This window comes from Virgisporangium aurantiacum (assembly GCF_016863635.1).
GTDB lineage: Bacteria > Actinomycetota > Actinomycetes > Mycobacteriales > Micromonosporaceae > Virgisporangium > Virgisporangium aurantiacum.
In genome coordinates this window covers 55911-112684 of the sequence record NZ_BOPG01000077.1, presented here as the reverse complement: position 1 = coordinate 112684, position 56774 = coordinate 55911, and the positions used below count along the sequence as shown (strand labels likewise).

The 56774-nt window shown below is 69.9% G+C and carries 59 protein-coding genes and 3 pseudogenes (2 of these 62 cut by a window edge); 30 read left to right on the top strand and 32 right to left on the bottom strand.

The window, feature by feature from the left end; genetic code table 11:
• Positions 1–692 carry the 5' portion of an FAD-dependent oxidoreductase gene (locus tag Vau01_RS49505; protein WP_204008030.1) on the bottom strand. The gene continues 619 nt to the left of window position 1, outside the view, so 692 of the gene's 1311 nt are visible here — the first part of the coding sequence; it begins with the start codon at positions 690–692; the stop codon falls past the left edge of the window.
• 166 nt (positions 693–858) lie between these two features.
• Here Vau01_RS49505 and Vau01_RS49500 point away from each other — a divergent pair, with 166 nt between their 5' ends.
• The 13 genes from Vau01_RS49500 to Vau01_RS49440 are packed head-to-tail and all read left to right on the top strand — an operon-like array spanning position 859 to position 11720.
• Positions 859–1431: a hypothetical protein gene (locus Vau01_RS49500; protein ID WP_204008028.1), complete on the top strand. Its 573-nt coding sequence runs from the start codon at positions 859–861 to the stop codon at positions 1429–1431.
• The gene (locus Vau01_RS49495; protein ID WP_204008026.1) at positions 1425–2330 is read left to right on the top strand and encodes a hypothetical protein; all 906 of its coding nucleotides are present in this window, start codon (positions 1425–1427) and stop codon (positions 2328–2330) included. The genes Vau01_RS49500 and Vau01_RS49495 overlap by 7 nt, the downstream gene beginning before the upstream one ends.
• Positions 2327–2968, top strand: a complete 642-nt coding sequence (locus Vau01_RS64860; protein WP_204008024.1) for an SAF domain-containing protein — start codon at positions 2327–2329, stop codon at positions 2966–2968. The genes Vau01_RS49495 and Vau01_RS64860 overlap by 4 nt, the downstream gene beginning before the upstream one ends.
• Positions 2965–3828, top strand: a complete 864-nt coding sequence (locus Vau01_RS49485; RefSeq protein ID WP_204008022.1) for a CpaE/TadZ family protein — start codon at positions 2965–2967, stop codon at positions 3826–3828. The genes Vau01_RS64860 and Vau01_RS49485 overlap by 4 nt, the downstream gene beginning before the upstream one ends.
• Complete coding sequence (locus Vau01_RS49480) at positions 3825–5111, top strand: TadA family conjugal transfer-associated ATPase (RefSeq protein WP_204008020.1); 1287 nt, start codon at positions 3825–3827, stop codon at positions 5109–5111. The genes Vau01_RS49485 and Vau01_RS49480 overlap by 4 nt, the downstream gene beginning before the upstream one ends.
• Before the next feature lie 2 nt (positions 5112–5113).
• The gene (locus tag Vau01_RS49475) at positions 5114–5977 is read left to right on the top strand and encodes a type II secretion system F family protein (RefSeq protein WP_204008055.1); all 864 of its coding nucleotides are present in this window, start codon (positions 5114–5116) and stop codon (positions 5975–5977) included.
• A complete protein-coding gene (locus Vau01_RS49470; RefSeq protein WP_239152550.1) occupies positions 5974–6831 on the top strand; it encodes a type II secretion system F family protein in 858 nt (285 codons plus the stop codon). Before Vau01_RS49475 ends, Vau01_RS49470 begins: the two co-directional genes overlap by 4 nt.
• 38 nt (positions 6832–6869) lie before the next feature.
• Positions 6870–7076 carry a hypothetical protein gene (locus Vau01_RS49465; RefSeq protein WP_204008019.1) on the top strand — a complete coding sequence of 69 codons (207 nt, stop codon included), beginning with the start codon at positions 6870–6872 and terminating at the stop codon, positions 7074–7076.
• Positions 7077–7080: 4 nt separating this feature from the next.
• A complete protein-coding gene (locus Vau01_RS65470; protein WP_239152548.1) occupies positions 7081–7758 on the top strand; it encodes a DUF2637 domain-containing protein in 678 nt (225 codons plus the stop codon).
• Positions 7755–8147 (top strand): TadE family protein, encoded by a 393-nt coding sequence (locus Vau01_RS49455; RefSeq protein WP_204008018.1) that lies wholly within the window; start codon positions 7755–7757, stop codon positions 8145–8147. The genes Vau01_RS65470 and Vau01_RS49455 overlap by 4 nt, the downstream gene beginning before the upstream one ends.
• Before the next feature lie 8 nt (positions 8148–8155).
• The gene (locus Vau01_RS49450) at positions 8156–8623 is read left to right on the top strand and encodes a TadE family protein (protein ID WP_204008017.1); all 468 of its coding nucleotides are present in this window, start codon (positions 8156–8158) and stop codon (positions 8621–8623) included.
• Positions 8620–9063: a pilus assembly protein TadG-related protein gene (locus Vau01_RS49445; protein WP_204008016.1), complete on the top strand. Its 444-nt coding sequence runs from the start codon at positions 8620–8622 to the stop codon at positions 9061–9063. Before Vau01_RS49450 ends, Vau01_RS49445 begins: the two co-directional genes overlap by 4 nt.
• A 17-nt stretch (positions 9064–9080) precedes the next feature.
• Positions 9081–11720, top strand: a complete 2640-nt coding sequence (locus Vau01_RS49440) for an AfsR/SARP family transcriptional regulator (protein ID WP_204008015.1) — start codon at positions 9081–9083, stop codon at positions 11718–11720.
• A 150-nt stretch (positions 11721–11870) separates the two neighbouring features.
• On the opposite strand, the gene Vau01_RS49435 is transcribed toward Vau01_RS49440, so the two are convergent.
• On the bottom strand, positions 11871–12551 hold the full coding sequence (locus Vau01_RS49435; RefSeq protein ID WP_204008014.1) for a TetR/AcrR family transcriptional regulator: 681 nt from the start codon (positions 12549–12551) through the stop codon (positions 11871–11873).
• A 60-nt stretch (positions 12552–12611) separates the two neighbouring features.
• Here Vau01_RS49435 and Vau01_RS49430 point away from each other — a divergent pair, with 60 nt between their 5' ends.
• Positions 12612–13442 carry a class I SAM-dependent methyltransferase gene (locus Vau01_RS49430; RefSeq protein ID WP_204008012.1) on the top strand — a complete coding sequence of 277 codons (831 nt, stop codon included), beginning with the start codon at positions 12612–12614 and terminating at the stop codon, positions 13440–13442.
• A gap of 87 nt (positions 13443–13529) precedes the next feature.
• A pseudogene (locus Vau01_RS49425) lies at positions 13530–13838 on the top strand (Tn3 family transposase); the annotation flags it as partial.
• Positions 13839–13982: 144 nt separating this feature from the next.
• Here Vau01_RS49425 and Vau01_RS49420 read toward each other — a convergent pair.
• The 7 genes from Vau01_RS49420 to Vau01_RS49390 form a co-directional block, all read right to left on the bottom strand.
• Positions 13983–15068: a hypothetical protein gene (locus Vau01_RS49420; RefSeq protein WP_204008010.1), complete on the bottom strand. Its 1086-nt coding sequence runs from the start codon at positions 15066–15068 to the stop codon at positions 13983–13985.
• Entirely contained in the window at positions 15061–15591 is a 531-nt protein-coding gene (locus Vau01_RS49415) for a SigE family RNA polymerase sigma factor (RefSeq protein WP_204008008.1), read from the bottom strand. Before Vau01_RS49415 ends, Vau01_RS49420 begins: the two co-directional genes overlap by 8 nt.
• Positions 15563–16090: a hypothetical protein gene (locus Vau01_RS49410; RefSeq protein WP_204008006.1), complete on the bottom strand. Its 528-nt coding sequence runs from the start codon at positions 16088–16090 to the stop codon at positions 15563–15565. The genes Vau01_RS49415 and Vau01_RS49410 overlap by 29 nt, the downstream gene beginning before the upstream one ends.
• Positions 16091–16112: 22 nt before the next feature.
• Complete coding sequence (locus tag Vau01_RS49405; RefSeq protein ID WP_204008052.1) at positions 16113–17105, bottom strand: DUF1152 domain-containing protein; 993 nt, start codon at positions 17103–17105, stop codon at positions 16113–16115.
• 368 nt (positions 17106–17473) lie between these two features.
• A complete protein-coding gene (locus Vau01_RS49400) occupies positions 17474–17791 on the bottom strand; it encodes an ankyrin repeat domain-containing protein (protein WP_373320431.1) in 318 nt (105 codons plus the stop codon).
• A 75-nt stretch (positions 17792–17866) separates the two neighbouring features.
• A complete protein-coding gene (locus tag Vau01_RS49395) occupies positions 17867–18499 on the bottom strand; it encodes a class F sortase (protein ID WP_204008002.1) in 633 nt (210 codons plus the stop codon).
• Positions 18492–19010: a hypothetical protein gene (locus Vau01_RS49390; protein WP_204008000.1), complete on the bottom strand. Its 519-nt coding sequence runs from the start codon at positions 19008–19010 to the stop codon at positions 18492–18494. Before Vau01_RS49390 ends, Vau01_RS49395 begins: the two co-directional genes overlap by 8 nt.
• Before the next feature lie 172 nt (positions 19011–19182).
• Between Vau01_RS49390 and Vau01_RS49385 the strand changes: the two genes are divergently transcribed.
• The 4 genes from Vau01_RS49385 to Vau01_RS49370 all read left to right on the top strand — a co-directional run bounded on the left by Vau01_RS49385 (position 19183) and on the right by Vau01_RS49370 (position 21642).
• Entirely contained in the window at positions 19183–19785 is a 603-nt protein-coding gene (locus Vau01_RS49385) for an RNA polymerase sigma factor (RefSeq protein WP_373320430.1), read from the top strand.
• A 4-nt stretch (positions 19786–19789) separates the two neighbouring features.
• On the top strand, positions 19790–20638 hold the full coding sequence (locus Vau01_RS49380; protein ID WP_204007996.1) for a hypothetical protein: 849 nt from the start codon (positions 19790–19792) through the stop codon (positions 20636–20638).
• Between the two features lie 11 nt (positions 20639–20649).
• Entirely contained in the window at positions 20650–20808 is a 159-nt protein-coding gene (locus tag Vau01_RS49375) for a hypothetical protein (protein WP_204007994.1), read from the top strand.
• A gap of 168 nt (positions 20809–20976) precedes the next feature.
• The gene (locus Vau01_RS49370) at positions 20977–21642 is read left to right on the top strand and encodes a response regulator (RefSeq protein WP_204007992.1); all 666 of its coding nucleotides are present in this window, start codon (positions 20977–20979) and stop codon (positions 21640–21642) included.
• A 4-nt stretch (positions 21643–21646) separates the two neighbouring features.
• Here Vau01_RS49370 and Vau01_RS49365 read toward each other — a convergent pair whose 3' ends face one another.
• The 4 genes from Vau01_RS49365 to kilB form a co-directional block, all read right to left on the bottom strand.
• A complete protein-coding gene (locus Vau01_RS49365) occupies positions 21647–22852 on the bottom strand; it encodes a monooxygenase (protein ID WP_239152544.1) in 1206 nt (401 codons plus the stop codon).
• A gap of 408 nt (positions 22853–23260) precedes the next feature.
• Positions 23261–23902, bottom strand: a complete 642-nt coding sequence (locus Vau01_RS49360) for a hypothetical protein (protein WP_204007990.1) — start codon at positions 23900–23902, stop codon at positions 23261–23263.
• Positions 23903–24234: 332 nt separating this feature from the next.
• Positions 24235–24999, bottom strand: a complete 765-nt coding sequence (locus Vau01_RS49355) for a hypothetical protein (RefSeq protein WP_204007988.1) — start codon at positions 24997–24999, stop codon at positions 24235–24237.
• Between the two features lie 79 nt (positions 25000–25078).
• Complete coding sequence (gene kilB, locus Vau01_RS49350; RefSeq protein WP_204007987.1) at positions 25079–25561, bottom strand: plasmid transfer protein KilB; 483 nt, start codon at positions 25559–25561, stop codon at positions 25079–25081.
• A 134-nt stretch (positions 25562–25695) separates the two neighbouring features.
• Here kilB and Vau01_RS49345 point away from each other — a divergent pair, with 134 nt between their 5' ends.
• A complete protein-coding gene (locus Vau01_RS49345; RefSeq protein ID WP_239152542.1) occupies positions 25696–26199 on the top strand; it encodes a hemerythrin domain-containing protein in 504 nt (167 codons plus the stop codon).
• 25 nt (positions 26200–26224) lie between these two features.
• Here the strand turns inward: Vau01_RS49345 and Vau01_RS49340 are convergent, their stop codons facing one another.
• Both Vau01_RS49340 and Vau01_RS49335 read right to left on the bottom strand, forming a co-directional pair.
• Complete coding sequence (locus Vau01_RS49340) at positions 26225–26776, bottom strand: DinB family protein (protein ID WP_204007986.1); 552 nt, start codon at positions 26774–26776, stop codon at positions 26225–26227.
• Positions 26777–26966: 190 nt separating this feature from the next.
• The gene (locus Vau01_RS49335; RefSeq protein WP_204007985.1) at positions 26967–28424 is read right to left on the bottom strand and encodes a tetratricopeptide repeat protein; all 1458 of its coding nucleotides are present in this window, start codon (positions 28422–28424) and stop codon (positions 26967–26969) included.
• 565 nt (positions 28425–28989) lie between these two features.
• On the opposite strand from Vau01_RS49335, the gene Vau01_RS49330 reads away from it, so the two are divergent.
• Positions 28990–29370, top strand: coding sequence for a hypothetical protein (locus tag Vau01_RS49330; protein WP_204007984.1), 381 nt, complete (start codon positions 28990–28992; stop codon positions 29368–29370).
• Between the two features lie 391 nt (positions 29371–29761).
• On the opposite strand, the gene Vau01_RS49325 is transcribed toward Vau01_RS49330, so the two are convergent.
• The 3 genes from Vau01_RS49325 to Vau01_RS49315 form a co-directional block, all read right to left on the bottom strand.
• On the bottom strand, positions 29762–30253 hold the full coding sequence (locus Vau01_RS49325) for a DUF3592 domain-containing protein (protein ID WP_204007983.1): 492 nt from the start codon (positions 30251–30253) through the stop codon (positions 29762–29764).
• A gap of 412 nt (positions 30254–30665) precedes the next feature.
• On the bottom strand, positions 30666–31265 hold the full coding sequence (locus tag Vau01_RS49320) for a response regulator (protein ID WP_239152554.1): 600 nt from the start codon (positions 31263–31265) through the stop codon (positions 30666–30668).
• A gap of 115 nt (positions 31266–31380) precedes the next feature.
• Positions 31381–32610, bottom strand: coding sequence for a sensor histidine kinase (locus Vau01_RS49315; protein ID WP_239152540.1), 1230 nt, complete (start codon positions 32608–32610; stop codon positions 31381–31383).
• Positions 32611–32830: 220 nt separating this feature from the next.
• Between Vau01_RS49315 and Vau01_RS49310 the strand changes: the two genes are divergently transcribed.
• Positions 32831–33547, top strand: coding sequence for a hypothetical protein (locus Vau01_RS49310; protein ID WP_204007979.1), 717 nt, complete (start codon positions 32831–32833; stop codon positions 33545–33547).
• Between the two features lie 28 nt (positions 33548–33575).
• Here Vau01_RS49310 and Vau01_RS65795 read toward each other — a convergent pair.
• Positions 33576–33749, bottom strand: a pseudogene (locus tag Vau01_RS65795) (hypothetical protein); the annotation flags it as partial.
• A gap of 212 nt (positions 33750–33961) precedes the next feature.
• Here Vau01_RS65795 and Vau01_RS49305 point away from each other — a divergent pair.
• Positions 33962–34438 carry a DUF6326 family protein gene (locus tag Vau01_RS49305; protein WP_204007978.1) on the top strand — a complete coding sequence of 159 codons (477 nt, stop codon included), beginning with the start codon at positions 33962–33964 and terminating at the stop codon, positions 34436–34438.
• Positions 34439–35166: 728 nt separating this feature from the next.
• Positions 35167–36273: a PQQ-binding-like beta-propeller repeat protein gene (locus tag Vau01_RS49300; protein WP_204007977.1), complete on the top strand. Its 1107-nt coding sequence runs from the start codon at positions 35167–35169 to the stop codon at positions 36271–36273.
• A 564-nt stretch (positions 36274–36837) separates the two neighbouring features.
• Here Vau01_RS49300 and Vau01_RS49295 read toward each other — a convergent pair.
• On the bottom strand, positions 36838–37461 hold the full coding sequence (locus tag Vau01_RS49295; protein WP_204007976.1) for a hypothetical protein: 624 nt from the start codon (positions 37459–37461) through the stop codon (positions 36838–36840).
• A gap of 46 nt (positions 37462–37507) precedes the next feature.
• Here Vau01_RS49295 and Vau01_RS49290 point away from each other — a divergent pair, with 46 nt between their 5' ends.
• The 3 genes from Vau01_RS49290 to Vau01_RS49280 all read left to right on the top strand — a co-directional run bounded on the left by Vau01_RS49290 (position 37508) and on the right by Vau01_RS49280 (position 41281).
• Positions 37508–37648: a hypothetical protein gene (locus Vau01_RS49290; RefSeq protein ID WP_204007975.1), complete on the top strand. Its 141-nt coding sequence runs from the start codon at positions 37508–37510 to the stop codon at positions 37646–37648.
• 477 nt (positions 37649–38125) lie between these two features.
• Complete coding sequence (locus Vau01_RS49285; RefSeq protein WP_204007974.1) at positions 38126–39010, top strand: leucine-rich repeat domain-containing protein; 885 nt, start codon at positions 38126–38128, stop codon at positions 39008–39010.
• 519 nt (positions 39011–39529) lie between these two features.
• Positions 39530–41281 (top strand): DUF1996 domain-containing protein, encoded by a 1752-nt coding sequence (locus Vau01_RS49280; protein WP_204007973.1) that lies wholly within the window; start codon positions 39530–39532, stop codon positions 41279–41281.
• Between the two features lie 429 nt (positions 41282–41710).
• On the opposite strand, the gene Vau01_RS49275 is transcribed toward Vau01_RS49280, so the two are convergent.
• The 8 genes and pseudogenes from Vau01_RS49275 to Vau01_RS49245 all read right to left on the bottom strand — a co-directional run bounded on the left by Vau01_RS49275 (position 41711) and on the right by Vau01_RS49245 (position 50452).
• Positions 41711–42508 (bottom strand): RCC1 domain-containing protein, encoded by a 798-nt coding sequence (locus Vau01_RS49275; RefSeq protein ID WP_204007972.1) that lies wholly within the window; start codon positions 42506–42508, stop codon positions 41711–41713.
• A gap of 355 nt (positions 42509–42863) precedes the next feature.
• Positions 42864–43012, bottom strand: a pseudogene (locus Vau01_RS64010) (IS5/IS1182 family transposase); the annotation flags it as partial.
• 67 nt (positions 43013–43079) lie between these two features.
• Positions 43080–43346 carry a hypothetical protein gene (locus Vau01_RS49270; RefSeq protein ID WP_204007971.1) on the bottom strand — a complete coding sequence of 89 codons (267 nt, stop codon included), beginning with the start codon at positions 43344–43346 and terminating at the stop codon, positions 43080–43082.
• A gap of 408 nt (positions 43347–43754) precedes the next feature.
• The gene (locus Vau01_RS49265; RefSeq protein WP_204007969.1) at positions 43755–46505 is read right to left on the bottom strand and encodes a hypothetical protein; all 2751 of its coding nucleotides are present in this window, start codon (positions 46503–46505) and stop codon (positions 43755–43757) included.
• A gap of 620 nt (positions 46506–47125) precedes the next feature.
• Positions 47126–48241, bottom strand: a complete 1116-nt coding sequence (locus Vau01_RS49260; RefSeq protein WP_204007967.1) for a WD40 repeat domain-containing protein — start codon at positions 48239–48241, stop codon at positions 47126–47128.
• Positions 48242–48384: 143 nt separating this feature from the next.
• A complete protein-coding gene (locus tag Vau01_RS49255) occupies positions 48385–48903 on the bottom strand; it encodes a SigE family RNA polymerase sigma factor (protein ID WP_204007965.1) in 519 nt (172 codons plus the stop codon).
• A gap of 532 nt (positions 48904–49435) precedes the next feature.
• Positions 49436–50023, bottom strand: coding sequence for a GNAT family N-acetyltransferase (locus tag Vau01_RS49250; protein ID WP_204007963.1), 588 nt, complete (start codon positions 50021–50023; stop codon positions 49436–49438).
• Positions 50024–50128: 105 nt separating this feature from the next.
• Entirely contained in the window at positions 50129–50452 is a 324-nt protein-coding gene (locus tag Vau01_RS49245) for a hypothetical protein (RefSeq protein ID WP_204007961.1), read from the bottom strand.
• Between the two features lie 378 nt (positions 50453–50830).
• Here Vau01_RS49245 and Vau01_RS49240 point away from each other — a divergent pair, with 378 nt between their 5' ends.
• Entirely contained in the window at positions 50831–51943 is a 1113-nt protein-coding gene (locus Vau01_RS49240) for an IS630 family transposase (protein WP_204007959.1), read from the top strand.
• Positions 51944–51961: 18 nt separating this feature from the next.
• Entirely contained in the window at positions 51962–52315 is a 354-nt protein-coding gene (locus Vau01_RS49235; RefSeq protein WP_204007957.1) for a hypothetical protein, read from the top strand.
• Here Vau01_RS49235 and Vau01_RS49230 read toward each other — a convergent pair.
• Entirely contained in the window at positions 52269–52964 is a 696-nt protein-coding gene (locus Vau01_RS49230; protein WP_204007955.1) for a hypothetical protein, read from the bottom strand. The two genes, Vau01_RS49235 and Vau01_RS49230, sit on opposite strands and share 47 nt — an antisense overlap.
• A gap of 453 nt (positions 52965–53417) precedes the next feature.
• On the opposite strand from Vau01_RS49230, the gene Vau01_RS49225 reads away from it, so the two are divergent.
• Complete coding sequence (locus Vau01_RS49225; RefSeq protein ID WP_204007953.1) at positions 53418–54611, top strand: cytochrome P450; 1194 nt, start codon at positions 53418–53420, stop codon at positions 54609–54611.
• Positions 54612–54978: 367 nt separating this feature from the next.
• Here Vau01_RS49225 and Vau01_RS49220 read toward each other — a convergent pair whose 3' ends face one another.
• The 3 genes from Vau01_RS49220 to Vau01_RS49210 all read right to left on the bottom strand — a co-directional run.
• The gene (locus Vau01_RS49220; RefSeq protein WP_204007951.1) at positions 54979–55356 is read right to left on the bottom strand and encodes a hypothetical protein; all 378 of its coding nucleotides are present in this window, start codon (positions 55354–55356) and stop codon (positions 54979–54981) included.
• A 70-nt stretch (positions 55357–55426) separates the two neighbouring features.
• On the bottom strand, positions 55427–55573 hold the full coding sequence (locus Vau01_RS49215; RefSeq protein WP_204007949.1) for a hypothetical protein: 147 nt from the start codon (positions 55571–55573) through the stop codon (positions 55427–55429).
• A 157-nt stretch (positions 55574–55730) separates the two neighbouring features.
• Positions 55731–56774: the 3' portion of a DHA2 family efflux MFS transporter permease subunit gene (locus tag Vau01_RS49210; RefSeq protein ID WP_239152538.1), read on the bottom strand. It continues 483 nt past the right edge of the window; the window shows 1044 of its 1527 coding nt (coding positions 484–1527); the start codon falls outside the window, past its right edge — the gene reads right to left on this strand; it ends in the stop codon at positions 55731–55733.

Sequence of the window (56774 nt, the reverse complement as noted above, 5' to 3'; positions counted from 1 at the left end):
GGCAGGACGATTCCGACCTTCTTCTCGTGCGGCGGCGTCGCGACGACGTACAGGGCACCGCCCTCAGCCAGGTCGTCATGTTTGCGGCGCAGAATCCGGCTGGCGTAGCTGACCCCGATCTTGACTTCGGAGACGGTCGGCGTGGGGAAGCCGAGCTCGTCGAGCCACCGGTCGGAGCGCGTGCCGCGTCCGGTGCAGTCGACGATCAGGTCGGCCGGCAGCGTCTCGCCCGAGGCGAGAACCACGCCGGTAATCCGTCCGCCGCTCCCCGCCAGGTGGCTGACGACCGTTTCGCCGCGGATCTCCACGTTCGATGCGGTGGCGAGCCGCTGCCGCATCGTCAGTTCCAGGAGGGGACGGCTGACGCACAGCAGGCGCACTCCCGTCGAGACGAACGGCCACCGTTCGCCGAACCGGTAGAACGCCAGGTTCGGGCCGGCCTCGAACACGGTGGCGCCGTCAGCCTGCAGGTCCTTCTCGAAGCCGGGGAACAACTCCTCCAACGCGTTCAGTCCGGCCACGAGCATCGTGTGAGGATGCGCGCCCTGAGGAGCTCCCGGCCGGGTTACGGGATCGGCAGGGAGGGGGTCACGGTCGAGGACGACGACCCGGTCGAACCGGTCGGCGAGAACCCGGCCGGTCGCAATGCCCGCGACGCTGGATCCGATCACCACGGCCGTTGTTTGCGTCATCGAGAGCGACCCTCCCCGCAATATCGAATAGAACCCCAGAGACGGCGGCCAATCTACCGAAGAGATGTATCTGTGCCACTTTCTCGTACGTACTTGCCTTGCGGGAAGTGGGGTCATGGGGTGTACGCATAGACGACGGCCATTGGCGTGGGCAGGGGGTTGGCGGATGCTGACGGGGACTCCGCGGCAGTGGGAGGTCGGCGGCTGGGCGTCGTCGGCAGTGATCGTCGGCCTCGTCGTTCTGTCGGGGTGCGGCTCGCCCCGGCAGAGCCAACCACCGGCGTCGCCACCTGTCTCTCTCGCGCCCGCCGTGAGCTCGACGCCTGATCCCAACGCGAGCGCGGCGGACAGCGCGCTCGCGGCCTACGCGTCGATGTGGAAGGCGTACATCGACGCCGGCCGTACGACCGATCCGCAGGACGATGAGATCGTGGCCCGCTACGCCGACGGCGACGCTCTGAAGGCGTTGCGGGCTGGCCTGGAGGGCAGCCGGCGCGATGGCCTGGTCTTCAAAGGGGCCGTGACGACGAACCCCAAGGTCGCGAAGCAGACTCTTGAGGCGGTCGACGTGCTGGACTGCCTCGACACGACGGCGTCCACGCGGGTCAAGGCGACACCGGGCGGGACGCCGTTCACCGATACGCCCGGCGGGCGTCGACAGGTGACCGCGACAGTCAAGAACGTCGGCGGGACGTGGAAGGTCATCAGTTTCGTCCCGTACGAGGTGGGGACATGCTGAAGAGACTGGCGGCGGTCGCGTTGTTCGTCGTGATCGTCGGACCGGACTGGGGCGCGACCGCTTCTGCCGACCCGGTCAATCCTGTCGCCTGCGAGGACCACAAACCGGTGCCGGGCTGCGTGGTCAGGGCTCAACGCCCGGGCGCTGGAAGCGGTGGCGGTGACACAAGCGACACCGGTTCGGCCGGTTGTCACGACCGCGACGGGACGCCGGCCCCGTGTTACATCGCGGGACGGGGCTCGCTGGGCTCGGACGGCTGCTACTACGAGCGGGTTGCCGACGGGCCGCCGCCACCCGACGCGCAGGGTCCAGGAGCCTGGTATGCGCGAAGCTGTTCAGCGGATGACCTGAACGGTCCGCTCGGTGTCCCTCTTGCCGGCGGCCAGGTCTGGCTGCCGGATGGTGCCGTGCCGATCAGCCCGGAGGTGCTGGCGCAGGAGGCGGTGTCGCGGCTCGACCTTCCGATCCCGGCGATCCGGCTCAGCCCGGCCCCACCGGCTCCGCAGATCGTTTTCCTGCCGATGTGGGTGTGGCTGGACGCGAGCTCGTGGGGTTCGCGGTCGGCGACGGCGAGCGTGCCGGGCTTGTCGGTGACCGCGACAGCGACCGCGCAGAAGCTGGTCCTGTCGCCCGGCGATGGCGCCACGGTGACGTGTACCGGCCGCGGCGCCGCCTGGACTGCGGGCACCGACCCAGCAGCTGCATCGACGTGTGGTCACACCTACACGAGCCTGCCGCCGCGCGGCGTCTTCACGTTGCGCGCGACGGTGACGTGGTCGGTGTCGTGGGCCGGTGGCGGGGCGGCCGGGACGGTCCCGGATCTGACGACCACGGCCACGGTCGACCTTGAGGTGCGTGAGGCGGGCGCGCTGAATGTGGGTGGGGCGGGCCGGTCATGACGGTCACGGAGTTGGGTGAGCGTCGGGCGGTGGAGGGGGCGGCTCCGGTTGGGTTGCGGCGGGGCCGGAGTCTGCCGCACATCCTGCTGGGCAGCGTGCTGGTTCTGGTCTGCGCGTTGACGTTCGCCGTGACGGCGTTGCGGGTTGATCCGAAGGCGGCAGTGCTGGCGTTGACCGGTGCGGTCCCGGCCGGACACGTCCTGACGGAGGCGGATCTGACGACGGTCCGGGTGGCCGCGGACGCGGCGGTCGCCACCGTGCCGGAGTCGGACCGCCGGAGCGTGGTCGGCCGGTCGGTCCGGTTGCCGTTGGCGGCACGGAGTCTGCTGTCGGCGGAGATCCTCGGCCCGGCGGCGTGGCCGCCGGCCGGGCAGTCGGTGGTGGCGGTGCCGGTCAAGATCGGGCGCTCACCTACCGGGGTGGTCCCCGGTGTGCAGGTGCTCGTGGTGGTGGTGCCGTCGGTGTCGAACACGACCGGCCAGGCGGCCGGGCCGGTGTTGCAGGCGCGGGCGGCGGTGGTCGCGGTGGAGGCGCCGGACACGACGGGGACGACGGTGGTGTCGCTGTTGATGGGGTCGGCGGACGCGGTGCGGGTGGTCGGTGCCGTGGGTGATGTCGCACTCGTGGTTGCGGGGTGACGGGGGTGCTGGTCGCGATCGGGTCGGTGAAGGGGTCCCCGTACGTGACGAGCCTTGCGGTGGCTCTGGCTGCGCGGTGGCCGACGCCGGGTGCGCTGGTGGTGGAAGCCGACCCGGCCGGCGGTGATCTGGCGTTCCGGTTCGGGGCGCGGCGTGAGCCGGGGCTCAGCGAACTGGCCGCGGACACCCGCACCGGCAGGCGCGGGGGAGACCTGGCCGCGTACGCCCGGCCGATCCGGTTGGGGGTCAGCGTGGTCTTCGCGCCGGCGGACCAGCAGCAGGGTCCGCAGGCTGGCGGTGTGGGGCAGGCGGCGCAGGCGACCCGGATGGTGGCGCACAACTGTCTGGATCTGCTGCGGGCGTCGGCTGCCCGGCGGGCGGTGATCGTGGACGTGGGCCGGCTGGGCTGGGATTCGCCCGCTTGGCCGCTGGTGGCCGCCGCGGACGTGTTTCTGGTGGCGATGCGGTCGGGGGTGGAGGCGGTCGACGCGGTCCAGGTGCGGCGGGACCGGGTGCGGTCGGTGCCGGGTCTTCGGTCGGTGCCGCGGCTGGTGGTGGCCGGCAGTCCACTGTGTACGGAGCGGGAGATCACGGAGGTGACCGGGCTACCGGTGATCGGAACCGTTCCGGACGATCGTCGTGCCGCCGACGTATTGGGCGGTCGGGCGGAGCCCGGTCGGGGTTGGACAAGGTTGCCGTTCCTGCGTGCGGCGCGTGCTCTCGCCGCGCGACTGCATGCGGAGGTCCCGGTGCAGGTGTGGCAGCAGGCGCTCCCGCCGCCGCCCGGCCCGGTGCCGGCTGTTCCGTCGTTCGTCGGCCCAGCCGGGCGGCCGTGGCAGGCTCCGGTGTACCGGCCATGACCGTCGTTCACCCGGTGCCGGATCAGCAGTTGGTGCTGGCGCTACGCGCACAGGTCGACCGCCGGTTGGCTGCCGATGCGGAGGCGGGTCGGCCGGTGCCGGTCGCGCAGGCGGTCACCGATGCTCTTGATACTCACGCGCGGCAGGCGCTGCGGGCGGGCCGGCAGCCGCTGGACCCGGCGGCGGAGGCCGGTGTCCGCCGCGCCCTTCTGGACATCTATCAGGGCGTGGCCGGCCTGCAGGCGCTGCTCGACGACCCGTCGATCGAGACGATCAACATCAACGGGTTCGACAACGTGTGGGTGCAGCGCCGCGACGGCACCAAGGCCCGCGTGCACGCGGTCGCCTCCTCCGACGCCGAGCTGGAGGCGCTGCTGCGCGACCAGGGCGTGGCGGCGGCCCGGCGGGGTGGTCATGAGCGGCGGTTCGACCGGGCCGAGCCGGAGCTGTCCGTCCAGCTGGCCAACGGTGCCCGGCTGCACGCGTTGATGGATGTGACCGACCGGGTGTCGGCGTCGATCCGGCTGTTCCCGTCGGGGCAGGACCAGTTGGCCGACCTGGTCGGCAAGGGCGAGTTGACGCCGTACATGGCCGGCCTGTTCGAGGCGCTGGTTCGGGCGCGGCGCAACGTCGTGGTGTCGGGTGGGCCGGCGGTCGGGAAGACGACGTTGCTGGGTGCGTTGGCGAACGCGATTCCGGTGCAGCGGCGGGTGATCGTCATCGAGGACGTCTCCGAACTGCGGTTCGCCCACCGGGAGCACCGGGATCTGACGGCCATCCAGACGCGGATGGCGAACACCGAGGGCGCGGGGGAGTTCGACATGTCGCGGGCGCTGCGGTCGAGCCTGCGGATGAGCCCCGATGTGGTGATCGTCGGCGAAGTCCGCGGCGCCGAAGTGGTGTGGATGGCCAAGGCAATGAGCATCGGCATCGACGGGTCGATGTGCACCGTGCATGCCAGCGACTCCGCGCAGGCGCTGCTGCGCATGGTCGCCTACGCGATGGAGCCACCCGCCCTGTATCCCCGCGGCGCGGCGGTCGCACTGCTCGCCTCGGCGGTGCACGTCGTCATCCACCTGGACGTGACCCCGGACGGGGTGCGGGTGGTGTCGTCGGTGCGCGAGGTCACCGGGACCGACGGCGAACAGATCATGACCAACGAGGTGTACCGGCCGGGGCGGGACAACCGGGGGCGGCCGGTGGTGCCGTTGCGGGCGGAGACCGTCGACCGGCTCGCCGCGGTCGGCTTCGACGCCTCGACTCTGCCTCAGGACCGGTGGTGACGATGCCGGTGCTGCCCGCGCTTCTCCTTGGTGCCGGATTCGGTCTCGGCCTGGCGGTCGTGGTGTCCGGCGTCCGCCGACGGGTCCGTCCACTGTCGACTGTCCCTGGTGGACGGTGGCTGCGGCCGTTGCGCGGGCTGGGCCCGGTACAACTGGCGTCCGGTCTGGCCGCCGCGGCGGTGGTGTGGCTGGCCACCGGCTGGGTCGTCGGTGGCATCCTCGCCTGCCTCGCGGCGTGGACACTGCCCGGGCTGATCATCGGCGCGGAACAGGCCCGGCAGAACCGGCTGCGGCGCCTGGAGGCGATCGCCACCTGGGTCGAGTCGCTCGTCGCCACGCTCGGCGGCGCCGCCGGCCTGGAACAGGCCGTCATCACGACCGCGCCGACCGCCCCGGCACCGATCCGGCCGGAGGTGACGGCGATGGCGGCGGCGTTGCGGGCCGGTGCCCGCCTACCGGACGTGCTGCGCGGCTTTGCCCGCGACGTGGCCGACCCGTTCGCCGACACGGTGACCGCATCGCTGCTGCTGGCCTCGACCCAGGGCGCTGGCTGCCTCGCGGACCCGCTGGGCTTGCTGGCAGCCGCCGTCCGGGACGAGGTGGCCGCCCAGCGGCGGGTCGAGCGGGGACGGGCGAAGGCCGCCACCGACGCCCGGATGATCATCGCGACGACGCTGGTGATGGCCGTCGGCCTGGTCGTGTTCAACCGCGGCTACCTGCGCCCGTACGACAGCGTCGCCGGCCAGGTCGTCCTCGCCGTCGTCGGGGTCCTGTTCGCGGTCGGGTTCCGGTGGCTATCCCGGCTGGCCCGTCCGCGCGAGCTGCCTCGCGTGCTCGATCTGTCCAGTGAAGTGAGCTCGCGATGATGGTCGAGCTGCTCACCGGTGGCGGTTTCGGTGCCGGACTGGCGCTGGTCGCGTACGGCGTTCGGCCGCCGCGGCGTCACCTGGCCGAGGTCCTCGCGGCGCTGCGGAACCCGCCGACGGCCCAACCGGTGGGCCGACGCCGCGCGTACGCGATCGCGGCGGAGCCGGCCCGCCGGTTCGGCCTGCCCCGCGAGCGGGTGCGGCACGACCTCGCCGTCGTCGGAAAGGACCCGGCCCAGCACCTCGCCGAACAGACCGCGGCGACGCTGTTCGGGGCGCTGGTGATCCCGGCAGCGCTGGCGTCGCTCGGATTCGGCGGGCAGGTTCCGCTGTGGCTGGGCATCGTCGGAGCGGCCGCGGGGTTCCGGTGGACCGACGCGGCCCTGCACACCCGGGCGGAGACGCGGCGGGCCGAACTGCGGCATGCGCTGGCGATGCTGCTGAACCTGTTGACGATCAGCCTCGCCCGCGGCGCCGGGGTCGAGCAGGCAGTCGACGAAGCATCGAGCATCTGCACCGGATGGGCAGCCGACCGGATCCGGCAGACGCTGGCGACGGCGCGGCTGTTGCGGCAGCCACCGTGGCAGGCACTCGGCGAACTCGGCGACCAGACGGGGGTCACCGAACTGTCCGAACTCGCCTCCGCCATGGCCCTCGCCGGAACCGAAGGGGCCAGGGTGCGGACGTCGTTGTCGGCACGGGCGGCAGCGATGCGGCAATCAGCGACCGCCGCGATGGAGACGGAGGCGGAGCGGGCCTCGTCACGGATGTCGGTGCCGTTGCTCGTCCTCGGCATCGGCTACCTGATCTTTCTGCTGTATCCGCCGTTGGTGGGGATCGCCCAGACGTTGTAGTTCTTCCTGTTGTCATCCCGAAGCGGGGGAGGCACCCAATGTTCAGCCGGTTCAGCGTGTGGCTGGTGGTTCGGCTCGCGGAGGTGGTGCAGCGTGTCCGTCGCACTCCGGACGCGGGTATGGAGACCGCCGACAAGATCCTGTGGGCGGCCGTCGTCACGATCGTCGTCGGAGTCGTCGGCGCGATCTTCCGGGACAAGCTCCGCGACTTCGCCAACGGCCTGACCGTCACCCTCGGCTGGTGACCCGGTGCGGACGCTGATCCGACTCCGCTGGGGGGTCAGGGCCGTCCTGACCCTCGGCGTCGCGGCGTCGGTGACGGCCAATGTCCTGCACGCCCAGCCGCACCTGATCAGTCAGGCGATCGCGGCGTGGCCACCGATCGCGCTGCTGCTCACCGTTGAGCTCATCTCGCGGGTGCCGGTGCACCACCGCGGCCTCGCCGTGGTGCGGATCATCGCGACGGCCGCGATCGCCGGCATCGCCGCCTGGGTCTCCTACTGGCACATGGCCGGCGTCGCCGCCCGCTACGGCGAAACAGACGCCTCGCCGTACCTGCTGCCGCTGTCCGTCGACGGGCTGATCGTGGTAGCTAGTGTCTGCCTGGTCGAGCTTGCCGGCCGCATCGCCGTCCTCGGTACGGAACCCGCTACGTCTGAGTCCACTGTGGACGATGACGACGTGGACACCGTGTACCGGCCGACGAACGAGGAGGACGCCGCGATGCACGCGGCGTGGCAGCGCGGCGTCGCCGACGGGCGCGAGCCGTCCGGTGCGGAGCTGGCCCGCGCTGTCGGCCGGCCCAACGACGCCAGCGGGATCGGTCGCAAGGCCGCCCGCCGCTACCGGCAGCTCAACCGACCCGACGCAGAGGCCGCCTCGAACGGGCGGCACAACGGCTTCCAGCTACAGGAGACAAGCGCATGAGACGGCTGCTGCGCCGGTTGGCGCCCGACCGCGGCTCCACGACGGTGGAGATGGTCGGCTACACCGCCGTCATGCTGGCCGCGCTCCTCGTCGGTGTGCAGGCCGCAGCCTGGGGACTCGGCGAACTGGCGTGCCGGTACGCCGCCAATCACGCTCTTCAGGTGACCCGGGTGGAAGGCGGCACCGTGGCGGCGGGGAAGGCCGACGCGGCAACGGTTGTCGGCCAGGTCGGTGGCGGCATGGTGACCGAACCTGAGGTGACCGCGACCCGTGGCGCCGCGGCGGCGAGCGTCACCGTCACCGGTCACGCGCTCCAGGTCCTCCCGTTCCTCAAGCTGCCGGTAGGCGCCACCGTCAGCGGGCCGGTCGAATCGCTGGGAACACCATGACCGTCCACATGCGACACCGCCGTATCCGACGGGCCGACCGCGGATCGGTGTCGGTGGAGATGGCCGTCATCGTCCTACCGCTCGCCGCGGTCATGGCCGTCTTCGCCATCTTCTGCACCCGCCTCGCCGTGGTCCGCCTCGACCTCAACGCCGCTGCGGCAGCCGCGGCGCGGGCCGCGTCCATGGCCCGCACACCACAGGCCGCCACCGCTGCCGCCGTCGAGGCCGCCCACCAGAACCTCGCCGGTCACCGCCGCACCTGCGATCCGCTCGAGGTCGCCGTCGACGGCACCGACTACCGCCGGGGCGGACGGATCGCGGTCACCATCACCTGCCGGATGAGCACCGCCGGACTGACCGGCCTCGGACTGCCCGGCACCCTGACCGGATCGGCGACCGCCCACGCCGTCATCGACACGCACCGCGCGGTCTCGCTCGGGTCCACCGGATCGCGGGGGAGGAGCGGGCCCTCATGACGCACATCCCCGGTGACCACCGGCGGCGCCGGCCTCCCGGGTGGCTTGCGGCCGATCGGGGGTCGGGAACGGTCTGGGCGCTCGGCCTGGTCGTCGTCCTGACGCTGCTGTCCGGGGCCGTCCTCGACGGCGGCAACGCAATGGCGGCACGCGTCCAGGCGCTCGACATCGCCCAGCAGGCCGCCCGGGCCGGTGCGAACCAGTTCGACCTGGCCGTGCTACGGACGCAGGGCGTCCTACGCCTGGATCCGGCGGCCGCCCGCAACGCGGCCACCGCGTTCCTCGCCGACGCAGGCATCCCCGGGACCGCGACCGCCACTGTCGACCAGGTCACCGTCGTCGTCACCCGTTCGCAGCCGACGCTGATCCTGCAGGCGATCGGCGTCGACGCGATCTCGATGACCGCTACCGCGACCGCGGTACCGCAGACCGGTCCCTGACTTCTCGAGGACGAGCCATGCGATCACTTCTCTCCCGGCTCCTGCGAACCGGTCTGCTGCTTGTCCTGCTGGGCGGCGTGCCGTACGGACTTCTCACGCAGCTCGGCTCGCCATTGCCCGATCAGCTTCCGGATGTCGACCAGATCGGGCAGGCACTCGTCGAACCGGCGTCCGACGACATGGTCCTCGCCGTCCTCGCCGGGGCGCTGTGGATCGTGTGGGCGGCGTTCGCGGTCAGTGTCGCGGTCGAGATCGTCGCCGCCGTTCGTGGCGTTCCGGTGCCACGGCTGCGGCCGATCGCCCCGATGCAGACGTTCGTCGGCTGGCTGATCGCCGGACTCCTCATCGCCGCACCGCTGCTGACCGTCGCCACCCAGACGACGCCGGCTCCCCGCGTCACCGCAACCGCCCACCACGGCCAGGAACAACCCGACCTGACCCGCACAGCCGTCACCGCGACGGTGCAGCAGCCGACGTACCAGGTTGCCAAGGGCGACTGGCTCGGCCGCGTCGCCGAACGCTTCCTCGGCGACTTCGACCGCTACCCGGAAATCCAGGACCTCAACACCGGGCTGATCCCACACGACACCGGCCCGGACGGACCCGACCACATCGAACCCGGCTGGCGACTCGTCCTGCCCGCCGACGCCCACGATCGCGGACCCCAACGACACGCCACCGGCCAACTCCTCGTTCCACCGGCACAACCGAGTCCAGCGGAGCCACCCAACACGGACGCACCGTCCACACCGACCGATCCCGACCCGGACGGCGTCGTCCCCGACCCCACCGCACCCGGTGCCACGGCACCGGCCGGCAGCGCTACGCCGTCCCGTGCACCGTCCTCGCCCGCCGAGGAGGCACCCGTCGCCGACACCGGAGTCGACATCCCGGGCGGCTGGCTCACCCTTCCCCTCGCCGCCGCCGTGGTCGCCGCGGCGGCGCTGGTCTGGCGACGCCGTCGGCACCGCTACCGGCACCGTCCACTTGAGACAGACGACCCGGACGACCCCGACCTACACCCTCTCCCGCCGGCGGTGGGTCGGCTCCGCAACGCCGTCCGCACCCGGTCACCAGAGCTTCTCGACCCGCCTGCGCCGGCCCAGCCCAGCGTCACCGAATACGCCGGTGACGACCCGCCGGACCTGCCGCCGCCCGGGCCGAGCGGACCGCAGCTCGCCGGCATCGACAGCCCCGTCCCCGCCGGCGGCCTCGGCCTCGACGGACCCGGCGCCGACGCCGCAGCCCGCGCCCTCCTCGTGGCCACCCTGTCCACCGGCAGCCCCGACGACCCCGACGCCCGCGGCCAGGTCATCATCCCCGCCGATGCCCTCACCACCCTCCTCGGCACCGCGGCCGTCGACCTCGGCCAGATCCCGCGGCTGCACGTCACCGCAAGCCTGTCCGATGCCCTGACCCGCACCGAGGAACTGCTCATCGAACGGCGACGCATCCTCGAAGACCACGAAGTCGCCGACCTCGCCGGCATCCGTGCCGCCCACCCGTTCCACCCGCCCATGCCACCGGTGCTGCTGCTGTGCGAGCCGCCACCACCCGAGCAGCGCGCCCGACTGACCACGGCTCTGCACCTCGGCGCGCCGCTGCAGGTCGGAGCCGTCGTGCTCGGACGATGGCCGCGCGGCGACACGCTCACCGTCCAAGCTGACGGGCACACCGGCGGCGGTCGGCGGGTGGCCATCCTCGACGTACCCACGGCCGTGGAGCTGCTTGCGGTCCTGAAGGAAGCCCACACGGGCGAACCGGCACCTACGTCGCAGGCGAGCGGCTCCGACATGACGACACCGCCGGAGCGGCCGGTACCGCCCAGCCCGACGCCGGCCGAGCAGCCCACCGCGGGTCGTCCCGCCGCCGATTCCGCGCCGGTTGCCGCAGGCCCGGTGAAGGTTCGGCTGCTCGGCGAACCCGCCATCTTCGACCGCGACGGCAACCCCGTCACCGGCCTACGCCATCACGCCCGCGAACTCCTGGTGTTCCTCGCCGTGCACCGGTCCGGCGCCAACCTGTCCGACATCATGGAAGCGTTCTGGCCCACTGCCACCGTCCGCCGCGCCAGCCAACGCCTGTCCACCGAAACCAGCGACCTGCGCCGCCACATCCGCCAAGCCGCCGACGACCGCAGCGTCCAACCCGTCGTCAACACCGGCAGCCGCTACCACCTCAACCCCGACCTGGTCGACATCGACGTCTGGCACCTCGCCGACCACCTCCGCCACGCCTCCGCCGCCACCGACCCCGACGAACGGATCGCCGCCCTCCGCCGCGCCATCGACGCCCACACCGGCGTCCTCGCCGACGGCTGGGACTACGACTGGATCGACCCGGCCCGCGAACAGGTCCGCCGCAACGGCATCCGCGCCCGACTCCACCTCGCCGAACTCCTCGGCCCCACCGACCATCACGCCGCCGTCCAACTCACCCAGGAAGCCGTCGCCATCGACCCCCTCAACGAAGACGTCGCCCAACGCGCCATGCGCGCCCTAGCCGCCATCGGCGACACCGACGGCATCCGCGCCCAACTCGACCGCCTCCGCGCTGCCCTCGACGAAATCGACGAGGAACCGACGGCGGCCACGGTCGCTCTGGCAGCCGACCTTCAACGCGACGCCGCCACCGCACGATCGGCACGCCACGACTGACAGTCCTGCTCAGGGAGCGCGGCCAACGTTTCCGGCCAGAGAGCACTAGCGACCGTCACGAGCGGTTGGATCGCGCGGCGCAACTGGGTTCACGACGGTGGCGACACTGCCGAACGGATGGCTGGGCGCTGACGATGTCACATGTGTAGGTCACGCCGGTGTCTGTTGGGTGGTCGGATCGGGATTGCCGAGGAGTTGGGCGACGAGGGTGTCGCCGATCCACTGTTCATACCGGCCGGCTGTCCAGCCGCAGCGGTGCACGAGCAGGTACCAGGTGTCTGGATGATTCAGCATCCACAGGATGTCGGTCGCGGTGGTGACGTCGATCCGCGGGGCCAGGGCCGCGAGTTCGTCGAGCCGTTGGGCGAAGCCCTGCAGGACGGTGCGGAACTCCGTCTCGATCCGTTGCCAGAGATCGGCGATGGCCGGATCGGTGAGCGCGGCGTGGCGAACGACACGCATCACGTCGCCCGCGCGGTCCTTGGTCTGGCGCGACTGGTGGGCGGCTGTGCGTAGGAGGGCGTGGGGGTCGTCGGCCTGCAGTAGTTGGCGGTACCAGGGCCGGTCGACGACGGGAATCGGTTGTTCGTCGCCGCCGAGGCGGACGTCCCACAGCGCGTGCAGGACTCCGGCTTTGGTACCGAAGGCCAGATAGACGGTCTTGAGGGCAACCCCGGCCCGGTCGGCGATGGCCGGCATGGCGGTGGCGGTGTAGCCCCGATCGGTGAACAGATCCTGGGCCGCGTCAAGGATCGCGCCGCGGGTCTGCAGCGCCTGCTGCCGTCGTCTCGGGGACTCGTAGCGACGTCGGGGCTTGACGGGACCGGCCACTCGGCTACTCTACAAGAGTATTAACTACTCGGGTCGAGTAGCCAATGTGAGGAGGTAGCCGTGACGGTCAGCCCTGCCCCGGAACAGTTCGTCCTGATGACCCAACGCGCCCGCACCATGTGGGGGCTCGGTGACTTCGCCCGAGCTGGCGCCGAGCAGGTGATCGTGGGCGAACTACTGTGTCGGGCGATCGACATTCACCCCGGCGAGCGGGTGCTGGATGTGGCCGCCGGCTCCGGTAACGCCGCCCTCGCGGCCGCCCGCCGTGGCGCACGGGTCACCGCCACCGACTTCGTCCCGCAACTGCTACAGGTGGCGGCGCAGCGCGCTGCCGTCGAAGGCCTGGTGGTCGACATCCAGGAGGCCGACGCCCAGGCGTTGCCGTTCCCGGACGGTGCGTTCGACGTCGTGCTGTCCACCTTCGGGGTCATGTTCGCGCCCGACCAGGCACGGGCCGCGTCCGAGCTGGTCCGGGTGTGCCGACCGGCAGGTCGCATCGGCCTGACCGCATGGACGCCACGCAGCGTCATGGCCAGCGCCCAGGCCGTCGCCGGACGCTTCGCGCCGTTCCCGCCCATCCCCGGTGCCCGCAGCCCGATCGAGTGGGGAACCCAAGCCCGTGTCCAGGAGTTGCTCGGCTCGGGCGTGACAGACCTCGAGGCACAGCTCCTGACCACCGACATGTGCGCCGCCTCACCCGCCGCGCGGGTCGAATTCAACCGCACCTACGTCGGCCCCACCAAGGCGATCTTCGACCGCCTTGACCCCGCCGGGCGACAGATCCTCGCCGACGAACTGGCCACCTGCCTGCAGCAGTTCAACCGCGCCACCGACGGAACACTCATCGCACCGGCCGAATACCTCCAGGTCATCGCCACAAAGACACCCTGACCGCCGCAGGATGACTCTCACCTCCGACGTCCGACCAACGGCTGACGATATGCTCACCACCGCCAAGAGCGGGCGGTGGACGCCGTCGAGTGGAACGAGCTGGAGGAGTTCCTGTTCGCCCGGGCGATGGAACACGACTCGCCGCAGCTGTTCCGGCTGGCCGGCCAGTATCTGATCTCGTCGCGGATGATCCGGCCCGGGGTGATCCTGGTACTGCGGCGGGTGGCCACGGCGCGGGCCCGAGCCCGGGACGAGACGTGGACGCGGGTGGCACACCTGCTGACCGAGCGCCGCCGGGCGGAGCTGGATCTGCTGCTGGTCCCGGACGCCTACCTGGGTCGCGCACGCCTGGCCTGGCCGGGGATCGGGCCGACCTCACAGCGTGCCGAGGCGCTGTTCCGCTACCCCCTCGGTGCCGTTCGCTCCCAGGCGGTCTCGGCCCGCTTCGGATCGGAGGTCCGTACCCAGGTCTGCTTCCTCGTCCCCGTCGGCTGAGCCGGGGCGGCCCTAGCGGTCGGCGGCGGGCGGGCAGTGGGTGGATCAGCCCACCGGCCGCGGCGCCCACGTCGTCAGGTCGGCGGGGTCGCCAACCGGCTTGATGCCGGCGCCCAGCTTTACCCCGTCCTCCTCCCGCAACCGTCCGTCGTTCCCGAACACCGCGGCCTCGAACGGCCCGATACCCCCGATCCACAGCGACGCCGACTCCCAGCGGGCCGGACGACGGTTGACCGTCCGGTTCTGCTGGAACCCGGACGTCCCTGCCGGATCGATGTGCACCTCGACCTCGTTGCCGGCCGCCAGCACCAGCGTGAACCGCGACGACACCCAACGGCCACCGGACGGGTCGGGCTCGGCCCGGAGCCGCACCTGGCAGCCGGTCCACCGGGCGCCGGCCGGCAGCGCCGTCACCCGCACCGGCGCCACACACCGCTGGGCCCGGTCGAACCGGGCGGCGGCGGCGATCTGGCGCACCGTGGCCAGGTCCAGGTCCATGGCGGTCGAGACCTGCGCGTACAGACCGGCGACCGGTTCCCAGGACAGGGACTGGTGACGGTTCTGGACGCCGACCTCCGTGGTGAACGTCCGCCACGTCGCCGTCCGGCCGCCGACCTCCGTCTGCTCCTCGTGGTCCGGCCGGTAGGCCCCGCCCTCCGGGCCGGCCGGCAACGGGTCGGGGGACAACTGGACGTCGACGGTGAACGGGCCGGAACCGGCCCCTCCCACGATGGCGAGCGTGATCTGCTCCCGTCCGGCGGTCGTCTCGAACCGCCAGTCACTGAACCTGATCGCCGAGCCGTCGAGGTCGAAGTGCAGCACGCCCGGGTCGGTGCCGACCGCTGACGGCCGGTCCGCCGCCGTCGGTGACACCGGGTCGGTCGGCAGGTTCGTGTTCTGCTCCGTCGGCGGGACCGCGGGCGCGTCGTCGCGGTCGGGCCGGCCGACCGCGACACCCACACCGATGCCGACCCCGACGAGCGCGACCGCCGCCGCGACCGCGGTCACGACCGTTCGACGCCTGCGGGCCCGGCCGGCGACCACCGCGCGCCGCGTGAGCGTGTCGATGTGGACGTCCGGGTCGGGCCGGTGCCGAAGGGTGTCCACGATGCGGCTCTCCAGGTCAGTCATCGTCGATACCTCGCTTCCGTAGCGTCTCCAGGGCACGGCGGGCGTGGGTCCGGACGGTCACCGGTGAGCAACGCAGGATCTCCGCGATCGTCGCGTCGTCGTGGTCCTCGTAGTAGCGCAGGACGAGCACCGCCCGCTGCCGCGCGGGCAGTTGTGTGATCAACGCCCAGAGCGCGTCCCGTTCCGCGTGCTCGGTCCCGACGTCGCCGCTCGCCGGCCGGTCGGCGGCCCCGTCAGCCGGCATGGCCACCGGCACCTCGGTGTTCGAACGGCGCCGCCACCACGAGTTCGCCGCGTTGACGACCATGCGCCGCACGTACACCTCGGGCCGGTCCACCCGGCGGATCCGGCGCCATCGCTGGTACGTCTTGGCCAGCGCCTCCTGCACCAGGTCCTCGGCGCGGTACGGATCGTTCGTGAGCCGGGCGGCGAAGCGGACCAGTGCCGGCCCCCGCTGGGCGACGAACCGCGCGAAGTCCTCCTCCGGCGCCCGCTCACCGGCCACCTGCGCCCCCGTCACCATTCGCATACCTGACAGAGGTTCTCACCCGGCCGCCGCGTTGACACGATCCGGTGGCCGAATCAACTACCAGCGGTCGCGGGTGTTCGTCGGACGATCCGGGCAGGGTCGCTGAGCTGGGTCCATGATTCCGGCGGCTGCTCGGGCAGCGCCGGCAGGCGCTCGGCGCCGGCGAGTAAAGCGCCCAGACGCGGATGCAGGTGCGGCACTCGCGGGGGTTCCGGATGTCCCCGGCGGCGGTGATGGTGTCCAGCGTGATGTGGGCCAGGCCGAGCCCGCCGTGTTCGACGGCGTCGCCGAACTCGGCGAGCCTCGGGTCGAATGCGGCGGTGCACTGCGGCTGGGCCAGGTCGTTGATCTGGAACGGGGGCCGGATGGGGCCGACGGCACCGCGGCGTGTCCCGGCGATGGTGGGGTTGAGCAGCCGACCGAACGACGCCGCCCACAGCACGGTGTGGCCGTTGGTGGTGAAGTCGTCCCGGACGATAGCCGCGCCGCGCACACGTCTGCCGCCGTCGGGGCGCTCAGTGGGGGAACGCGCGTGGGATGCCGGTGGTGGGAAGCTCGTCGCGGAAGGCTTGGATACGCCCGATCACCTGGCGCCTGCCGTGGGTGTTCTCGATGCGGTCGAGGTAGAGGCATCGGGCGGCGAGTTTGGCGAGGTCGACGGTGAAGTAGATCGCCATCAGTGGATTGACGAACAGGGCGGTGCCGCTGGTTCGCCGGGTGAATTGGACGTCTCCGAACGCGCCGCTGGTGGCGGCGGCGATCTGGCCCTGGACGATGCTCGGCCGGGTCGGGGTGCCGGCTTGGGCGTCGGCGACAGCGTCGCGGTACAGCGCCGCTTCCCGGCTGGCACCCGGCACGGACAACGCGCCCAGGTAGCCGCCGTCGCGGTCGAGTGCGGCAAGGTTCTCCAGTACTTCGACGTGGTTGACGCCGTCGTGGGCGTCGATGCCGAAGCCGAGACAGGTCACCAGCTTCACCGGCACGTCGAGGCCGGCCACGGCGGCGACGCTGGTGATGTCCTCCACCGGCGTGCCCAGGTTGCTCTCGTCACCGCGCAGCAGGATGTCGGTACCGCCGTCGACCAGCACCACGGCGTCGATGCTCAGCCGTTCGGACAGGTGCCGGTACGCGGCCCGCAACGGCTGCACTCCGAGCGGGGGAAAGGCATACACCGTCGACGGCAGGTCGTGAGCCGCGAGCCACCGGGACAGCGTGCCCTCGGGGAAGTACCAGTCCGGGCTGGCAGTGTGTGGCTCGACCGCCACGACGTTGTCGGCAACCCATGCTTGGCGGTCGACAAGTTCGAGTTCGGAGAAGGACAGGTTCGCCAGGTGCACCTGCACGCCGCTGTGCCAGAGCGCAAGAGCAAGCGGCAGACCGGCGTACACGTCGAACCCTCCGCCGGCACCGGCGATCAGAACGCTCCGCGCCGGAGCCAGCGCGGTGAACAACGGCGGAGCAGCCAACGAGAACCCGTCCGGGGTGACCGGCAGCGCGGCAGGATCCATCACCGCTACATGATCAGCCCACGACGCAACCCGCACGCGACGATCCGGGTCAGGGGTGGCTCAACATGCCGATGAGCGGCGGTCACAGTTCTGGGCCGGTAGCTCTTTGCAGGATGCCGTTGGCCCACTGTCCCAGGTGCCGCGATTTCGGGTCGCGGACTTGTCTGAGACTGCGGGCCTGCTTGGCCACGGAGTGCACGGCCAGCACGAGGGCGATGTCGCGGCGCCAGCCCTCGATCAAGTCGACGGGGTTGCTACGCGGATCTAGCCGCTGAGGGAGCGCGACGGGGCGTCACCAGGTTGCTTGGTGTTGATCGTCTGATCATGACCGGGTCGTGGCGGTGTGCTGGCCGGCGACATGCCGCTGATCAGGGATGGTCGGCGGCGCGCACCGTGCCGGGCCGCAGTCGCTCGGCCAGCGTGTCGTGGCCGTTGCGGGCGGCGAGGTCTGCCGCGGTCAGTCCGGCCGGGGTGGTCGCCGACGGGTCGGCCCCGGCCCCGAGCAGCCGACGCGCGGACGCCGCGTAGCCGTGGATCGCGGCCCAGTGCAGCGGCGTCCAACCATCCGTGTCGCGACCGTTGACTGCCGCCCCCAGCTCCAGCACCACCGTCAGTAGCGGCGGCTGGGCACCCGAGCAGACCAGATGGTGCACTTGCTGCACCCGCTCGTGGGAGCACCCGGTCATGACGGCGATGTCGGCGTAGGCCGACGTCCTCAGTGCACCTCGACCACGAACCGACGCCTGATCGATGCATGTGTCCTACCGATCCGTGCCGACCAGCTCCGCGTAGACGACGACGTTGTTCAGGTAAGAGCTCCGCTGCCGGTCGAACTGACCTCCGCAGGTGACCAGTCGTAGGCCGGCGTGCTCTATGTCGCCGTAGACCCGTTCGGTCGGAAACTCTGCCTTGGGCACCTCATTGACAGCGGTCGTACGGAACACCGCAACGCGGCCGTCCGCCCTGGTGACGCTGATCTGATCGCCGGGACGCAGGCGACCGAGGCCCGCGAACACCGCCGGACCGGCTCGTGAGTCGACATGGCCGAGTATCACCGCAGGACCGATTTCGCCAGGCGTGGGCCCGTATTCGTACCAGCCGGTCTCGTCGGCGCGTTCGAGGGACGGAACCTCAACCGTGTTGTCCGGGTTGAGCCCGACCCGTCGAATCGGGGCGCTCACGCCGATCGCGGGAATCGCGATGCTTTTCGGCTCCGCCGGTGGCAGCGCCGCCGACGACGACTCCACCGGGCCGGTGGACGCGGCGACGCTGCCGGGCGGCAGGGTAGGCGATTCGCTCGCGGACGCTGCTCCGCCGGGCCCGGCCTGGCACGCCGTCAGCAGACCGGTGAGCAGGGCCGCCGCAACGGCAGCGGCCCACCGGCGGTCAGCCATGGAGGCCGTTCTCCGTTCCGCCGCCACCGGTCGCCGCTCCACCCGTCGGCTTCCTCTTGGCGTAAACCGCGAGCTTCGCGATCTGGCCGCCGTCGGGATCCGGGCACATGACGCGGACGCTGTACTCGCCCGGCTTCGTGTCGGCGGGCACCCGTACCGTTGTGGACCGGCCGCGTCCGTCCTTGGTCACGGTGGTGAGATTCACCTTGCCGAACACAACCGACTCGGCGGTGACGCCGACGGGATTGGCGCAGTAGGCGGTGATCCGCACGTTGCCGCCCTGTGCGACGCGCCACGGCGAGAGGGTGGGTTCATCCCGGGGGTACTCGCCGTGCGGCGGTCCACTCGGCGCGATCGACACGCTCGGCGAGGCCGACGCCGACGTGCTGGCCGTGGCCGACACCAGTTCCGGCGCCTGGGCCTGCGAAGTTTGGGCCGCGGCCACCTGGCCGGCCAGCCCCAGGACGACAGCGCCAAGGACGGCGCCGCTGATCGTGAGTCGCTTCAACATGTGGGCTCCCTGTCTTCGGGTTTCGCAGCCGGTTACACGCCGAGCCCGCACCGCCGATTGCGCCGCTGTGACAACCGTCACCGGGTGCAATCAGCGGTACCGCTCGTGCGTGGGGTGCTCAGGTGCCGCCTAGCGGCCCGGTCATCCACGTCGTCCGGGAAGAGGGGATCTGGTGCAGGAAGCCGGAGCGGCAGGGCCCGCTCCCGGGCACGCGCGGTCGCAACCGCTGCGGCCGGGCGGACCCGTCACAAGCCGGGACCGCGCGGGGTTCGACGAGTTCTACCAGATGTGGTACTCGCGGCTTGTAGCCCAGGTACACGCCTACCTGGGCAACCGATCCGAGGCGGAGGACGTGGTTCAGGAGGCGTTCCTCCGGGCATGGCAGCGTTGGCCCCAGGTCAGCCAGTTCGACGATGCCGTAGCCTGGGTCCGCCGCGTAGCGTGGAATCTCGCGACCAGCACGCTGCGCAGGCTCTCCGTCGCCGTACGAGCCCTGCGCCGCCAATCCGTGACGGTAACGCAGCCCGGCCTGAACCCGGACCACGTGGCCCTGGTCGCCGCGCTGCGGCGGCTTCCCGAGCGGCAACGTCTCGTGATCGTGCTGCACCACCTCGGCGACATTCCGACCGCCGAGATCGCCACAGACCTGGGCGTGCCGAAGGGCACCGTGGTGTCATGGCTGCACCGCGGCCGCGCGCAGCTTGCCACCCACCTCACCGATGCAGGCGAGCCTTCGACACCTCCTGGGCCTGCCCCACGCACGGAAGGACGGTGACAACGTGGTCGACCCGACTCCCGATCCTGATTCCGGTCCGCCGGCTGAACACGTAACCGCGCCGTTGTTCGCCTCCTACCGGGACAGCGCGCACGAGGCGTTCCAGGCACCATCGGCGACCGTGCTCGCAGCCCGCGCCCAACGGCGCGGACGCCGACGGGTCACGCTCGCGGCCGCGGCGGTCGTTGTGACGGCCGTAGGTGGCGTGGCGTTCGCCGCGACCGCCGTTGACCGCGGGCAACCCGACTTCACCGACCGCTCGCCCGCGCCGTCGAGCAGTGTCACGCCGCCGCCGAGCACGACACCGTCCCCATCGGAGTCGTCTCCGAGTTCGAGCCCGCCGTCGCGTAGCGCCACCGGGCCCGCTGCGATCGACCTCAGCAAGGTCGACTGGGGCAACACGACGGTCGTGCTGCCCGCGACCCGGGATGACAACGACTGTCCCGTCGGCCGGATCACCACCCGCGGCGGAAGCTGGCCGGAAGCCGATGGCCACGGTCGGGGCTCCATCAGAGGCAGCTACGCGGAGGGTGCGGCCACCCTGGGCGAACTCGACGGCGAACCCCGCACCGAGGCGGTCGTGTACATAACTTGCCTGGCCGCCGGCGGCGACAGCGGCGACTCCTCCGGCCAACTCCTGGTCGTGACGCAGCGCGGGAACGACCTCGTCGGCCTGGGCTACGTCGGCCCGCTGGCGCAGGTGTACGGCCCTCTACGAATCACCGATCGGAGGCTGGCCGTCACCGTGACGCAGAAGTACGGCGACACGAGCCAGCAGCGGACCTACCGGTGGAACGGAACGCGGTTCGTCCAGGTGGCCGGGCCCACCGCCTTCCCGTCTCCGCCCAGCTGACAGGCGGGGCCGTGACGCGCCTGACCCGCAGGGTGCCGATCGAGGAGACCCTCGGCGCGTCCGACGAACTCGCTTCGGCGTGCAAGATCCGGTACAGCGGGCTGAGCACTACACCGGCGCCGCCGGCGGCGAACGCCTTTGCGATGCGCGCCGGCGACCGATCGGCCTGAGCGCTGTTTTAACAGTCGTCTCAGGTTCGCTCGGTATGAAGCAGGCGACGCGGGTCTCGGCCCGGCCGGCATGGCCGAACGCGCCGCGCTCTACGGCGGCACGGTCTGCGCCGGCCCCGCACCGGACGGCGGCCGGATCGTCCACGCGAATCTGAAGGGCAGCCACACATGATCACCGTGCTCGTGGTGGACGACCAGCCGCTGCAGCGCTTCGGGTTCCGCATGCTGCTGGAGAGCACCCCCGACACCGAGATCGTCGGCGAGGCCGAGAACGGTGCCGAGGCCGTTCGCCGAATCACCGAGCTGCATCCCGACGTGGTGCTGATGGACATCCGCATGCCGGGCGTCGACGGGATCGAGGCCACCCGGCGCATCGCCGCCGCCGGTGGGCGTTCGCGGATCCTGGTGCTGACGACGTTCGACGCGGACCGGTACGCGCTCGCCGCGCTGCGGGCCGGGGCGAGCGGTTTCCTGCTCAAGGACACCCGCCCGGAGGAGCTGCTGGCCGGCATCCGGGCCGTCGCCGCCGGGGACGCGGTGATCGCGCCGGCGCTGACCCGGCGGCTGCTCGACGCGTTCGCCGACCGGCTCGACGATGACCGCTGCGGACCCGTGCGGGACGATCCCCGGCTGGACTCCCTGACCGATCGCGAGCGCGAGATCCTCGTCGCCATCGGCCACGGCCTCACCAACGGCGAGATCGCGCAACGGTTCACGCTGTCGGAGTCGACGGTGAAGACCCACGTCGGGCGCGTCCTCGCCAAGATCGGCGCCCGGGACCGGATCCAGGCCGTCATCCTCGCCTACGACCTGAGACTCACCCGGCCGATCTGACGCTTCACTTCGCGCGGCGGAGGGAGACCGTCATGATGCCGATGCACATCTCGTCGCTGGTGCCGTCGCCCCACACCACGTAGCGCGGCGGCAGCTTGCTCAGCTGCGGCAGCCGTTTGCGCAGCCCCGCGTCGTGCGTACACGTCACCCGCAGCGTGTCCCCCGGACCGATCTCCACCGGCGACGGCAGCTGCACCAGCCGCTGGTTGTCGAAGTCGAACTGCGGCACGTCCAGCACGACCTTGGCGTTCGGCGTGCCCGGGTTGAGTTCGACCTTTATGGCCCGCCCGAGCATGTGCATGTGGCCGAAACCGGCGAACAGCGTCATCGGCGCCTCCACCTTGTGGTCGCAGGTCTGGGTGCTGCCGGCCTTCGGCGCGCTCTGGCCGCACTCCTCCACCTGACGGTCCGCCATGTCGCCGACGTCCGCCCCGAACCGCTTCGTCACGTCCGCGATCGAGGCCGCCCGGTCACAGAGCGGACCCGACTCGTCGGCGGCGCAGGGCAGGTCGGTCGGCGCGTCGACCGGCCACGTGACGAGTTCCCGGGTCTGCGGCGTGCCGTCCGTCAGCCGCAGCCGCACCGCCGAGCGGTCCGACCCGGCCGGCTTGCCGTCGGTCGCGAGCAGGTTGTAGTGGATCTGGAGGACGAGCAGGCTGCCCGGCTCCAGCCTGTAGCCGGCGTCCTGGGTGAGCAGCGTCTCCGTGGCGCCCGGCGCCCAGGTGTCCACCCACGCCGCGTCCCCCTCTTCTACCTCGGCGCCGGCCACGCCGGTCCCGCCGAAACACTGCCAGCCGAGGCCGGGGGTCTTCGCATCCTGCTCGCGCACCGCGGCAGCGCCGCCCGGCGGCACCGCGTACACGATGGCGTGGTGCGCGATGGCGACGTTCTCCGGCGTGAACTGGGTCCCGGTCAGGAACGCCGCCTTGGTCAGGCCCGGATCGATCACCTGGCACCGGTACTCGTCCGTGCCGCCCTCCGGCGGCGCGGGCGTGTACGCCTCGGCCATCTTCAGGTCGACGAACCGCTCGCCGGCGCGCAGCGGCTGCGATGGAGCCGACGACCCGCCCGCGTGCGCGCCGTGCGAGCCGGTCGCGGCGGGCGCCGCACTGTTGTCGGCGTCCGACCCGCAGGCGACGACTGCGAACGCCGTCGCCAGCGCCATGGTGGCCACCCCGAACCTCCACAGTGGACTGTCAGGTTTCCTCATAACCTGAACGCTAGGCCCGATTCCGTCCCGTTTCGTCGTACCGCGGCCCCATCCTCGGGAGGGAGGTGGCACCACGGTACGACACGGGAATCGAGACCCGTCGCAATCTGGGCCCGAAGTCACGCCGGCGCAGGTCCGTCGCGGGCTCGGCGCTGGTACGAGCAGGCCGCCGCCGGTGACACCGACGCGGAGCATCAACTTCGGGAGATCGAGGAGTAAACCGAAGCTGTGACGGCGTTCGAGCACGCGGGTGGAGGGACGATCAAGACGTCCGGATCGGGCCGCGGACAGCGCGGCTGTGCTGATCTGGCCGCGATCCGCTCGCCGCAGTGCCGTCGGAGAGCTGACCGAAGCGAGGGCTGTTCCGCTCGACTTTGCAGGCTGAGGGTGGGCGCCGGCAGCGCGCGGTCAGCTTGCCGATCGGTGGTGCTGGCCGATCAGCCGCAGCTCGACGATCTTGTTGACGACCGGGTAGCCGCTGACCATTGGCCTGCCGCTACGGGATTCAATGAGTAACGCCAACCGCGCGCGAAGAGCCTGCTGGTCGGAGCGGTCGGTGCTGTTCCAAGTGTCCTTGACATGGTTGAAGTAGCTGCCGTAATCGTTGTGTCCGCCAGGCAGCGCCGTTTTGTCGAAGACCGGAAACAGAGGTGGAGCGATGAAATGCGCGAGCTTCGATGGAAACACCGCAGAGTTGCCCCGTGTCGGTTTGATCAATCTGGCAAGATCCGGTAGAGCGCGGACTTCATCCCACGTGACTGAGGTGATATCGCCGGATAGCTGCGGCTGAATGACCGTCTGCCAGATCGTCACCAAATTGCCTTGGTGCTGATGGAACAGCCGGTCGAGATCGGCCAGCCGCGCGCCTCGGGTGGCCCGCCAGTCGTAGAGCTTCCTTCGCGTGACGTTCCACCACGTCGAGGTGAACGCGCCGTCGGTGATCGCCTGTTGATCCGCGTAGAAGCGGTTGTGCAGGTCCGCAGGCCATTTCGGGCGGGTTGCCCAGAATGCGACGCCGTCGTCGAACTCTCGCAGCGGATCAGCGTCCATCGGCGCAGATTACAGGGGTCCCGGCCGCGTGCGGCCCGACTGGCGTACTGCTGACGGTCCAAGGCCATGGCCGCCGCCATGCTGGTGGCCGGCCGCCGGCACTGCTCAGCGGACCGGCCCGGAGGCCGGCCCGCTGAGCGCGGTATGCGCGGGCACGACGGCCGCATTGCTGACTTTGCAGTCGGTGATCGTGCTGTCGGTTCTCGGTCCACCCGCGCTGATTCCCGACCCGGCTCCGGCGGCCCTGAGCCGCATCGAGGTCCAGGACCCCTAGGTTGGACTGCTCCTGTTCGGCTGGTTGGTCGCGCTCGCGCAGTGCAACACGTCGCTGATCACACGTAGGACGAGGTACCCGGGCCGAAGTGCCAGACCCGCACCGGTACCGGCACGACGTCGAAACTGGTGACCTGACCGGTGATGATCCAACTCGGGGCGGTCTCGTCGCCCGGCTTCACGAACTGCGCCGCCGGCGTGGCGATCGTCAGGCTGAACTTGCCGTCCCCGTCGACCCCGTCGATCGAGATCCAGTTGCCCGCGAGGTAGCCGGCGAGCAGCGTGTCCGCCTGACTCCCGTCGCCGGACAGGTGCTTGAGCGCCGAACCGACCACCGTGATGGCCAACCGGTTGCCAATCAGCTGCTTGCTGATCTTGGTGGTCAGGTCCTGCTTGCGCTTGTCCTCAGCGCGGCTTGCCGCCAGATCAGAGCTGTCAACCAGTTCAACCGCCGTGCCGTTGTCGACCTTCACCGTGACGGTCGACCCGGGATTGATCTTCGACCGGACCTTCGGGGCAACCTTCAGCGTCGTGCTCGTCCCCTCCACGGTCAGACCCAGCTTCTGATCGACGATCGCCCGCACGATCGGAAGATCCTTCGCCACGGTCGTCGTGGCATGCTCCATGTTGTACATGACCCACCTCCTTGAATCGGTTGACGGGAGGATGGGTCGCTTGCCGGATTCGATCCCGCACGTCGTATTGCGGACACCGGTCCGGTCTCGACGCACATGCTCCGATGCACCGCCGCGTCCAACGGTGGAAGCGGCAGGATCCCGGCGAGCCGCCGCCCGTTCACCGCCAGCCACACGACCGACGCGCACACCTCTAGCGCGAACCGCTCGGCCGTGTTGATCTGCCCGTGGTAAGTGACCGGCCCATTCGTCGCTGGCTACTCAACGGTCAGCGGTCGGTACGTCCGAGGATCTGTGCGGATGCGGTAGTGACGAACGAGCCGACGGCGTCGCGGGACTGATTCTCGTAGGTCTTCAACTCGTCACGGTCGACCGCTTTGGGGATCGCGTTGGTCGGGATGTGCGCCTGGGCGGCAAGCGCGACGAGTTCGGCGTCGTCAGCGATCAGTTGGACCTGGAATCTGGCGTGGTCGAGGGCGGCACCGAGCCGGTCGCATTCCTCCCGGGCGGCGCGGTAGCCGGGATCGTCGTGGCCGGCGCCGCGTTGGAACCACAGATTGACGACTGCCCGCCGGTGATCGGTGACGGCGCCGGCGAACGCCCCGTAGACGGCCATGCGCTCCTGGCGCAGACGCTCCTGACGAGCGAACCGTTCGGCGCGTTCGACGGTCTGCCGTTGGAAGAAGTAGGTGGTGACGGAACCCAACAGGGTTCCGGCGACGGCGATCAGACTGGCGACCAGGACCTCCACAAGGACAGCAGCGTACGTCACCGTGAACCGGCCGGGAATCCAAGAGGCAGGTGCGCGCACATGCCGACGATCGGGTGTGCGGGTGGGCGAGGCTTGGTGGTCGTGGGCCGGTGTTCGGCCTTAGCGTGTGTGTCATGGATGACATCACGGCGTTGATCCTTGACGATCACCACCGGTTCCGGGTCGGGTTTGCCCGGTTGGACGACGCGCGGTCGCCGCAGGAGTTGGAGGCGATCTGGACGCCGCTCGCGCTGCATCTCGATATCCACGCCGATGCTGAGGAGGAGATCCTCTACCCGCACCTGCTGACGGACGCGGGTGGTGACGATGCCGAGGAGGAGGCCGACGACGCGATCCGCGACCACAACAAGATCCGGGACGGGATCGACGAGGCGGGTAGGCACCCGGTGGGCTCGGACGGCTGGTGGAAGGGGGTGTGGAAGGCGCGTACCGAGAACAGTGAGCATCTGGCCGAGGAGGAGGACGAGGTGCTCCCCGACTTCCGTAAGCATGCAAGCCGGGAACTGCGCCTCGAACTCGGGGCACGCTGGCTGCGTTTCTTCGGGGAACATCCGCAGGGCCGGGGCCTGTCGTTCGCCGACAAGGACCCAGCCAAATACATCGAGGAGAACAGCTGAACTAGTTGCTGGGCCGGCGAGCGGTTCAACGTCCGGTCTGGCCGTCGATCTGCTCACGGATGATGTCGGCGTGCCCGGCGTGGCGGGAGGTCTCGCCGATGACGGCGAGCATCACCCATCGAAAGTTTCGGGTCGTCCCGTTGCGGGTCACCGGGGCGTCCGCATCGCCGATCGCAGCGATGATCTCGTTGCTGGTATCGCAGGCGGCACGGTACTCGGCCCGGAGGGTCCGAACTGAGACCGCAGGATCGATCTGCATCGACCGCTGGCCTCGGGTGGCCTTCCGGCCGGCGGTGATCTCCTCGAACCACAGCGATTCGACGTAGGTGAGGTGCTGAACCAGCCCGGCCACGTTGGTGCCGGAGCCGACCGTACTACGCCGGGCGTCGCTCTCGCCGAGGCCGGCCAGCTTCTTCAGGACACCGGCCCGCAGCCCGTCAAGCGCCGCGCGGAGCTGTTCGACCTCGGGAGTCATGTCGGCTGAGCGTAGCGGCTTGTTGTCGTCGACACGAGCGTGGTGGCGTGGTTGGTCGCTCCAGCCCTGCGAGACCATCGATTGATGAGCACGCCGGATCACGCCGTCGCCTTGAAGTGGCACCCCGCAGGCAACAGTGGCGTCCTTTTCGGACGGCCGCCGACGGAGGTGTCGGTACGACTTCGAGTCAACGAGTCCCACGTGGACTGCTGTGTGGTGGCCGACACCGGGTTGGGATGAGCACTCTGCCAATCGGGATACGTCGCCATCCTTGTCTCTCTCGGGTCGGTGATCAGCGGGGGGAGATGCGCCGGCGGAACTCGGCGTGCGCGGACTGCATCACGCCGTTCAGGCGTTCCAGTTCCTCCTCCGTCGGCTCGCGGCTCAGGTGGGCGTCGACGTTGAAATCGTCGTCCTCGAGAGTGACGGAGAGGTCGGCCAGGAGGTCCGGGGGGAGCTTGGTGAGGACGAACTCGCGGAATGCGTCCTCGATGGTGATGCTCAGGTGGCCGCACCCGCACGTGTGGCCGTCGATGACGGCGGACAGGTGGCTGCGACCGATGATCGCCTCGGGGTGTACCGGATCGAGGACGGACAGGCCTTCCTCGATCACCGGCCGTGCGTCGGCGAGCCGGTTTTCGTGTTGCAGGAACACGCCGAGGGCGATCTGCGCACAGCCGAGGGTGTCGCGGTCGGTACTCTGCCGGGCCTGCGTCACCGCCTCGATGAGCCGCTGCTCGGCCGGGCCCGGCTGGCCGACGACGTGCAGCACGATGCCCCAGTTGCGCAGCACCTGGCTTCGCAACTCGGGCCGGCCGGTGCTGTCGGCGCGCGTGTACGCAGATCCGTAGGTGCGCAGGGCCGCGTCCGGATCACCGGAGTCGTTGTGCGCCATCGCCAGCCCCAGGGCGGCCATCATGGCATCCTCCGAGCGGCCCTGCCGATCGTAGGAGTCGAGGACGCGTTGGATCGCTTCGATCCGCTCCGTGTGATCACCGAGGTCGCCGCCAAAGTTCGCCTGCGCGGACAGTGCGTTGAGCGTCGCCTGGTGATCTGGGCCGAAACGGCCCTCCAGCATCGCGATCAGGCCGCGCAGGACGGCCTTCGATGGTGCCGGATCGCCCACGCCGAGCCGGCTGATCACCGAACTCACGAGCTCCTCGACCAGGTCGTCGGACAGCTGATCGACATGCGGGAACAGGGCGTCGTCGGATCCTTCCGCCGCAACGATCTCCGCTCGCAGTGCCACGGCCGGGGCGATCCGCTCGTGGGAGTTGCGCCGGAAGTTCTCGACCACGTCTTCGACGACCGGCCGGGCCTCGCGGGCGTTGCCGCGCTGCAGCAGGAGTTCGGCCAGCGGTTCGAGACCGAACGCGTAGCCGGCATGGTCACGGCCGTAGAACGCCAACCGGCCCTGAACACCCTGCCGGAACACGGCTTCGGCCTCATCGAGGCGGCCGGCCATCTGCAGCGCGGTGCCGAGATTGAGGCGGTAGGTCAGGTGATCCTTGCGGGTGTCGTCGGACGCCTTCGTCGCGTCGGCGGCGTTGCGAAAACAGTCGATAGCGCGATCGAGCTGATCGGAGTTCATCAGCAGGTTCCCCAGATCGGACAGCGCCGCCGCCCACCGCGCGCTGCCGCGGCCGTGCTTCGCCATGACTGCCTGCAGCTCGCGCACCAGCAACTGCTCGGCCTCGACGACGCGGCGCTGCCGCCACAGCTGCATGGCCGCCTCGATCGGACTCGTCACGGTCCTAGATCTTAGCGACGCCCGTCGCTCGCAATGGCCAGGTACGGCAGCTCGCCGTGCAGCTGCCGGGCCACCTGCTCATGGACACGATCGGGCCGCATGCGCTGGAGCCGCCCGACGCGCAGGTTCACTCCCACGGCCTCGACAAGGGCCGGGTCGCCGGGCTGCTGTCGGATCCGACCCGATCGGGCAGCAACTTGCGTTCGCAGGTCCGCAATCATCGCGGCAGCCCACGTCCTCGACGCACCGGAGCTCGCCAGCCACTGTCCCGCACTCCGGCCTTGCCTGAGGAAGTCCTGGCCAACGATCCCGACCGCGGCCACCACGCCCACGCCAAACGCATCCTCGGACGGGACGAGGATCCTGCAGCCCTCGCTGAGCTGGCTGGCCCCGCGATCAGCGCAGAGACTCGCTCAACAGCGGAGGGATGGGATCCGAGCCCTCCGTTCTGATCACTTCACCGCCCTCATTTAGCCGCTGGTCGTGCGCTACGGAGTGTGAGGGCGGGGATCGTCTTTCGGTCGGCGCCACGGGAACGGTAGGCCTCCACACTACGATGGCCGGCGTGGTCCGCCGTCTGATTCTGCGTGACCGGGTGAGGCATCGGTATCTGTTCTGGGCGACCTTCTTCCCAGGCGACGAGGTCCCGGTGCGGCCGGTCATCGTGGAATTCGACATAGCCGGCCACGGGAACGGCTTCTACTCGCGGTCCGAGGGTGACCGCGTGGGAACGCTGTTCCGTTACGACAACGAGGCTCCTCGAATCTACGCGGGCAGCCACCTCGACTTGCGAACCGGTGTGTGGCGCGACAGCGAGGCGCCGGTTCGAAACGTGTGGCTGGGCTCGGACTACGGTGAGCCGATCACGATCGCTCAGGCCGAAGAGATCATCGTCGAACTCGGCTTCCGGCCCGACCTGCTTACCGCCGAAACCGTCCGCGGCTGAACGACCACCGATCCTTGGACGAACTCCCCGCATTGAGGCTGTACCTCAGACCCTCTGAAGGAGGAGGGCAGCGCTGGGCGGCACCGCAGGATCTGTGAAGGAGCCGGACAGCCATTGGCCCGCAAGGATGGCGTCCGGCTCTTCGGCTGTGCTTGATCGTGGCCGTCCACTACCGGTCGCTCGGCGGCGTTCGAGGGTGCCCGAGCGCCGACCCGGCGCCAGCCGTCTGAAGCACATCGACATCGGCCGCTTCGGCCACGCGGCGCTGCTCTGCTGCGCCAACATGCCGATGTGAGTGCGCGGGCGTTAGGAAGGCATCGTGGCCGAGCCGATATGGCACAACCGGAGCCGACTCCCGGGCCTGGTTGAGACCGCCTCGGTCGCGTTCAGGTCAGATCTGATATTCCGTCGGTAGGCGGCCGGACTTCCGGTGCCGCAGCCACAGACGCCACACCTGCGCACTGACAGCGGACATCACGGCCGCCACCAGAAATGCTACCCATGACAAGCGGTAACGCGCCGAGTCACAGGCGTCCTGGGCCACGTGCGGATCCGAGGGCAGGTACCGGACCTTGATAGTGTCGCCGGCCCGACTCATACCGCAGCTCTTCGGCGCCGCCACCGTCGCCTCGACCTGCCTGCCATCGGACGTGGTGAATCGGAGGGTCATGTAGTCCGTACGGCGGCCCGTTTCGGTCTCGGTGACCTCGCCGGAGACGACAACGCCCTCCTTCGCGAGGTGGTATGCCGATACCACGGTAGCTGCGAAGTACCACCACGCGATCAGCGCGATCGGAGGCAGCAAGAAGCGCATCCACCAGATCTTCAGGTACGCGGAGCGGCCGGACTCGCTCTTCCTCTGTGGTTTCGCCTTGTCCTCCATCGCCCCCGCCTCATTGGCTGACCTTGATCCCGAAAGTGAGGTTTGCCAGGTTGCGGTAGAACGAAACGTCCCCCGGCCTGCCGGGCGGAGGCACGACCGAGACGGCGACAACGCTGGTCCGACAAACCGGGCACACCCGATCGTTCAGGATCGGTAGCCGTGATAGACCACAAACCGGCCCCGCCGTGAAAGTCAAGTTTGCCCAGCATGATCGAATCGGCGACGTGGCGCAGTGGGTGCCGCCAAGCAGGCGACGCGCACTCATGGCCGATGTGCGGAAGTTGGGCAATAGCAAGTGGTCGATGGCCCCCGCCTGAGCTGTCTGGCGGTGAGGGGTTGGCCGGCTCGCCGGCCAGCGGGTCCGCTCGCCCGCCCACGCCGGGTGCGGGCGGGGGCCAGAAGGCTTCCGGTGTCAGCTGGTGAGGCCGGCGTCGTGGGCGAGTAGGGCGACCTGGGTACGGTTGTTGAGATTGAGTTTGGTGAGTATGCGGGAGATGTGGGCTTTCACGGTGGCCACGCTCATGAACAGCTCGCCCGCGATCTCGGCGTTGGACTTGCCCCGCCCGACGGCGATGGCGACCTCGCGTTCGCGTCCGCTGAGCTGATCCAGCGCGGTGGTGGCGTGCCGTTGCCGGGCGGCGGCGCCGGTGTCGCTGAGGTGGGCGATGAGCTGTCGGGTCACGGTCGGCGACAGGATGGGTTCGCCGGCCGCGACCCGAGATATCGCGCGCAGGATCTCGGCGGGTGGGGTGTGTTTGAGCAGGAAGCCGCTGGCCCCGGCGCGCAGCGCGCGCAGGACGTGCTCGTCGGCGTCGAAGGTGGTCAGGACGATGACCTCGGGTGGGTCGGGTCGGGCGCGCAGCTGTTCGGTGGCGGCGAGGCCGTCGAGGGTGGGCATGCGGATGTCCATCAGCACCACGTCCGGGGCGTAGGCGTCGACGGCGGCGGCTACTTCGCTTCCGTCGCCGGCCTCGCCCACCACGGTCAGGTCGGGTGAGCCGCCGATGACCATCGCCAGGCCGGCCCGCACGAGCGGGTCGTCGTCGACGACGAGGACCCGCACCGCTGCGTTCACGTTGGGCTCCTTCTCTCTGCCCAGCCGGGCCACGGACCGACCCTGGCTGCGATCAGAGGGTAGGCCACGGTAGCCAGACCCAGAGCCGGAACTCACCGGCCGGGGTGGGTCCGTGTTCGAGGCGTCCGCCGGCGAGGGCGGCCCGTTCGGTGAGCCCGATGAGGCCGATGCCGGCGCCGGGAATTGCGGTACCACCGCCGGTGCCCATCGGGCACGGGTTGCGGATCTCGACGGTTACGCCGTCGCCCGGGGTCGCCCGGACGGTGACGGCCACCTCGGCGTCGGGGGCGTACTTGCGGGCGTTGGTCAGCCCTTCCTGCACGATCCGGTACGCGCTGCGCCCCACACCAGCCGGCACAGCGGCAAGCGCATCGGTCTGGCAGTCGAGCCGCACCGTCATCCCGGCGCGCCGCGACTGGTCGACGAGGTCGGGGAGGGCGGCCAGGGTGGGCTGCGGCCGTTCCGGCGTCTCGTCGGACCGGTCGACACCGGCGCGGAGGACGCCGATCACCTCCCGAAGGTCCTCCAGCGCCTGGTAGGCGCTGTCGCGGACCACCCCGGCGGCGCGGGCAACCTCGTCGGGCGCGGCGTCGGGGCGTAGCTCCAGCGCCCCGGCGTGCAGGCTCAGCAGGGACAGGCGGTGGGCGAGCACGTCGTGCATCTCCCGGGCGATCCGGTTGCGTTCGCCCTGGCGGGCCTCGGTGACCCGCAGCTCCTGTTCGGCCTCGACCCGCCTGGCCCGTTCGCGCAGCGACTGGCGCCGGGCCCGCACGAACATGCCCCAGGCGAGCACCGCGAACGCGAAGACGACGCCCAGCACGATCTGCGACCAGGGTCCGACCGGGACGTCCGGGCGGACCAGCAGCGTGAGGAACGGTACGAGCGCGTACCCGGCCGCGATCCGGGCGACCACCGCGAACCGCCGGTGCACCGCGACGGTGCACAGCGCGATGAGCGCCGCGCCCGCGGCGGACGTCGCGTAGACGCTGACCAGACCCACGACCACGGCGAGGCCGACCGGCCAGCGCCGGCGCAGCCACACCCCCAGACTGCACAGGCCGCCGAGGACGAGGTCGACGGTGAGCGGGACCGGCGCGATGTGCTGCGCGCGGCTGTCGACCAGGGTCAGCACCACCACGCCAACGGCCAGCAGGAAACATGCGGCGTCGACCACCCGGTCGCGGACCCTGCGCCCGGCCGGGCGTACCGGATCGTGGTCAGCATCGCTGATCACGCCCGCCGGTAGCGGGCTCCGATCCTGCGGGTCCGCCGGGGCCATCATGATCAAAGCGTACGGCCGGGTCGGGCCCCACGGCATCCGACCAAAGTCGAACCCGAGGTGTAGACCTTCGGCCCGCCGCCATCGACCTCGGCTCGTAGCGGCGCATGCGGCCGCTCCAGCAATCTGTTCCACATAACCAACGGACAGCCCAACAAACCTCCGAAACGGCATTCCGACCATTCCTGCGCCAACGAATGGCGCGGAAAGGAAGTGAGAAACGATGAGCGACATCCGAACGAACACGCCGAACACCGCCACCACGCTAGCCCGCAGTTGGTTCGTTCGAGGCCGGATCGTCGGCGCCGCGGCAATCGCGTTCGTGGTGTCGGTGGTGATAGAGAACGCGGTGCTCGCGGTAACGGGCGCGCCGAGCTTCGACGCTCCGATCGAGGAAGTGCTGGCGTACTACGCGGCCAACCGCGACGCGGTCGCGATCGCGTCCGGTCTGGTGGCCCTGTATCTGCCGCTGCTGCTCGTGTTCGTGACGGGCCTGCACGGCCTCGTGGAGCGGCGCGGCGGAGCGGGCGCCGACTGGTCGCGCCTCGCCTTGGCCGCTGGCGCGACGCTGTCGGCCATCTTCGTGCTTGTCAACGTCCTGCAGATCGGGCTCGCGCTCTCCGCCGGCGGGCTCGCCGAGCCGACGCCCGAGTTCGAGCTCGTCTGGCAGGTTCACGCGGCGGCGTTCGCGCTGGCGCTGCCGACGCTCGGCACCACCTTCATCGGCGCGGCCCTCGCCGCGCACGCGAGCGGGCTGACTCCGGCTTGGCAGCGCCTGCTGGGCCTGGTGGGCGGGAGCCTGCTGCTCGCCGCGGGGCTCGGCAACCTCGCGATCGCCGACGGCTCCCCGCTGCTCTTCGTCGGGCTCCTAGGGTTCGCCGCCGGGCTCGTCTGGCTGCTCGCGACCGGCGTGCGCCTCGTCCGGTCGCGACCGAGATGAGGGCGGCGCCGAGGTCGCGCACGCGGGCGAGGACTCCGTGGAGGGCCGCCTGGTCGAGTCCTGGGCTGCGTAGCGTGTGGTGCCGTCGTTCTCGTGGTGCATGGTCAGGCTGGACCGGCGCCGCCGGGGGTATCACGGCGGGGCCGCTTGCGGACCTGCCGCTCGGCGACCGCGAAGTTGATCGCCCAGGCGGCACCCTCATCCCCAACAGCGGACGCGGCGGCCGCTGGCTCGGGCCCCTCGGTCGGATCGTCACAGCGCGCGTGCTGTCCGGGTTCACCCGTCAGCAGCTGAAGCCTTCGTCGTCACCGTCTGACGACCGGACCGACGAGAACGACCCAACCCGTGCGTATATGCGCGCCCAGATCTGCCGCCACTCCGGCGGACGGACCGCTCCTCTCGAAGGAAGCACCGATGACCATCCGAACGAACACCCCGAGCCTGCTCGACAACCCGCCGATCCCCGTGCAGGCCAAGCTCGCCGCCGCATGGACCAGCTTCATGTTCCTCTACATCTACGTCGACCACTTCCACCTCTACAAGCCCGGCGTCATCGACAACATCCTGGCTGGCGTCGTCTTTGAGTTCGACATCAGCCCGACGTTGTTGACCATGATGCTCGCGTCCGTGGCGATCCCGGCCCTGATGGTGATGCTCTCCATGACGCTGCCCGCCCGGGTGAACCGCACCACGAACCTCGTCGTTGCATTGCTCTACATCCCCTACTCGGTGGTCAACGCGGCAGGGGCGAGCTGGGAGTGGGCCTTCTTCTACGGCCTCTCCATCGGAATCGAGGTGCTGCTCCTGGCCTTCATCCTGCGCTCCGCCTGGAAATGGCCTCGAACCCCCGCCGTCCCAGCCGGTACCGCGACGACCGACCGTCGACAGTAGGTATCCGTGTAAGTCTTACGGCGTGAAGCCGCCGCCGCGGAACTGATCGGAAAGCCTGGCGTTCGCGCGCTTCCCCTACCGAGGCCGCCCGATCCTCGAACCCAACGACACATCCTCATCTGACGCGAGCCGGCAGCAGGTCGGCGCGGTCAAGGTCGACTGTGGCGATGGTCGCGGTGAGACGCTGACGTTCGCCCTACAGGTTGACCCACGTGGACGACGGCTGCTTGAGGACCGCCATTCGCCCGAGCATGATCCGCAGATTCTCAGATGTGAAGCGGTCCGGCGGCTTGCGTCGCACTGCCGTACAGCGTCGAACCAGGCTCGAGCTGCGGCCCGGCCGCAGTAACGACGGCTGTATTGCCCCCACTACCTGGCCGATCCGGCGTTCCTCGCCGCCGAGGCAGCGCCGCCGCCACCTGACCGACCCCGACGTGCTGCCGGTATTCACGTCGGGGAATTCGTGGAGGACGCGGTGGCGGAGACCGTCCCACGCTGCGGCATCGGGAGCGGCGGCGTGGTCACGACGACAGCGGAATGACAGTGGCTCTGCGTAGTCTCGGCGGCCGGGAACCGATCGAATGTGCGGGGAGCGGAAGTTGAAGGCACGAACGAGGATATTGATTACAGCCGGTGCCGCAGCGGTCATCGCCTCCGCGGGTGGGGTGGCGTTCGCGGTCTCGGGTGACGGACTGCGTCCGGAGGCCAATAGGACGCAGGTGAAGAACGTGTCCGACAACGGGCCGGGGGCCGCTGCCGCCGGGCAGGCACCCGCCGTGGAGGAGACGCCGAAGGAGGAGGCGCTCAGCCAGCCGGCCGCAAGCGTGACGTCGAAGGTCACGCCTGGTACAAGGTTCGTTGTCGGTCAGGCGTTGACCTCCCCGAACGGTCAGCACAAGTTGGTAATGCAGGCCGACGGCAATCTGGTGCTCCTCGATTCGGGCAAGCCCGTGTGGTCCACCCAGACCGCGGACAACCCCGGCGGGCGGGCCGAGTTCCAGGCCGACGGGAACCTGGTCGTGCGCGCGGCCAACGACAAACCGACCTTCTACACGGCCACGGGCAAGAACCGCGGCACGCTGCTTGCCGTGCAGAACGACGGCAACGTGGTGATCTACGACAGCGCCGGCAAGGGCATCTGGGCCTCCAAGGTGCAATCGATGAAGATCTACCCCGACCAGGCACTGCACGGGGGCCAGACGCGCACCTCGGCTGACGGCGCGTACCGGCTGTCGCAGCAGCTCGACGGAAACCTCGTGGTCGAGCAGATGTCGCCCAAGAAGCCCCTGTGGTCGTCGCAGACCCACGGCAACCCCGGCGCCTACACGATCATGGGTGGCGACGGCAACCTCGTGGTGTACAGCAAGGACGAGAAGCCGATCTGGGTCAGCGGCACGAAGAGCCCCGGCTCGATCTTCATGATGCAGACCGACGGCAACGCCGTGATCCGCAGCGCCGACAACAAGGGCATCTGGGGCACCACCACGAACGGTATCTCCCAGCTCACCAAGGGCCAGACGATGCGGCCGGGCCAGTCCAGAGTGTCGCGCAACGGCCAGTACAGGCTGCAGCAGCAGACCGACGGCAACCTGGTACTCGTGCACACGCAGCGCGGGCCGATCTGGTCGAGCAACACGGCCCGTAGCACCGGTGCCCGCGCGGTCATGCAGCACGACGGGAACTTCGTCGTCCAGGACCCCGACAACAAGGCGGTATTCGCCTCCGGCACGGACGGCACCGGGGCGTCGTTCGTGCTCGTGCAGGACGACGGCAACGTGGTCGTCTACGACACAGCGAACAAAGCTCTCTGGTCCACCCGCACCACAGGAAAGTAACCGGGACGTCGGCGGTGTCACCGGTCCCCCCGGGTGGCACCGCCGATCCACGAGTACGCCGGGCCGTTCGGGTCGCCGGCGGACAGGAACAGGCTTCGGCCACCGTCAGCCGCAGGCATTGTCGCGGGCCATGGTCGCGGGCCGGCATCGCCCGTACCGCCGCCCAAGCGCCGCAGACGGCTTTCCCGCCGCACGCCGACGCCATCGTCAGCCGACGACTCCACCGCGACCACCCGATCAGCTGCCGTCAGTCTCTGCCTCAACGGCGACCGCGGCGAAGCGTGCCCACCGATCGGTACGCTGGGCGATCTCCACCGCCATAGCCACCCCGCGATTCTCACGCCCGGCAGGTGAGCCAGAGCGGATCTGTCCGCACTCGGGTTGACCAAATGGCCGTCGGCGCCCGCCAGTGCTGACTCCACTGCGTAGGCGACGTCGCATAGCCCGCGCACTCAACTGCGGCGACTCATCACAGGTCAACGCAGGGCAATGCCAGTTCCCCAGGACCTTTGGCGGAGGTCGCGGCTGCACGATCATCGGTCTGCGGTAGCCGCATCCGGGGGGTCACAGCCTGATCAGCAGGATGAGCACACCGGCCAGCAGCAGCGCGCCGGCGCCGAGCCAGGCGGACCTGATGCGGTCTCGGCGGCCCAGCGTCGCGAGGTCGCCGATGGCGCTGCCGCTCTGCGGGGCGTACTGCTCGAGCCGGTCCCGCCCGGCGCTGACCCGACCGACCGCGAGGGCGGGGTGGTCGGCCGGTGTGACGAGGTCCCGGAAGAAGAGCTCGGTGCTGCCCCGCTGCGGGTTGTCCTCTCGCGGGCCGTCGCTGACGGTCAGGATCGCCGGCCGGCCGGGGAAGAGCACCTTGCGGCGAATCGCGAGGTCGACGTCGACCGCGGCTCCGTCGTCGCCGTGCAGGCGGGAGTCGCCGTGGGCGGGGTACTCCGTCACGGTCTCCGAGGTGCCCTCGCCGGTGTAGTGGTAGAGCAGCACCTGATGGGACTGCCGGTACGGGTCGGTGGCGGTCTCGCCGGTCAGGATCACGGCCGTGCCCGGCTCGGCCGCGGCGAACTCGGCGGGAGTGACGACCGGCAGGCGGCGCAGGATCAGCCAGCGCCACAGGCCGCCGAGCGCCTGGCCGCTGGTGATTGACGCTCCGATCCCGACGGCCCCGATGAGGAACCACATGCCTCAATGGTCGGTCAGCAGCCCTGGGAGGACCAGGGGTGTTCCGGTGCGCGGGCGGGGGCAGTACCTCGGCCGGTGGGCCGGCGCCGCGGATCCGGCCGTCGGCCACGACGTAGGCGCGGTCAGCGTACGCGGCGGCCAGGCCGAGGTCGTGCAGCACGACGACCACCGCTGGCTGCGTCGGTAAGAATGGGACCCCTTTTTGTTGGTGAGCGCGGGTCCCACCGGTCGGCGGCAGGATCGTGTGTTCGTCACTTCGGGACCCAGTGGGTGGACTCAGCCGGTTCGACCCCGGTCGGGTCTGGAAGCTACCGTGGCCGCTCGGCTTTCTATTCACCGCCGGTCATAAGGGGTGGGTGTCATGTTCTACCACGCGCCGGCTGACTATGTGTGCCCGTTCTCCTGGCTGGTGGCGGGCGGCGAAGACGAACGCCGGAAATAGGACGACGTCGTGAGGCGCGACGAGTTGGCCATCGCGTTTATCTCGCCGCGGCGGTGGCCGAGGAACCACGGTCACGTGCTGATCGTGCCGAACGCCGAGCGTAGGACCACGTACGCCGGGAACTCGTCTGCCACTCGCGCCTCCAGTAATCAGGACCCAAGAACCCGCGCCGTGGAGCTGACCGCCGGTCTCCACGACGGCAGTTGATCGAGGAGGAAATCTATGGGTCAGAGCAGGTCGATGAGTGCCCGGATCGAGGCGGCCCGAGCGTCCGGCGCTACCGAGCTGGACCTGTCCGGCTTGCGCCGAAAGACGTTACCCAGCTCGATGGCCGGCCTCACCGGAATCACCGAGCTGGACCTGAGCGGTAACGAGCTCACCGAACTGCCCGCCTGGCTCGGCGAGCTCACCAACCTGACCTCCCTGGACCTGTTCGACAACAACCTCGTCGAGCTGCCTGCCATCCTGGGCAACCTGACCCGGCTCACCAGGCTCGACCTCCGTTTCAACCCACTCGGCAGACTGCCGGAGTGGATCGCCGGACTGCCCGGCCTCGCCTACCTCAGCATCAGTACCGTGCCGGACTGGATCGGCGAGCTCCGTTCGCTCACCCATCTGGAAGTGTCCGGGGGCGACCTGACGACGGTGCCGGACGGCGTCGGCCGGCTCACCCGGCTGGTCCATCTCGACCTGCAGCGGAACGAGCTGACCACGCTGCCCGAGTCGATCGGCGACCTGACGAACCTGACCGAAATCGAGCTGCGCGACAACAGGTTGACCACGCTGCCCGACTCGTTCGGCGCGCTGACCGGACTCTCCGAGCTGAACCTCCGCCACAACCAACTCGCCGCACTGCCCGAGTCCTTCGGTGGTCTGGTCAACCTCCGGCGTCTCGACCTGAAACTGAACCAACTCACGACGTTGCCGCAGTCAATCGGCAAACTCGCCAACCTCACCCATCTCGACGCGCCCCGCAACAACCTGACCACGCTGCCGGAGTCAATGGGCGATCTGACCAACCTGGTCCACCTCGACCTGCGCCACAACCGCCTGGACGGGCTCCCCGCCGCATTGTCCCGCCTGCCGAACCTGGAGCCCTGGATCTGATCACCGTTCGGATCACCGTGTCGAAGTCATCTCCGTCAGCCTCGACCTGCCCGCTTACAGGCCGATCGTCTCTACCCGGCGGACAGAGATTGCTGGCACGAGGACACACCTCAATGGCAAAGGACGCGTGCGTGCACCACCCTCTGGGGCTCGGCCCCAAAGTCGCGCACATCTGGGCCCCATTCACACGGACGAAGCTTCACCGCGGCCCATAGACCGTTGTGCTGCCGGGTGGAGGTGATGGCGCATCCATCGGTCTCGCACAGGCAGGGACGATGCTGCGGGGGCGGGACTCCGGTGGCAGGGGTTCGAGGTGTTGTCCATCGTGGAGCTCCGCCATTCGGTGGACGCTGGGTTGCGGCTCGTATTACGAAATCCTTACGGACGCACGGATCGGTGAAGTTCTTACAGATCGATGACGGACTCCGTTGTCGTCGTCTGTGGAGGTGTGTTCCGCGTATCCCCGGATGCCGCCGTCGTGCCCGGCCGGCACGGAACACCACAGCGAGGTGACAGCGAATGAGCTACGGAGTGGTACACATCAATCCCCGGCAGCTGCGGGTGGGACTGGTCGTGCTGGTCGCGGTCGGGGTGGCCGGCGCCGGGGTGGCGACCAGCGTCTGGAACGCGCGAGCGTCGGCGGAGGCCGCGCCACGGTCGTCGTTCGTGTCGATCCAGGACGTCGCGCCGAACGTGCGCGCGCCACAGGTCCAGCCCACCGGGTCGGCTGGCGTGTTCACCGTGGACTGCGGCACCAACGGCAACCGGAAGTTCAGCCCGGACAATCCGGTCGCGCAGCCCGGCGTGAAGAACGGCGCCCAGCACGTCCATGACTTCGTCGGGAACGTGTCCATCAGTGCCGACTCGTCGGATGCGAGCCTGGAAGAATCGGACACGACGTGCCGGAACGGCGACAAGTCGTCGTACTTCTGGCCCGTCGTGCGGATCAACCGAAAAGCCAACGTGGCGGTGCCGGACCTGTCCGGGACGCCGACGGTCAGTTGCCCCGCGGTCGCCGGCCGGCTTCCCGCGGTACCGCAGCAGGCACGTCCCGAGGTGGACCGGAACCTGGCTCTCCTGGCCCAGCAGATCACCGAGGCGAACCAGCGGCTAGCCGCCACCCGTGGCCAGGGCGGGCCGGACTTCGTCAACAACGCGATCCTCGGCCCGCTGCGCAGCAAGCGGATCGCCACCCTCGACCGGATCGCGATCGCGATCGGCCGCAACGGTACCCGACCCACCGGCCTGGAGTCGCTGGCCGACTGCGACCTCAGCTACGACGGCGCCGCTGGACACACCACGCACCGCACATCCCGTGGCCAGGCCGCCACGCCTCTGGTCGTCACCCCGACGGTCAACTGTCCGACGGTGCGGGACAAGCTCCCCGGCGTTCCGGCGCAGGCGCTCGACGAGGTCAACCGCAACCTCGACCTGCTGGACAAGCAGATCGCCGAAGCCAACCAGCGACTGGTCAGCACCCAGGGCCAGGGCGGAGTGAACTTCGTCAGCAACGCCATCCTCGGACCGCTCCGGGACAAGCGGGTCGCGACGCTCGACCGGATCGCGATCGCGATCGGACGGAACGCCGCCCGGCCGACCGGCCTGGAGTCCTTCGCGCAGTGCGCGCTGAACAACGCCGCCGGCGTGACACCCAGCGGCGGCTCCTCTGGGCCTGCCGCGTCCGCATCCGCGTCCGAACTGCCCGGCGTGGAAGGCCCCAACCTGGAGATTGCCGGCAACGTCGGCGGCATCGTCCGGCCGGCCAGCGTCACCATCGAATACCGCGGCAACGCCGTCAGCCGGGTGGTGCCTATGCCGAAGTTCCTCAAGGCCATCGTCGGCGACGCGAAACCGACCAGCCGCGGACCGGCCAACGCCCGCGCCACTTGGACGTGCAGCGGCTTCACCGATCGGCTGTCCGATAAGTACGTCATCTGCCCGGCCGGCAGCCAGGTGATGCGCGTGCACAACTTCGCCAGTTGCTGGGACGGCAAGAACACCGACAGCGCCAACCACCGCGACCACCTCAAGGTCGCCGACGCAGCCACCGGCGACTGCCCGACCGGCACCGTCGCCGTGCCGCAACTACGCATCACCATCGCCTACAACATTCCGCGCAGCATCCAGAAGAAGGGCCAGTACCAGCTCGACTCCTTCCCCGAGGAGAACCACAACCCGTTCTCCGACCACAACGACTTCGCCAACGTCAACTCCACCGAGACGATGGCCCGCATCGCCGCCTGCATCAACTCCGGCGGCCGATGCAAATAGCCAGTCTCCGACGCCCGGGTGGGTGGCCGACCGGCGCCACCCACCCGCCGCGGCGGTCGGCTGCGACAGCGGCAGGTACCTCACCGGGGGCGTCCTGAATGGCCGTTACGACGGTGGACCCACCCGGCATACACAGGCGGCGACGAGAACGACGGCCCCTGCGGTGCCAGCCCCTCTGCGCGGCTGCGGACCGCAATGCTGTGGCCGCAATCGAGCATTTCGCCCAGTACGCCAACGGCGCAGCGCTGACCAAGACTGCGTCAAGCGTGCTGGTGGCTTCCGCCACGACGTTTCCGGGTGCGTTCCATAACGCCGGAATGCCTCGAAGACCGCAACACCCGCCGCAGACCCGGTCAACCCCCACGTGGTCAAACGTCCCGTCAGCCCCTACAGTCCAAACCCAACACCGAGCAATAGAGCAGCATTCGGTCAGGCCAGCGCCAGGCAGACGTACTGGCAATCAATAGCACTTACACCGCATTGAGCCTCGGCTGGAATGTCCATTTGGCCATAGGCGTTGTACGCCCACACCACAATCTTGCCGCCGGCGGTCAACGCCATGCTCGCATAAGTTCCCGCGGAGATCGAGACCACGTCCGTCTGCGCCTCGTAAGGGACCTCGATCTGACCGTACTTGTTGTCGCCCCAGGCAATCACGCCACCGTCTTTGAGCGCGAGGCTGAAGCCCCCACCGGCGGAGATGGCGGTGACGCCGGACTTCGCCTCAGCGGGCACGGTCAACAAACTCGGCGGGGCCGGGTCGATGAGTCCACTTCGCACCCACGTGATCACGCTACCGTCTTCCCGCAGAGCAAGGCAGTGCTGGCCGGTAGAGATCGCAACGACCCCCGACCTCGCTTCGATGGGAACAGGTGCGTCGCCGGCCCAGTTGATGACGCCGCCGTTCTTGAGAGCAAGGCAGACAGGCCCACCGCCTACCCCGCCGGCGATTGCGGTGACACCCGACTTCAATTCCTCGGGCACCCTGTTCACCTCGGTTCGGTCATGGCTACCGCCCCAGGTGATGACCCCGCCGTCCCGGAGTGCCAAGCAATGGTTACCGGCTGCGGCTATCGCCGTGACATCTTTGGTGGCTGCCACCGGTACTCGGGAGAGCCTTTGCTCGGTCGGATCCTGGAGCAGGAAGTGACCCCAGATGCTCACTCGTCCGTTCTTGAGCGTCAGGTTGTAGGCGTTGGCCGAGCCGCCTGTAGAAATCGCAGTCACTCCGGACAGCGCGTCCGCCGGTATCGCCGGGGCGTTGGCACCCCATTGGATGACCCGGCCTGTGTCAGGGGCGCATGACGGTGGCTCGTCGCTGCTCGCCGTGGGCCGCGATCCAGCGTATGAGGTGGCAGTTATCCCACCGAGTGCTGCGGCAGGCACGCCGACCGCGGCCACGCGCAAGAGCTGACGTCGCTTCATTGATCATCCTCAGAGTCGGCAAAACGGACGGGCGAAGAATCTAGCAACAACGGGCGCAGAGCTTTAGCAAAGCCACTGTGACCGGATAGGTAGTCAGATAAGTCGTCCAAGCGGCAACGGCGTCCATTGTGGAGGCTGGTAGGTGACGGCTTTCAATGGTTCGGCCGTGTTCAATGTGCAGTATCACGAGGGCTGCTGCGGTAATCCGGCTGATGGCCCAGGGCAGAGAATGGTGTTACGCAACGCTTTGAAGGTGCTCTTGAGCAGCGAGTTCCCGCGTTCGCCGACAGCGCGGACCGCGTCATGCGCTCGGGGCGCCGGTGGGCGCATGCGTGGGCGGTGGACGAGGTCTAGGGCATCGGTGCCGACCTGCTCAACGAGGACCGTCTCGGTTGGGCGTTGGACGCCCTGGCCAATCCGGGCCGGCCGTTCGAGCCAACGCCGCTACCACGACAACCACGGCGGCCAGCACCTGCATCAATATGGGCTGATTTCGATGAGCAAATGACATGCCGGGCATGGTAACGACGGCGACTTTCAAATCCCTTTCCCGGACCCCCGCTCCACCAACGGAACCGGGGAAACACAACATGAACAGCGACGACAACGAGAAGAGCGCCCGGCGCAACAAGATGATCATCGCCGACCTGCTCCTTGTCCACCAAGTCTGGCGCCCTCGACGAGCCGCTGCCGTTGAACCGCATCCGCCAGGACGGACCGTTCCACCCCCGCAAGCTTCGCCGCGCTACGCCTCGCGCCGACAACCGGCCCAGTTGGGGAGACCCAGGTATGCTCAGGCATCATCACCAGACATCGAAGGCAGCCGACTCTTAATCCGCGGGGTTCGGGGTTCGAGTCCCTGGCGGCGCACTTTGATCATGGCTCTGGCCCGGCAGCTCTGACCGGTTGGGGCTGTTTCGTGTCCACTGTGGACGTTTGCGTGATCGATGCAGGGTCGCACGTCCACGTCGACACCGCGCAGCGCCTGCGTCGCCCCGGTCGGGGCCGGGTACAGCTGCAACAGCCCCACGCCGGTCAGCAGCTTGGATCAGCCGTCACCACGGAACGCCTCCTCCTCCCGCGCCGACGACCGCACCACCGCGAGCCCGGTCGCCAGCGCCGCAGCCACCACCGCGGCACCGGCCGTTACCGCCACGGCGGCAAAAGGGACGCCGAACCGGAGCACCGGCACCTGCTCCGGCACCGGGTCGAGCAGCCGCGCCGCCATCGGACCCAGCACGGCCAGCCCGCCGACCGTGCACGCCAGCGCCACCAGCACCAGCGCGACGAGCTCCGCGGCCCGCGCACCGACGATCCTTGCCCGGCCGACCCCGACCCGGGCGAGCATGAGGTCACCGGGCCGTGCCGCCACCGCCGTCCGGTCGGCGTGCAGCGCCAGCGCGACGATCGCCAGTAGGGCGAGGTACGCGGCCACCCCCAGGTCGTAGCCGCGGGACTGGCGCGCCGCCACGTAGTCGGCGCGCTGCCGGTACTGCTCGCTCGTCGAAACCAGGGTGGCCTCGATCGACCGCGGCGCCATCACCTCGTCGATGCCGCGCCGCCCCTGCGAGCTCCACAGCTCGGTGCGGACGAAGACCGGCGGGCCGCCGGTCGGCCGCAGCCGCGGATCGTCGCGACCCATGTGCGGGAACACGACCGCGCCCGGCACGATGTACATCGTCCGGTTGCCGAACCCCGGGAACGCCGACAGCCGCGCGATCACCTGCAGCTGCCCGCCCCACCGGGGCAGGATCACCGGCACGTCGTCGACCCGCGCGAGCGACGGGTCGCCGACCACGATCACCGGGACCTTCCAGGTCGACGGGTCGGCGCCGGCCAGGCGCCGCACCGCGTCGCGGGCGGCGGCGAGGTCCGGCCCGCGGCCCCAGTCGGCGACCCGGAGGAACGACTCGGGCTCGATCACGACGAGGTCGCGGATCCCTTCGTCGTAGGGCGTGTAGGCGTCGATCCGCCAGACGAGCGTGAGGTGCGGGGGCAGCGGCGGCGTGCGCACGCCGGGCACCAGCCCCTCCGGCGGCCGCCCCTCCTGCGGGTCGGGCTCCGGCGGTTGCTGCACCGGCTGGTCGTCGAGCACGTGGGAACCGGGGATCGTGGCGATCGCCGCGGCGCCGGCCGACGTGGCCACGCGGTCGTCGATGTTCGCCCCGATGGTGTCGACGGCCGACATCGTGAACACGAGCATGCCGAGGCCGGTGGCCAGCAGCACCACCGTCAGCACCCGTTCGCCGCCGGCCGCGAGCCGGCGGCGCAGCAGCCAGCCGACGACCGCCGGCCTGCGGTCCGCCGTGGTCGTTGTTCTCCTCAGGGACGCCAGCCGCACGACCAGCGTGCCGCCGAGCACCCCGGCCGCGGCGAACACCAGCAGCGGGACGAGCAGGTCGATGCCCCGGGCCTGCGTGGTGCCCCACATCCCGACTGCGGCGACCGCCGCCGCCACGACGACGAGCAGCCCCCACGGCCGCGGCCGGCGGGGTGCGACCGGCACGGCCGGCCGCACCCGGCGCGCCGCCGACACCGCGGCCACCCCCGCGACCGTCACCGGGCCGGCGAGCGCGGCGATCCCGGCCGCGATCAGGGCGGGCCGCAGCGACGCGACCGTGACCGCACCGGGCGGGCCGAACCGCTCCACCAGCGCCCGGGCCAGTGCCCAGCCCGCGAACGCCGCCGGCACCGCGGGAACCAGGTGTTCGACGAACCACAGCGCGCCGACACTGGTCGGCGACAGCCCGGATCCGACGCTGTGCCGCAGCTCGATCCGCCGGCGCCGCACGGCGAGCAGGCCGATCGCGAGCACCGACGCCAGCCCGATCACGAGCGCCGCCCACCCCGCCACCCGGGAGCGACGCTGCACCGCCTCCGCCGTGCCGGCCGCGTCGGCGACCACCTGCGCGATCCCGCTGGCCACCCGCGGCGTGACCGGGCTGACGTCGATCATGCGGCCCAGGTAGCGACGCCGGACCTCCTCGACCTCGCGGGCGGCCGTGCGCGCCTGGGCCAGCGTCGTGCCGGGATCGAGCTGCGCGTCGGCCCACCACAGGATGCGGTCGCCGCTGGCTTTGGCCAGCCGTTCGATCGTGTCGATGTCGCCGATGAGCAGATGTGCCTTGAGCGTGGTCGCCTGCGGGTCGCCGGGGAAGTCCCGCTGCTCCCGCGCCCACGACCGGATGCCGCCGGGCGGGTCGGCCGGCAGCCGGCTGCCGGCCGTGGCGTAGACGCCGGCGACCGGCACCGCGACGCCGTCCGGGTTCGCGCCGAGGGTGTCGACGCGGTAGGTGACGGTATCGCCGGCGTGCACCCCGATGTCGGTGGCGACCTGCTCGGGCAGCCACACGCCCTCGCCCGTCACCGCGCCGACCGGTACCAGGCGGCTGGCCGGGTCCGTCGCGGCGAGCAGGCGCGCCGTCGTCGTCCGCCCGCCGGCCGACACCGTGGCCTCCCACCGCTTCGGCCGCACCGACTCCATCCCGACCGACACGCCGCCGAGCGTCGGCTCCGACAGGTGCCGCACACCGCGCAGGTCCCGCACCGCCACCTGCTGGTCGGCGCTGTTCGGCGACTCCGACGCGGTGACCCGCACGGCCACGTCCTCGCCCTGGTTCGCCGCCGGCGCGATCGCCGCCCGCCGCTTCACGAAGACCGCGTTGTCCGACGCCTCCTCGTACATCGGCGCCGACGCGGCGGCCAGGGACGCCACCGTGAACACCGCCAGCACCAGTACGGCCCACGGCCCCTGCCACAGCCAGCCAGTGACCACGGCCGCCACCAACGGCCAACGCACCCGTACGACCTCCCCGTCCACGGCCCGGGGTTTCATCCTGCCCGGCGGCGGGCGCGCGGTCCACCGGCGGTCTACTGAACCACGGTCAACCATTCGCGACCGGCGGGTCGAGAACAGTCGCACAGCCGCGGACAGCAAGGTGGCTGGCAAGCACGGTCGACTCCAGTTGCCCAGGCTGCAGTCCCTGCAGGTAACGATGACCGCCAGGAAGGCGACGCTTGGTGGCCGAGACCGGTCACGAGCGGCTGGTTGAACGTTGTCGTTCGTGGCCGGGCGCCGGGTGGCGACCCGGTTGGGTGATCGATGGTGATCGACGGTTCTGGCACTGGGCGGCACGGGCAGGGCAGGACCTAGCATTCTGATGTGGCGTTGCGCGGCACTGGGCAGCAAAAAGCAGCACCGGTTGGTGATGCGAAGTATTGGGCGATAGTGACCGGTTTATTCTCGTCATCCAATCGCGGTTCACCGGTGGTCCGCCGGTGGCCGGTACCGACGGCATCATTCTGCACATCCCTTCCGAGTGACCACCCTTCGGCGTATCGGCCGGCTGGGCCGAGCCCTCCGGCGCCGCATCAGCGCGGGCACCGGAGGGCTCGGCCAGGGGCTTGGTCGTGTCAATCTCAGAACGCGTGCTTCCTCGCGGCCTTGGGCAGGCCGGCGGCGGGTGCCAGCAGAATGTTGTCGAAGTCGAGTCCGCCGGGCAGATCGACGGTGTGGACCACGCGGCCGTCCGCGATCCGGACGATCTTCAGGGCGGCCTTTGGGGACGCCGTCGGAGAGGACGTCTGGGAGGACTTCGCAGAGGACTTCGCAGACGCCGTCGCAGAGGACTTCGCAGACGCTGTCGCGGACGCCTTCGGGGAGACTGCGACGGGGCCGTTGTCCCCGGCGTCTCTCACGGCGACGACCAGGTGATCCGCGTCGTACCAGGCCACGAGCTCATAGGTCGAGGCGGGCAGCGGCACCGTGCGGAGCTCTTCGGCACCGGTCGCCGCGTCGACGATCCGGGCCTGCGGTGTGAGCGGCGTCGACCGAGGGTCCCCGTAATCCAGCAGCGCGATGCGATCGTGGTCGGGGGAGAACTGCGCGCTGCTGTCCACCCGCACATGTACCGGTAGAGTCCGCTGGTACCTGCCGGTGAGGTCGTACTCATTCAGGTGGACAAAGGGCTCGGCGGTAGAGACGGTGCCGCCTTCGGTGCCCAGCAGCCGGTCGCCGCTCGGCGACCAGACGAACGACCCACCCATAGGCAGAAACATCGACGGCACCGGGGCCACCGGGGTGGTAGCGAGCGTGGCGGCGTCCACGACAACGGCCTGATGATCTCTGGTGAGTACGAACCGGGTGCTGTCGGGCGCCCAGGATGCGATCCTCGAATTCATGTTGGCCTCGACGTCCAGCCAGCGCACCTGCCCGTTGGCCCGGTCGAGGACCCCGATACGGCTACGGCGGATCGTGGAGGCGCCGATTACTGCCAACCTGCCGTCCGGCGACGGCACCACGCCCATGTAGTCCTGGGGGAGCTCGTCGTACTTGCCGGTCTTGGGGTTGAGCAGCAGCGCGACCCATGTGATCCCCACGTTCGGATCGACGGGCGGATCCGACGGGGAACTGGGTCGGCTCGCGCCGCTCAGCGAGGTGATGACGACCTTGTTCCCGGTCCATGCCGCGGCGGTGGGCTCGCGGGTACCGCGGGCGTCGAGGACCACCGGCACGGCGACGGCGGCGGCCATCACGACCGCGACGCCGGCCGACGCGGCGCGGATCGTGCGCCGTCGGCGGTAACGGCTGATCACCTTCTCCACCAGGCCGACAGGTGGCACCGCATCGCTCTGTTGCGAGATGACGTCGCGGAGTACCTCACGCACAGTCGTGTTCATCAGCGGATCTCCTCCAGGGTCAACGTGTCGATGTCCGGGCAGAGCGTGCGCAGCTTCGCCAGCGCGCGGGCGGCTTGGCTGCGCACCGTGCTGAGCCGGCAGCCGAGGATCTCGGCGATCTGGGCATCCGGCAGGTCCTCGAAATAGCGCAGCACCAGCACCGCCCGGTACTTGGGGGCCAGCCGGCGCAGCGCCGCGTGCAACGCCAGGCCGTTGTCCACCCGGGCGGGTTCGTCACCTCCTGCGGGTGATTCCGGAAGACGATCGGTGGACAGTTCCCGCCGGTGCATCGGCCGGCGCCACCAGCTGATGTACTGCCGGTACATGATGCGACGCACGTACGCGTCGGCGTCGTCGCCGCGGATCCGCGACCAGTGCCGCAACGCCTGCATCAGCGCGATCTGGAGGAGATCTTCCGCCTGCTCGCGGTGTCCGGTGATCGCCATCGCCATGCGGAACAGGACCGGGGAACGCGCCTGGACGTACGTGACAAAGTCATGGCGAATCTCAGCGTCCATCGAGTCGCCTCCCCCGCCGGTGTTCTCCCATGCCCTACTGAACGCGGCCCGGGTCCGAACTGCTGCATCCGGGCGCAACGAATGGGGAACGTCGTCAGCTTCGGCTGTCACGGAAGGGCGGCCGCGGTACACGTCCCCGTGCCGCACTGCGATCTTGGCATCCGGATCCATTTGGCCGCGATCCGGTGCGGCATCCGGGCCCGATCAGTCGAGTGGTCTGAGGAACTTCGTATCGCTGATGCCCATGTCACGCATGGCGGGAAAGTCGAGGCGAACCGCTACCGGCACATCGTCGAGTACGCCGGGCCGGTGATGGTGCCGTCTGCATGCCGGCCGGGTCCGATCTGTATCCGCTCCCACGGGCGCTCGACGTTTCGGACCGGCAATCCCAGACACGAGGCCCGGGCATGCATACCGTCACCGTCCGGACCTACCCGCTCGGGGCCGTCATCGTGCGATACGAGGCCATGCCCGATCGGCTCGTCGAGCACTTCGACGCCGTACTGCCACAACGTGCCGGCGGGTTCACTGGTCAGCTGTGGTTTGTGAGGTCCAGGCGCATGAGCCAGCGGATCGCGCCGCCGGATTTCGAGGTGGTCTCCGTGACACGGGTGAAGCCGGCGGCCTCGAACAGGTGCGTCGTACCGACGTAGGCGAGCGATGCGCTGATCCGGCCGGCCCGCGAATCCACCGGATACGCCTCGAGCATCGGCGCTCCCTGAGACCGGGCGTAGTCGATTGCCCCGCTCACCAGGTGGTGGGCGAGTCCCTGCCGCCGGAACGCGGCGCGGACGACCAGGCAGACGATGCTCCACACGGGCAGGTCGTCGATCGTCGGGATCGTCCGCGACCGGTTGAGCCGGTGGTGACTGGCGCGTGGGCTCACCGAACACCAGCCGGCCGGCTCGCCGTCGACGTATGCGACAACCCCGGGCGGCGTGCCCTCTTCGGCGTAACGTCGCAGGCGTGACGGGCGTGCCGAGCCGCGCAGTGAGTGGAACTCCGCGTTCGGCACGCGGTAGCTCAGGCACCAGCAACTGGGAGCGTCGGGGTTCCTCGGTGCGAGTATCGCGGCAACGTCATCGAAGCGTTCCGCCACCGCGGGGTGGACCTCGATCATCCGCGACACTCCTTCAACAACGCCGCACGGGCCGCTGCGGACAATCCGAACATCCTGTCATGCCGCGCTGCGCGCGCCATCCAGTTCTGGCACCAACCGTATGCGTTATCGAGGGTCGTTCTCGGGGAGGTTGAGGAACTCGCGTAGGCGCTCACAGAGGTGCTCGATGGCAATCTGGTGGTCCTCGTCGGTCCGGAGCGACTCTTCACCGGCCCGGTTTCCGAAGACCTCCTTGAGGACCAGCGAGGGCCATGCGAGGGCGGTGTCGCCGTGACGTTCAGCCATCCACACCTGGAACCTGGCGAGGTCACCCTGCCCGCGCGCAAGGTCGAATCCGGTCACCATCGAATACGCACGGTCGTACCGCAGACGGCCGACGTACATCCCGAGGCGGCGCTCGGTATGCCACAGCAACTCGTTCCAGTCCACGGGCCGATCCTGCCGGATGAGCGCAAGATCCGCGAAGCCCGGAAGCATCCACCCGCAGTACGCGGATCTGCCGCGAAAGAGGCACCCGTTGGCGCCCGTAGGTGCGTGGTTCAGGTGGACGGAGGGAGGATCTTCTCCAGGCCGGCCCGGAGCTGACGCCGCGCGGCTGGCTTGACCGCGAGATGGACCCGCAGCCAACCATCCACGTCGTCTAGTGGTCCTGCCGGTAATTGCATCGGTGTAAGTTGATGATCTGGTCTCGGCGTGGGGAAGCGCCGAGCCCTCATGTGTCCGCTGGTGGCGGGGGCTGGGGTGTCTCGTCGTTCTCCGTTCGTGGTGGTGCTATCTGACACCGATCGTGTGGTGTTGGAAGCGTCGGTGGCCGGTTATACCGCGCCGTTCTGGCTGGTGCAGAGGGCTCGGATCGTGTTGCTGGCGGCCGACGGTGTGATGAATGTGGATATCGCCCAGCGGCTGGGTGTGGACGTCGACACGGTCTGCAAGTGGCGTAAACGGTTCGTCGCCGAGGGGTTGGCCGGGTTGAAGGACCGGCCACGGTCGGGCCGGCCGCGCCGGTTCCCGGCCGAGGTGGTGGCCGGGGTCAAGGCGATGGCCTGTCAGCCACCGGCCGCGCGGCAGGTGGCTGATCCGCTCCCGTGGTCGCGGTGGAGTTCGGCGGAGCTGGCCGCCCAGGCGGTGGCGGAGGGCCTGGCGGTGAGCGTGTCAGCCTCGACGGTGCGTCGCTGGCTGGCCGAAGACGCGATCAGACCGTGGCGGCACCGGTCGTGGATCTTCCCGCGCGATCCTGACTTCGCGGCCAAGGCGGCCCGGGTGCTGGATCTGTACGAGCGGATCTGGGACGACTCACCGTTAGGCGCCGACGAGTTCGTGATCTCCGCGGATGAGAAGAGCCAACTTCAGGCGCTCTCGCGCTGCCACCCCGAGCTCGCGGCCGGGCCGGGGCGGGTGCGGCGGGTGGAGTTTGAGTACGAGCGGCACGGCACGCTCGCCTACTTCGGCGCCTATGACGTGCACCGGGCGCAGCTGATCGGCCGGGTGGCTCCGAAGACCGGCATCGTCCCGTTCGCCGAACTGGCGGAGCAGGTCATGACGACTGAGCCGTATGCGTCGGCGAAACGGGTGTTCTGGATCGTCGACAACGGCTCCTCGCACAACGGGCAAGCCTCGGTCGACCGGATGCGAACGGCGTGGCCGACCGCGACGCTGGTCCACCTGCCGGTCCATGCGAGCTGGCTGAACCAGATCGAGATCGTGTTCTCGGTCCTGCAACGCAAGGTCATCAAACCGGTCGACTTCGCCGACCTCGACGCGTTAGCGGCGCGGCTGACCGCGTTCGAACCGCGGTACAACGCCGCCGCCCGCCCGTTCAACTGGCGGTTCACCCGGGCCGACCTCGACGATCTGATCCAACGGATCGACGCCCACCGGGCCGCGCCACTGCTGATCCCGTCATCGGCGGTCGCAGCCTGAACCAGGCAAGATGAGCCGGTGGCGACACCACCGGCATCGACCAAGAGCAGCCTGCAACAGCGTCTGTCCCGACACGCCCGTGACCGCTGGCCCGCCCTGGCCCGCGTCGGCGTCCGCTTCCACGGCCAGTTCGCCTACATCGACGGGCACCTACCCGACGGCCAAGTCCTGCCACTGTGCCGGCTGCGTTACGGCGGCACCGCCAGCCGCTGGGGGTTCGCCATCTACCTGGCCTCAAAGGACGGCTACCACAACTCCGCCCTCCCCAACGGATACACCGCCGGCAGCCCCGAAGAAGCCCTCGACTGCGCCTGCGGCCTCTACCTCAACGACCCCACCGCCTGGCTACCCGACACAACACCGACGAATTAACAGGCAGAACCACTAGTTCCAGTTCCTGGGCGGCGGCGTGGGCGGTGAACCGTAGGGCCAGTTCGTCGTCGGACAGCGTCCAGTCGCGCAGGCCAGCCCTCAGGACGCTGTGGGCGGGCTCGAGGCACACCGTGTATGGCTCGTCGTCGGGGTCGTGCTGGATCACGATCCCGCGTCCGGACCCGTCGGCGTACTCGGCCATCCAGACCGAGAAGATGCCCTCAACCGGCCCCGAACCGGCCAGCCGCAGCGTGTCCGGCGGGCCTCCCGCGCACCACGGACAGTCGACCGGCTCCGGCTGCGGCGCAACGGGTACCGCCCAGATCGCGTCGGCGAGCACGAACCTGCCTTGCCAAGCTCCTTGACTGTCTGCCCACGCCTGCACGATCCGTCGGCGTGGCCCCCGGTGCACCTGGTAGACCAGCCCGTCGACATCCACGTCACCGCAGTACGTGGCACTGCCGTGCCCGGAGCGCGTGTCGAGCGGCGTGACCGTGTAGCCGGCCCGGCCCGCATGGAACGACCAGTGCCCGACGGCCTCGCAGCGGCCTGGCTCGCCCTGCGCCGGCGCGCCGGACCGCGTCTCGAACAGCAGGGTGGACGGGTCCGGCAGACGGCTCAGCTCGTCCAGTTGCTCCCACGTCGGCACGCCCCAAATCGTAAATGCCGATCATCGACCCGCTGGACGTCGGTTCAACAGCCGATCATCCATCCACGTCTTTCTATGTCGATTCCGGTGTGGTGGCGCGTGGTAGCGCTGACGACCGCCGGTGACAGACGGTCAGACATGGCTGGGTTCCCGATTTGTCGGCGAGGTTCCGGCGCGGCAACACTAGTCAGACACCCGTGAACTTTCAACTGGCTTCATCTCATGACCGACCGCGTGAGCCTTCGGCGCGCGGAACGCGCTTACACTGACGGCGCGTATGCGTCCGCCCCTGTGTTTGTGCGAGAGGACGTCCCGTTCATGGCGACAGGTCCTGTCCCGGGCAAGCGCGGGAGGTTCGCTGCGTTCAATTTCGGGCCGACAGTCGTATTTCCGGCGGTCACGAACGCCTGCATCGGCGCCGCCGTCAGGCGCCGTGGTCTGGTTCGGCTGCCGGTGCCCGGAAGGCGGGCCTACTGGGTCGTCAGCGATCCGGAGCACGTGCGGCGGGTGCTGGTGACCAACGCCGAGAACTACGACAAGGCAGGACCGCTGTACGGCGTGATCGCCAGCGCGGGCGGGGAGGGGCTTTTCACGGTCAATGATCCGGCGCTGTGGCGGACGCTGCGTCAGCTCATGGGCCCGGCGTTCCAGCGTTCCAATATGTCAACCGTCGCCGAGCTGAGTTCGCGCCTGTGGCAGCGGCGGATGGCGCGGTTCGACCCCGGCCGTCCGGTGGATTTCTTCGACGAGTTCAAGCAGTTGGGCATCGAGACGCTGGTGGAGTACCTGTTCGGCGAGACTGCCGACACCGGTCGGATCGCCTGGCTGGCCCAGTCGGTCTTCGAGGGGTTGGCCGGGCAGCTGTTCCTGCCCGGCTGGATGCCCGGCGCCGCCCGCTACGCGCGAGCCATGGCCGCCTTCGACGACCTTGTGTATTCCATGATTCGGGCCCGGCGCAGTTCGTCCGTTCCCAGGGATGACCTGCTCGGGTACCTGGTGTTCGCCGGCGACCCGCAGACCGGGACAGGACTGACTGATCGGCAGGTCCGCGACCAGGTATTCACCCTGTTCATGGCGGGCTTCGACAGCACCGCGACGGTGCTGGCGTGGGCCGTGAAGTACCTTGCCAGGGACCCGCCGTCGTTCGGGCGGCTCCGAGCCGAGGTGCTCGGCGTGGTGGGCAGTCGTCCGCCGACGCTGGCCGACACCGCGGACCTGCCACGGCTGCGGGCGTTCTGGCAGACGGTGCTGCACTACCAGCCGGCCTTCCGGATCTTCTTCCGGAACGTCGTCGGCGCGGACCGGTTGGGCGACGCCGCCGTGTCCCCAGGCGACCAGCTCATGATCTCGCCGTACGCGACCCACCGGGATCCCCGGTACTTTCCGGGTGCGCGGCATTTCGACCCCGACCTGCTGGCGCACCCGCTCACCGCGAGGGAGCGGTCGGCTCACCTGCCGTTCGGTCAGGGCCGGCGCAAGTGCCCGGGGGAGGAGATGGCGTACGCGACCGGCGTCCTCCCGCTGGCAATGCTGTTGCAGCGGTGCGACGCACTGAGCCTGCCCTCGCTCCACGGTGGACTGCGGAACAGATACGCCATAACCAGCCCGCCGCTCAGCTCCCGCGTGCGGGTGACCCTCCACGGCTGAGCCGGGCTCCGGGTCAGCAAGGCGTTCCTCAACTCGCCGGGGCACTCTGGTGCCGGTCGATACCGACCTCTGCGCGAAGCAGTTCTCGAGGCGCACGCTGGTCAACAGGTCGAGGTAGATGCTGGTCCGCTGCTCACGAGCGAACCGCAGATGCTCCTGCCTCAGAGCCAACCGGAAACCGAGGGCAGTAGCGATTAGCGTGTCGTCGCTCACGGAAATGGGCTCTGTCGCTGATCTGTGGTCGGCGTCGCGGCGGGTGTCCTTTGTGGACTGTGGTAGCTGACTGCGGTGTGATCTTGAGGGCGTCGATGGCCTGGTGTCCGACCTGCGGCACATCCGGATCGACTCGGTGGATGGGGAGTCGGGGCTAACCGCACGTCACGGCGAGCCCGCACGGAAGCCAGCAGGATAGAACGATCGAACCGACGAGCGCCAAGGCCCCGCGCACGACCTGACCGTGCCCGCCCCGGTTCGCGCGCGCGGACGCGAGCCCCTGCTCGACGGCGACCGACATCACCCAGACGAAGGCCAGGAACGGCAACAGGTACTCCCAGGTCGTGTAGGCGAAGGGGCCGGCGTTGCCGTTGCCGTAGTAGTTCGCGCACTGTTCCTCGGGCATGCCGAGGAAATCCGACCAGTGGTAGGCCAGTTCCAGCTGGAACATCAGCATGGCCATGGCGAGTCCGCCGACGGTGAACGCCCACAGTCCCGCCATCGTCGACCGCGCCGGTCCCGGCTGCTCCACGGTGCCGACGCTAACGACGCGATGCGGAGGAACGGTGGAGAACGTGTGAGGGTCGGCCCGGCTGCCGGGTTCAGTAGGCCTGGACCACCCGGGCGGTCGGGTCGGCGCCATCGGCCGTGCGCAGGCGGTCGGCCAGCGCGAAGCCGGGCACGGCGAAGCGGGCCGCGTGCTCGCGGTCGGAGAGGACGAACGTCCGCCCCGCGCGTCCGGCTGCCACCTCTATTCCGGGGCGTAGCGGACGATCTCCCGCACGGCGGCGGGCGGAGGGACAGGTGCCGTCGGTGGCGTGCGCCCCACGGGCGGCACCGGTGGACGCTGAGCGGACGTGAGGCGCCGCCGCTGGTGACAGCGGCGGCGCCTCGGGAGTGGTTGGGTCAGGCCACCTCGCACAGAACCGGCTGCGTCGGGTCCGCGGACGGGTCGGCTTCGTCGGCGGTCGCGGCGGCTGCCGGCCCGCGGTCGGCTCGCATGACCGTGACGGCGACGACGGCGGCGGCGAGGACGAGGGCGGCGCTGACGCCGAACGCGTACCGGTATCCGCCGGTCAGTGCGGCGACGGTCGACGCGCCGTGCGCGGTGAGGCTGCCGGTGCGCGTCGCCGATACGGTCGCGAGAACGGCGAGGCCGACCGCGGCGCCGATCTGGGTCGTGGTGTTGACCAGTCCTGAGGCCAGACCGGCGTCGCTGGGCGTGGCACCGGACATGGCGAGCGTGGCCAGGGCGGGGAACGCGACTCCGACACCGGTACCGAGCAGGATCGCCGACGGCAGCACGTCGAGCAGGTAGGTGCCCTCGGCCGGTACCCGGGCGAACCAGGCCAGGCCCGCGGCGATCAGCGCCAGGCCGGGCAGTAGCAGCGCCCGTGCGCCGAAGCGGGTGATCAGCCGTTCGGAGTACCGCAGCGACAGGGCTCCCATCACCACGGTGGTGGGCAGGAACGCCAGACCGGTACCGAGGGCGTCGTAGCCCAGGATCCGCTGCAGGTACAGCACACCGAGGAAGAACATCCCGAACATGCCGGCCACGGCCAGCGCCATGATCAGGTTGGCGCCCACGACGTTACGGGAGCGGAAGATCCGCAGCGGCAGTAGCGGCGACGCGGCCGTTGCCTGGCGCACTACGAAGCCGACCAGCAGCACTACCGCGACGGCGGCCATGGCCTGTGTGCGGCCGGCACCCCAGCCGTACTCCGCCGCCGGTGCGACGATGGTGTACACACCGAGCATCAGGGCAGCGGTGATCAGCACCGCGCCCGGAACGTCCACGCCGCGGCCGGCGGCGCCATCAGGGTCGCGGGGGAGCAGGCGTTGGGCGCCGACGGCCGTCGCGATACCGATCGGCACGTTGATGAGGAAGATCCAGTGCCAGTTGACCGCCTGGGTCAGCACACCACCAGCGAGCAGGCCGATCGAGCCGCC

Coding starts and splice junctions, on each gene's coding strand:
- Vau01_RS49500 (WP_204008028.1), top strand. CDS start 859: ATGCTGACGGGGACTCCGCGGCAGTGGGAGGTCGGCGGCTGGGCGTCG.
- Vau01_RS49495 (WP_204008026.1), top strand. CDS start 1,425: ATGCTGAAGAGACTGGCGGCGGTCGCGTTGTTCGTCGTGATCGTCGGA.
- Vau01_RS64860 (WP_204008024.1), top strand. CDS start 2,327: ATGACGGTCACGGAGTTGGGTGAGCGTCGGGCGGTGGAGGGGGCGGCT.
- Vau01_RS49480 (WP_204008020.1), top strand. CDS start 3,825: ATGACCGTCGTTCACCCGGTGCCGGATCAGCAGTTGGTGCTGGCGCTA.
- Vau01_RS49475 (WP_204008055.1), top strand. CDS start 5,114: ATGCCGGTGCTGCCCGCGCTTCTCCTTGGTGCCGGATTCGGTCTCGGC.
- Vau01_RS49470 (WP_239152550.1), top strand. CDS start 5,974: ATGATGGTCGAGCTGCTCACCGGTGGCGGTTTCGGTGCCGGACTGGCG.
- Vau01_RS49465 (WP_204008019.1), top strand. CDS start 6,870: ATGTTCAGCCGGTTCAGCGTGTGGCTGGTGGTTCGGCTCGCGGAGGTG.
- Vau01_RS49455 (WP_204008018.1), top strand. CDS start 7,755: ATGAGACGGCTGCTGCGCCGGTTGGCGCCCGACCGCGGCTCCACGACG.
- Vau01_RS49450 (WP_204008017.1), top strand. CDS start 8,156: ATGCGACACCGCCGTATCCGACGGGCCGACCGCGGATCGGTGTCGGTG.
- Vau01_RS49445 (WP_204008016.1), top strand. CDS start 8,620: ATGACGCACATCCCCGGTGACCACCGGCGGCGCCGGCCTCCCGGGTGG.
- Vau01_RS49440 (WP_204008015.1), top strand. CDS start 9,081: ATGCGATCACTTCTCTCCCGGCTCCTGCGAACCGGTCTGCTGCTTGTC.
- Vau01_RS49420 (WP_204008010.1), bottom strand. CDS start 15,068: ATGACTGACCTGGAGAGCCGCATCGTGGACACCCTTCGGCACCGGCCC.
- Vau01_RS49415 (WP_204008008.1), bottom strand. CDS start 15,591: ATGGTGACGGGGGCGCAGGTGGCCGGTGAGCGGGCGCCGGAGGAGGAC.
- Vau01_RS49405 (WP_204008052.1), bottom strand. CDS start 17,105: ATGGATCCTGCCGCGCTGCCGGTCACCCCGGACGGGTTCTCGTTGGCT.
- Vau01_RS49400 (WP_373320431.1), bottom strand. CDS start 17,791: ATGACCGGGTGCTCCCACGAGCGGGTGCAGCAAGTGCACCATCTGGTC.
- Vau01_RS49395 (WP_204008002.1), bottom strand. CDS start 18,499: ATGGCTGACCGCCGGTGGGCCGCTGCCGTTGCGGCGGCCCTGCTCACC.
- Vau01_RS49390 (WP_204008000.1), bottom strand. CDS start 19,010: ATGTTGAAGCGACTCACGATCAGCGGCGCCGTCCTTGGCGCTGTCGTC.
- Vau01_RS49370 (WP_204007992.1), top strand. CDS start 20,977: ATGATCACCGTGCTCGTGGTGGACGACCAGCCGCTGCAGCGCTTCGGG.
- Vau01_RS49365 (WP_239152544.1), bottom strand. CDS start 22,852: ATGAGGAAACCTGACAGTCCACTGTGGAGGTTCGGGGTGGCCACCATG.
- Vau01_RS49360 (WP_204007990.1), bottom strand. CDS start 23,902: ATGGACGCTGATCCGCTGCGAGAGTTCGACGACGGCGTCGCATTCTGG.
- Vau01_RS49345 (WP_239152542.1), top strand. CDS start 25,696: ATGGATGACATCACGGCGTTGATCCTTGACGATCACCACCGGTTCCGG.
- Vau01_RS49325 (WP_204007983.1), bottom strand. CDS start 30,253: ATGGAGGACAAGGCGAAACCACAGAGGAAGAGCGAGTCCGGCCGCTCC.
- Vau01_RS49320 (WP_239152554.1), bottom strand. CDS start 31,265: ATGGTCATCGGCGGCTCACCCGACCTGACCGTGGTGGGCGAGGCCGGC.
- Vau01_RS49315 (WP_239152540.1), bottom strand. CDS start 32,610: ATGATGGCCCCGGCGGACCCGCAGGATCGGAGCCCGCTACCGGCGGGC.
- Vau01_RS49310 (WP_204007979.1), top strand. CDS start 32,831: ATGAGCGACATCCGAACGAACACGCCGAACACCGCCACCACGCTAGCC.
- Vau01_RS49305 (WP_204007978.1), top strand. CDS start 33,962: ATGACCATCCGAACGAACACCCCGAGCCTGCTCGACAACCCGCCGATC.
- Vau01_RS49295 (WP_204007976.1), bottom strand. CDS start 37,461: ATGTGGTTCCTCATCGGGGCCGTCGGGATCGGAGCGTCAATCACCAGC.
- Vau01_RS49285 (WP_204007974.1), top strand. CDS start 38,126: ATGGGTCAGAGCAGGTCGATGAGTGCCCGGATCGAGGCGGCCCGAGCG.
- Vau01_RS49280 (WP_204007973.1), top strand. CDS start 39,530: ATGAGCTACGGAGTGGTACACATCAATCCCCGGCAGCTGCGGGTGGGA.
- Vau01_RS49270 (WP_204007971.1), bottom strand. CDS start 43,346: ATGATCATCTTGTTGCGCCGGGCGCTCTTCTCGTTGTCGTCGCTGTTC.
- Vau01_RS49255 (WP_204007965.1), bottom strand. CDS start 48,903: ATGGACGCTGAGATTCGCCATGACTTTGTCACGTACGTCCAGGCGCGT.
- Vau01_RS49250 (WP_204007963.1), bottom strand. CDS start 50,023: ATGATCGAGGTCCACCCCGCGGTGGCGGAACGCTTCGATGACGTTGCC.